We start from the raw sequence: 57,671 nt of genomic DNA, 5'->3' as shown, positions 1-57,671 counted from the left end.
GGCTGTTTTCTGCAAGCGTTATGCTTGCAGTAGACTTATCACTCATTATAAATCAAAATCACCAAATTCTGATGCATCAACTTGAGAGTCTATTTGACCAACAAGGTATGAGCTTATTTCTGCTTCTTGTGGTGCTACTTGCACGTTATCAGACACTAACCACGAGTTTATCCACGGGATAGGGTTACTGTTATTTTCAAACTGTGCTGGCAAACCAATCGCAGTCATACGTGCATTGGTAATGTATTCAACGTACTGACATAAAATATGTTTATTTAAGCCAATCATCGAACCATCTTTAAATAAGTATTCGGCCCACTCTTTTTCTTGCTCTGCAGCATCAACAAACATTTTAATTGCTTCGTCGCGGCACTGGGCAGCAACAATCGCCATTTCTGGGTCGTCCTTACCGTCTTGCATAATGTTTAAAATATGCTGAGTACCAGAAAGGTGAAGTGCTTCATCGCGTGCAATTAGCTTGATGATTTTAGCGTTACCTTCCATTAGCTCGCGCTCAGCAAATGCAAACGAACATGCAAAGCTTACGTAAAAGCGAATCGCTTCAAGAATATTTACCGACATCATAGCCAGGTAAAGTTTCTTTTTAAGCTCAAATAAATTAATGATAACTGTTTTACCGTTAATCTCGTGTTTGCCTTCACCGTATAAGTTGTAAAGCGATACAGAGTTAATTAAGTCATCGTAGTATTTAGTTACGGCATCAGCACGTTCGCTAATTTTATCGTTGCTAACAATGTCATCAAAAATAAGCTCAGGTGCTTGTGTTACGTTACGGATAATATGCGTGTATGAACGGCTGTGAATTGTTTCACTGAACGCCCATGTTTCTATCCATGTTTCAAGCTCTGGTAGCGATACAATTGGAAGTAGAGCCACGTTTGGCGAACGACCTTGTACACTATCAAGCAGTGTTTGGTATTTTAAGTTGCTTAAAAATATATGCTTTTCGTGATCTGGTAATGCTTGAAAGTCTAAACGGTCTTTACTTACATCTACTTCCTCAGGACGCCAAAAGAAAGACAGTTGCTTTTCAATTAACTTTTCAAAAATTGGGTATTTTTGTTGGTCGTAACGAGATACGTTTACAGTTTGGCCAAAAAACATTGGCTCTTGCATTTGGTTATTATGGTTTCGGCTAAAAGTAGTATAAGACATGTTTATCACTCAAAAAACTATCAGAAAAAGCGGGCTAAATGCCCGCTTAAAATAAAAATCAGCAGTTATATTTTACACGCGCCGCCTTCACAATCGTCATCTTCCACTTCTGGAGCATCTTCTTGTGAATCTGAGGCGCCGTCGCGAGTATTGTGGTAATACAAGGTTTTAACACCTAGTTTGTACGCGCTTAGTAAGTCTTTTAATAAGACTTGCATAGGTACTTTACCGCCTTCGAACTTGTTTGGATCATAATTTGTATTTGCAGAAATTGTTTGGTCAACAAATTTTTGCATTATGCCAACAAGTTGTAGATAACCATCGTTTGATGGAATGTCCCATAGTAGCTCGTACTGATCTTTTAAACGCTCATACTCAGGAACAACTTGTTTTAAAATACCGTCTTTACTTGCTTTAACGCTAATATGTCCACGTGGTGGCTCAATACCGTTAGTTGCGTTAGAGATTTGCGACGATGTTTCTGATGGCATTAATGCACTTAGTGTTGAGTTACGCATACCGTGCTCTTTAATACTTGCACGTAGTGTATCCCAATCAAGATGAAGTGGCTCATCACAAATTTTATCTAAATCACGTTTGTACGTATCTGTTGGCATAATACCTTGTGAATACGTTGTCTCGTTAAACTTAGGACATGCGCCACGTTCTTTAGCAAGCTCGTTTGATGCTTTCATCAAGTAATATTGAATGGCTTCAAAGGTTTTATGCGTTAATGCATTAGCGCTGCCATCAGAATAACGCTTACCGTTTTTAGCTAGGTAGTATGCGTAGTTAATTACGCCTATTCCTAGTGTACGACGACCCATAGTTGCATTTTTAGCAGCCGGTACAGGGTAGTCTTGGAAATCAAGTAAGTTATCAAGTGCGCGTACTGCAAGTTCAGCTAGCTCTTCAAGCTCATCAAGTGACTCTATTGCACCTAGGTTAAACGCAGAAAGTGTACAAAGGGCGATTTCGCCTTCTTCGTCATTTACGTTATTAAGTGGCTTAGTTGGCAATGCAATTTCTAAACATAAGTTAGATTGGCGAATTGGCGCAACTTTAGAAATAAATGGGCTGTGTGTATTACAGTGATCCACATTTTGTAAATAAATACGACCAGTACTTGCACGCTCTTGCGCAAACATTGAGAAAAGCTCAATGGCTTTAATGCGTTTTTTACGAATAGACTCGTCTTGTTCGTATTTAACGTAAAGTGCGTCAAACTCAGCTTGGTCTTCAAAAAATGCATCATAAAGGCCAGGCACATCTGATGGGCTAAATAACGTAATGTAGTCGTCTTTAATTAAACGAGAGTACATTAATTTATTAAACTGTACGCCGTAATCTAGGTGGCGAACGCGATTGTCGTCTACACCACGGTTATTTTTAAGTACAAGTAGGTTCTCTACTTCTAAATGCCAAAGCGGGTAGAATAATGTTGCTGCGCCGCCACGTACACCACCTTGTGAACAACTTTTAACCGCTGTTTGAAAGTGCTTATAAAAAGGGATACAACCTGTGTGATACGCTTCGCCGTTACGAATATGGCTACCTAGCGCACGTATTCTACCTGCGTTAATACCAATTCCCGCACGTTGTGAAACGTATTTAACAATAGCTGACGACGTTGCATTGATTGAATCAAGGCTGTCGCCACATTCAATCAATACACACGAGCTAAACTGGCGAGTAGGCGTACGTACACCCGACATAATTGGCGTTGGTAGAGATATTTTAAATAAAGATACTGCATCGTAAAAACGTTTAATGTAATCAGTACGTGTTTCACGTGGGTAATCTGAAAATAAGCTTGCCGCAACTAAAATATATAAAAACTGTGCACTTTCGTATATTTCACCCGATACACGGTTTTGAACGAGGTACTTACCTTCAAGTTGCTTTACAGCAGCGTAGCTAAAGTTAAGATCGCGAGAATGATCAAGGTATGCATCAAGCTCATCTAACTCTTGCTCTGTGTAATCTACTAGTAAATGAGCATCGTAGCGTTTATCGCCAACCATTTTTGTTACGTGGTCAAATAAACGTGGTGGCTCAAATTGACCGTACGCTTTTTTACGTAAATGGAATACAGCTAAACGTGCAGCTAAGTATTGGTAATCAGGCGATTCTTTTGAAATCTGATCCGCTGCTGCTTTAATGATGGTTTCGTGAATGTCTTTAGTACGAATACCGTCGTAAAACTGAATGTGCGACTTTAATTCAACTTGCGAAACCGAAACGTTGTTTAAACCTTCGGCGGCCCACTCAATAACGCGATGGATCTTATCCAGATCAAGAGGCTCTTTACGCCCGTCACGTTTGCTTACAGATAACTGTTGGTTCATTTGCCTGTATTCCTTGGGAATTATGTATTTTGACCAATGCTTTATACCTCGCCGGGGCAAGGTATATACTCATTTATTATAAGTTTCGCCATATTTGCGAATTTAATTGAATAACATTTGGCCACAATATCTGGTGTTGTTCAATTTAGAGATCACAAGATAGTGTGGTCTGAGTTGTTTTGCAAGGGACATAATTGCCCCTATTTGTGGATAACTTCGGGATAACGTATTTGTGTTAGTAGATACTCACCTTCGAACAATCATTTAAGTTGAAATATGCAAAAATCAACTAATGATCTGCTAAATTTACGCATTTTAAAAATAAATTTTGACTGCTTTTTTTATCAGCAAGCTTTGCGTAAAAACTAACACAATCACAATATATAGTGTTTATTAATTAACATGGCACTATATATGGTTAAAACCATCAATTGGGCTTTGCCAGTTAAAATCAGCATTCCAGCTGTTGGCTTCATCAATACTTGGTATGTAACCCCAAAGTGCCGTTGCTGTGCGCATACCTGCGGCTTTGCCTGCTTGTATGTCTCGCTGTGCATCACCAATGTACAAACAGCGTTTTGGTTGCACTCCCATAAGCTTTGCACAGTGTAGCAGCGGTAAAGGGGATGGCTTAGCTTCAGCTAAGGTGTCGCCACTTATTACTACACTAGCATTTTTCAATGCGGGAATTGCTGCCACTAAAGGATCAGTTAAAAACCCTGGTTTGTTAGTCATGATCCCCCATTTGATCTTTTTCTGATCAAGGGCAATAAGCAACGATTCAACACCGCTGAAGCAATGTGTGTGATTTGCTATGTTTGCAGCGTATTCGTCAACTAATTGCTTAATAAGCTCGCTTTGAGGTTGTGTGTCCCATAACTCTTTAAAACCAGCCTCTAATAATGCGCCTGCGCCGTTAGATGCCGCAGGACGGTATACATCACTACTAACAGGCTCTATTTTATTATTAATGAGAACTGCATTTAAAGCCGCACCTAAATCATCAGCGGTGTCGAGTAGAGTGCCGTCTAAATCAAATAAAAATGCATCGTACTCAATAAGGGGGAGGGGGGCTTGAGAGTTAGCCATTAAGCTAACTTCTCAAAGTACAGTATGTAATTTACGCTAACGTCACTATTGAGCGTATATTGCTTTGATAGTGGGTTATAAGAAAGGCCTGTACTTGCACGAACTTTTAAACCCGCTTGCTCTGCCCATGTAATAAGCTGTGCAGGTTTTATAAACTTTTTATGGTCGTGTGTACCTTCAGGCACCATTTTTAAAAGCTTTTCAGCACCAACAATAGCGTATAAATATGCTTTAGGTGTTTTGTTTAGGGTTGAAAAAAACACGTCTGCGCCTGGTTTGGCAAGTGCAGCTACGGCATGAATGATAGATGCTGGGTCGGGAACGTGCTCAAGCATTTCCATACAGGTTATTACATCAAAGCGCTCTGGGTTTTGCGAAGCAAACTCTTCTGCTGGCACTTTTATGTAATCTACATTTATGCCAGTTTCTAAACTGTGCAACTTAGCAACAGTTAAAGGCTCTTGCCCCATGTCGATGCCAGTTACTTTTGCGCCCATGCGCGCCATGCTTTGGCTTAAAATACCGCCACCACAGCCAACATCGAGTGTTTCTTTATCGAATAAGCCTTGCGTTTTGTTTGCTATAAAGTCTAAACGTAACGGGTTAATTTCGTGAAGAGGTTTGAATTCTCCGTCTAGGTCCCACCAACGCTCGGCGATGGCTTCAAATTTTGCTATTTCTGCGTGATCTACATTTTGATGTTCGGTCATAAAATACTTCCTCGTCAATCTGAGGCCATTATATAGGGCTAAATTGATAAATCGCAAAGTTTTGCGCCTGTAAATTAAAATTAATTGTGATAGCATGGCTGTTAGAAATAATAACAATACTCTTAATACCCAATACCGGGTTGTTGAGAGCTGATACTGAAGGAATGTGATATCAAATGACTGATCTCGCCAATGAAATTCTGCCAGTCAATATTGAAGACGAGTTAAAAAACTCCTACTTAGATTACGCAATGAGCGTAATTGTAGGACGTGCATTACCAGACGTACGTGACGGCTTAAAACCTGTTCATCGCCGCGTTTTGTTTGCAATGAACGAGCTTAGTAATGACTGGAACAAGCCTTACAAAAAATCGGCCCGTGTGGTCGGTGACGTAATCGGTAAATACCACCCACACGGCGACAGTGCAGTTTATGACACGATAGTTCGTATGGCTCAGCCATTCTCACTGCGTTATATGCTAGTAGATGGCCAAGGTAACTTCGGTTCGGTTGATGGTGATTCAGCAGCGGCAATGCGTTATACAGAAGTACGTATGGCTAAAATGTCGCATGAGTTATTAGCCGATCTTGAAAAAGAAACGGTTGATTTCGTTCCTAACTACGATGGCACTGAGTTCATCCCTGATGTTTTACCAACGAAAGTTCCTAATTTATTAGTGAATGGTTCGTCAGGTATTGCAGTAGGTATGGCTACAAATATACCACCACATAACTTAACTGAAGTTGTAAATGGTTGTTTGGCACTTATTCAAAATCCAGATTTAACTATTTTAGAGTTAATGGATTATATTCCTGGTCCTGATTTCCCAACGGCTGCAATTATCAACGGTAAGAAGGGTATTGAACAAGCCTACTTAACTGGCCGTGGTAAAGTGTACATGCGTGCACGCGCCGACATCGAAACCGATGAAAAAACAGGCCGTGAAACAATCATCGTTCACGAAATTCCTTATCAAGTTAATAAAGCTCGTTTAATTGAAAAAATTGCTGAGCTGGTTAAAGATAAGAAAATTGAAGGTATTAGTGCGCTACGTGATGAATCAGATAAAGACGGTATGCGTATCGTTATTGAAATCAAACGTGGTGACGTAGGCGAAGTTATTTTAAACAACTTGTATTCACAAACTCAGTTACAAACTGTGTTTGGTATGAATATGGTTGCGCTAATTAATAACCAACCTAAATGTTTCAATTTAAAAGAAATGTTAGAAGAGTTTATTATTCACCGTCGTGAAGTAGTAACTCGTCGTACAGTATTTGATTTACGTAAAGCCCGTGACCGTGCACACACGCTTGAAGGCTTAGCGATTGCGCTTGCGAACATTGACCCAATTATCGAACTTATTCGTAAATCCCCTACACCTGCTGAAGCTAAAATTGCTTTAACAGCGCGTCCGTGGGAATTAGGTAATGTAAAAGGTATGCTTGAAAAAGCAGGTGAAGACAATGTTGCTCGTCCAGATTGGTTAGCAAGCGAACTTGGTATTCGCGATGGTCAATATTATATCTCTGAGCAACAAGCTCAAGCAATTCTTGATTTGCGTTTACATAAGCTAACAGGTCTTGAACACGAAAAAATCTTGACCGAATACCAAGCGTTATTAGAACTAATTGCTGAACTACTTTATATTTTGGCAACTCCTGAGCGTTTAATGGAAGTTATACGTGACGAGCTAGTTGAAATTAAAGAGCAATATGGTGATGAGCGTCGCACTGAAATTAATGCAGCTGCTCACGATATCAGCCTTGAAGACTTAATTACCGAAGAAAACGTAGTAGTAACGCTTTCTCACGAAGGTTATGTGAAGTATCAAGCATTGTCTGATTACGAAGCACAGCGTCGTGGTGGTAAAGGTAAGTCAGCAACGAAGATGAAAGATGAAGATTTCATCGAACGTCTATTAGTTGCAAATACACACGATACTATATTGTGTTTCTCTACGGCCGGTCGTTTATATTGGCTTAAAGTATATCAGTTACCACTAGCGAGTCGTGCAGCGCGCGGTAAGCCAATTGTTAACTTGTTACCACTTGAAGCTGATGAACGTATTACTGCTATATTGCCAGTACGCGAGTACGCAGAAGATAAATACATCTTTATGGCAACAGCATTTGGTACAGTTAAGAAAACACCATTAACGGCTTACAGTCGTCAACGTGCAAGCGGTATTATTGCTGTTAACTTAAATGATGGCGATAGCCTGATTGGTGTTGATATTACCGATGGTAGCAACGAAATTATGTTGTTCACTGATGCAGGTAAAGTTGTACGCTTTAAAGAAGCTGAAGAAACAACAGTTGTTGATGAAAACGGTAACCCAGTATTAGACGAAGAAGGTAACCCTGAGATTCGTTTCAAAGGTGTTCGCCCAATGGGTCGTACCGCTACAGGTGTTCGTGGTATTAAAATGGCCGATGATCAACGCGTAGTATCGTTAATTGTACCAAAAACTGACGGTGCTATTTTAACGGTAACTGAAAATGGTTACGGTAAGCGTACACAACTAGAAGATTACCCATCTAAGAGCCGTGCAACACAGGGTGTTGTATCTATCAAGGTGAGTGAGCGTAACGGTGCTGTTGTTGGCGCTGTACAAGTTGATGATAACGACGAAATCATGATTATTTCAAATCGTGGTACCTTAGTACGTACTCGCGTTAATGAAGTTTCTACGGTTGGACGTAACACCCAAGGTGTTATTTTGATCAGAACTATTGACGAAGAGCAAGTAGTTGGTTTACAACGTATAGAAGAGATTGAAGTTACAGAAAGTGACTTGATTGATATTGAAGACGTTGAAACTGTAGATACGGTTATTGATGAAGTAGCGGATGATAATCCTCCTTCAGAATAATTGATATTGAAAAAGCGGCCTTGGCCGCTTTTTTTAATGTTGTTGAAAAAAATTAATAGGGTGTGAAGTTATATTCATTCACTAAAACTCAAAGGTTTAGTGGGTGGGTATTGAGCATCCATGCTTAGTAGTTAAATTACTGGAATGAGGCAAAGGTAATGAGTAAATATAATTTTTGTGCGGGGCCAGCTATGCTTCCGCAAGCGGTTATGAAAAAAGCACAAAAAGAGTTTCTAGATTGGCAAGATTTAGGTGTGTCTGTGATGGAAATAAGCCATCGTAGCAAAGAGTTTTTAGCCCTTACAGCTAAATGTGAAGCCAGCCTTCGTCGCCTAATGAATATCAGTGATGAATTTGAAGTGCTGTTTATGCATGGTGGTGGTCGTGGTCAGTTTAGTGCTGTGCCATTAAATTTACACCAAGAAGGCAAAGCTGCGGTTTATTGCGAAAACGGCGTGTGGTCAAAAAGTGCAACAGACGAGGCCAACAAGTTTACTCAAGCAACCTCTATTGATGTGCGTAATGATGCCAATGGCGAGTTTTCTATTAAACAGGTTGCTGATTGGGTGCTACCAGAAGATGCATCTTACATTCACTATTGCCCTAACGAAACGGTTGACGGCTTAGAAATTTTTGATGTACCAAGCCACCCAACTGCACCGATCGTTGCTGATATGTCGTCAACTATTTTATCACGCGAAATAGACGTTAATAAATTTGATTTAATTTACGCTGGTGCGCAAAAAAATATCGGCCCGTCGGGCATATCAATCGTTATTGTTCGTAAAACATTACTTGAGCGTGAAGGCTTACCTAAGCCAGGCATTTTAGATTACGCATTAGAAGCAAAACAAGGCAGCATGTTTAACACGCCTCCCACATTTGCTTGGTATTTAGCTGCTGAAGTATTTCAATGGCTTGAAAGTAATGGTGGCGTAAAAGCGATGGAAGTTCAAAATATTGCTAAAGCGCAGCTACTTTATGACTTTATTGATGAATCGAGCTTTTATACCAATAAAGTAGCTAAACATTGCCGTTCACGTATGAATGTTCCGTTTTGGCTTAATGATGAAAGCTTAAATGATAAGTTTGTTGCTCAGTCTAAAGATGCAGGGTTACTCGCTCTTGAAGGCCACAGAATTGTGGGCGGTATGCGCGCAAGTATTTATAACGCAATGCCTATTGAAGGTGTTCAAGCACTTGTAGACTTTATGGCTGCTTTTGCAAAGGAGCACAGCTAATGGAGCAGCTTCGTTTAGAACCTATTTCTAGAGTAAATGGCACAGTAACCCTACCAGGTTCAAAGAGTCTATCGAACAGAATTTTATTATTAGCAGCACTTGCAAGCGGTACTACCGTTGTAGAAAACTTACTTGATAGTGACGATATACGCCATATGCTGGGCGCCTTAAAGTTATTAGGTGTAAATGTAACTTTAAATGATGACCGCACTGTAGCCACCGTAGAGGGTGTTAGTGGTGTGTTTAATACACCGACTGAGCCATTGTTTTTAGGTAATGCGGGTACTGCTTATAGACCTTTAACGGCAGTACTTGCTGCCGTTGCTGGTAAGTACGAGCTAATTGGCGAGCCACGTATGGAAGAGCGCCCGATAGGGCACTTGGTTGACGCGCTGCAAGCATTGGGTGGTGATGTTACTTATACAAAGCACAAAGACTACCCACCACTTAAAATTGTGGGTGGCCAAATAAAAGGCGGTGAGGTTGAAATTGACGGCAGTATTTCAAGTCAATTTTTAACCGCTCTATTAATGGCAGCGCCATTATTTAACGGTGATACAACAATAACTATTAAAGGTACTTTAGTCTCTAAACCTTATATTGATATTACACTTGATGTAATGGCACGTTTTGGGGTTAATGTTGAGCACAGTGATTATGCAACCTTTAAAGTTAAAGGTGGTCAACAGTATCAATCATTAGATCGCATAATGGTTGAAGGCGATGCATCTTCTGCCTCTTACTTTGTTGCTGCGGCTGCAATTGCAGGCGGTGAGATTGAAATTAAGGGCGTGGGTGCCAAGTCGGTGCAAGGTGATATAGGCTTTGCCAAAGTAATGGAGCAAGTAGGCGCAAAAATTGATTGGTATGATGAGCGTTTAGTTGTTCGCAAAGGCGAACTAAAAGGTGTGGATATTGACGCCAATGCAATTCCTGATGCAGCTATGACTCTTGCAACTGTTGCTCTTTTTGCCAAAGGCCCAACAGCCATTCGTAACATTTATAACTGGCGAGTAAAAGAGACAGACCGTTTATATGCAATGGCAACTGAGCTTCGTAAAGTAGGCGCACAGGTTGTAGAAGGTGAAGATTTTATAGAGATCACCCCACCTGAAACATTTAATGATGTTGCTGTTGATACTTACGACGATCACCGTATAGCCATGTGTTTTGCAATGGTTGCCGTTGGTGGAAAGCCAATAACAATTAATGATCCAAAGTGTACCTATAAAACATTTCCTACATTTTTCAATGTTTTAGCGTCAGTCAGTGAATAAGCTAATTAGAAGTAATTACAAAAGTTACACACTAATAGCAGATATATTTTAATAACTGACGTATAATGTCGCGGTTTATTTAGGTGTGCATTGCAGGAGGTTTTAAATGCAGGCGTTATTAATGCCCGTGATCACCGTTGATGGCCCAAGTGGTTCAGGTAAAGGAACTGTTTGTCGCTTGTTAGCCGACAAGTTAGGGTGGGATGTATTAGATAGCGGTGCGATTTATCGTGTTTTATCTTTAGCTGCACTTCATCACCAAATTGCATTAGACAATGAAGAAGGGCTTGTCCCGCTTGCTGCAAATTTAGATGTGCAGTTTTTGGTAGATAGCCAAACTAATGCAGGAAAAGTTATTTTAGAAGGCGAAGATGTAACCACTACTATTCGTAATGAAGAAGTAGGCGCTGCGGCTTCAAAAGTTGCAGCATTACCTCGCGTTCGTGAAGCGTTATTACGTCGCCAGCGTGCATTTCGCACTGAAAATGGCTTAATTGCCGATGGCCGTGATATGGGCACTGTGGTTTTTCAAGATGCGCCGTTAAAAATATATTTAACAGCCAGTGCAGAAGAGCGTGCTCGTAGACGCTTTGTTGAGTTGAATACGCGCGGCCTTGATGTTACACTAAGTGGTCTATTACAGGACATTCAAGCTCGTGACGAGCGCGATATGAATCGCACCGTTGCTCCGCTTGTACCTGCAGAGGATGCTATTGAGATCGATACTAGCGATCTTAATGCACAGCAAGTGTTTGATAAGGTAATAACTTTATTGGATATTGCTATCTCTGAAGGTAAGCTTCCTAAACGAAGCTAAACACATTTTATGCGCCAGCAGGATGCCAGTGCTATTTTAACAACCCCATGCAGCATGGTTGCTTATTGGTATTAATATATGAGACGTATATTCGTATGTCAGAAAATTTTGCGCAGTTATTTGAAGAAAGCTTAAAGGGTTTTGAAGCAGAGCAAGGCTCTATCGTTAAAGGTACAGTAATCTCTATCGAGAATAACATTGTACTTGTAGATGCTGGTCTTAAATCAGAAAGTGCTATCCCTGCAGAGCAGTTCAAAAATGCTGCTGGTGAACTAGAAGTTGCTGTAGGCGACGAAGTAGATGTTGCACTAGATGCAATTGAAGACGGTTTCGGTGAAACTATCCTTTCTCGTGAGAAAGCTAAGCGTCACGAAGCATGGATCCGTCTTGAGAAAGCATGTGAAGAGCAAGAGACTGTTACTGGTGTTATCAACGGTAAAGTTAAAGGCGGTTTCACAGTTGAAGTTGATTCAATCCGTGCTTTCCTACCTGGTTCACTTGTTGATGTTCGTCCAGTACGTGACACAACTCACCTTGAAGGCAAAGAGCTTGAATTTAAAGTAATCAAGCTTGACCAAAAACGTAACAACGTTGTTGTTTCACGTCGTGCAGTTATCGAATCTGAAAACTCACAAGAACGTGAAGAGCTTCTTGCTAACCTTGTTGAAGGCCAAGAAGTTAAAGGTATCGTTAAGAACCTTACTGACTACGGTGCATTCGTTGACCTTGGTGGTGTTGATGGTCTACTACACATTACTGATATGGCTTGGAAGCGTGTTAAGCACCCTTCAGAAATCGTTAATGTTGGCGACGAAATCGCAGTTAAAGTTCTAAAATTCGACAAAGATAAAACTCGTGTTTCTCTAGGCCTTAAACAGCTTGGTGAAGATCCATGGGCAGCTATCGCTGGTCGTTACCCAGAAGGTTCTAAACTTTCTGGTCGTGTTACTAACCTTACAGATTACGGCTGTTTCGTGGAAATCGAAGAAGGCGTTGAAGGTTTAGTACACGTTTCTGAAATGGATTGGACTAACAAGAACATCCATCCTTCAAAAGTTGTAAGCCTTGGCGACACTGTTGAAGTTATGGTTTTAGAAATTGACGAAGAACGTCGTCGTATTTCTCTTGGTCTTAAGCAATGTATTGCTAATCCTTGGCAGGAATTTGCTCGTCTACAAAACAAAGGCGATCAAGTTACTGGTAAGATCAAATCAATCACTGACTTCGGTATCTTTATCGGTCTTGACGGTGGTATTGACGGTCTTGTACACCTTTCAGACATTTCTTGGAATACACCTGGCGAAGAAGCTGTACGTGAATTCAAGAAAGGCGACGAAATCACTGCTATCGTATTGCAAGTTGACCCAGAGCGTGAACGTATCTCTCTAGGTGTTAAGCAAATCGAAGCTGACCCATTCAATAACTACCTTGATGCAAACAAAAAAGGTGCTATTGTTAAAGGTAAAGTGACTGAAGTTGATGCGAAAGGCGCAACTGTTGAACTTATCGAAGGCGTTGAAGGTTACATCCGTGTAGCTGATATCGCTCAAGAGCGCGTTGAAGATGCAACTACTGTTGTTTCTGTAGGCGACGAGATTGAAGTTAAATACGTTGGTGTTGATCGTAAGAACCGCACTTTAAGCTTATCTGTAAAAGCTCTTTTCGAAGCAGAAGAGAAAGAAGTACTAGAGAAGCTTAAGAAAGAAGAGCCAGTGTTTGAAAACGCAATGGCAGCTGCTTTCGCAAATGCACAAAAAGACTAATATATAATTAGTTTTTAGTTGGAAGGGCATTTTTTGCCCTTCCTATATCTCTTTTTAAGGAAACGCTATGACTAAGTCAGAATTGATAGAAATACTTGCGGAACAACACGCACACGTTCCAGTGAAAGATGTTGAGAATGCTGTAAAAGAAATTCTTGAACAAATGGCCGGCTCATTATCTACTTCAGATCGTATTGAGATCAGAGGTTTTGGTAGTTTCTCTTTGCATTTCCGCGCTCCTCGCACAGGTCGTAATCCTAAGACTGGCGATACAGTTGAGCTTGAAGGAAAGCATGTACCTCATTTTAAACCAGGCAAAGAATTACGCGACCGCGTGAATGAAAGCATTGCCTAGTTAACTTAGTGGAGTAGTTACTTGTTCAAGGTATTAAAAATTATTCTGGTTGCACTATGCCTTATCAGTGCATTTGTATTAGGGTCACAAAACCCACAGTTAGTACAAGTAAATTACATTATAGCCAGTAATACACTACCTTTAGCTGTAATAATAAGTATCTGCTTTTTATTAGGTGTTTTGATTGGTTGTTTTATTAGCTTTAAATTGTTTTCGCAATTAAAGTGGCAAAACTACCGCTTAAAAAAGCAATTAGCGCCTGAAAAAGATAAAAAAAAGCTTGCCGCGAATAAAGACACCTAACTATGATTGAGCTTTTGTTTTTACTATTACCTGTTGCCGCTGGTTACGGTTGGATTATGGGTAAAAACAGTGCTAAAAACCAAGCTCATCAACTTAGTCGTCAGATCACTTCTGAATATAGCAAAGGCTTAAAATTTCTACTCGATAGAGAAGAAGATCAAGGCTTAGAGCATTTAATCAACTTACTTGAAGTTTCAGCCGACTCTGTTGAACACTATTCTACACTTGCCACCATGTTTCGCCGTAGAGGTGAATTAGACCGCGCAATAAAAATTCACGAACTTCTATTAAAACACCCAAGCTTAAATGAACAACAAGCTGCAACTAGCCGTTTAGAACTAGCCGAAGATTATATAATGGCCGGACTACTAGATAGTGCGGAAGAGCACTTAGTTTGGTTAGTTAAAGCAGGGCATGTAGAAGCGCTGGACCCTATTATCACTTTATATTCGCAAACCCGTGAGTGGGAAAAAGGCATCAACATGTTTGAAGCCCATAGCGAACTATTTTCAAAAGAACAGCAATTTAAAGCAATTGCTAATTTTTATTGTGAGTCAGCTTTAAGTGACAATACACCCCAACTAATGAGAAAAGCGATTAGCTTAAATTATAAAGCCGTGCGTCCGCTTTACGAGTTAGGGTTAGTTGCTTACGCAAAAGAAGATTACGTTAAAGCTATTTATTACTGGCGTGAACTTGTCTCTCAATTTACCTTGTTTGCTCCGTTGTTTATTGATGAGCTGGCACACAGTTATAAACAATTGAATTTGACGCATCAATTTCACGAGTTAGTCAGTGACTTGTTAGAGAAGGGCGGAGTATTAATTAAAATAAAGCATTGCCAAGCATTACTTGAGCAAGGTCACACCAAGCAAGCCTTTGAATTTTTAACTGATAGCTTAAAACGTCAACCTACTATTCGTGGTTTTAGTTTTTTACTGCAATTAATGGGTGACCAAAATAAAAATACTAAAGAAGTACTTAACGAAATTGATAAGCTTGTAACCTCTTATATTGCTACAAAACCAGATTTCCAATGCCAGCATTGTGGTTTTACAAGCTACACCATATATTGGAACTGCCCTTCTTGTAAGCATTGGGAAACCATTGTTCCAAGTCGAGGCTTAGACGGATTTTAATAACCCCATAATTAATAACTTTACTGCCATTCACTAGGATAGTTATGTCTTTCGAACACTCAAAAAAAATTCTTATTGCATTAGATTACGATGATCAAGAAGTTGCTTTAAACTTTGTTAAACAACTTTCTCCTGATACTTGCCGTCTCAAGGTCGGCAAAGAAATGTTTACCTATTTTGGACCTGCATTTGTTAAAGAGTTAATTGATTTAGGTTTTGATGTTTTCTTAGATTTAAAATTTCATGATATTCCTAATACAGTAGCTAAAGCGGTTACTGCAGCTGCTAAAATGGGGGTGTGGATGGTAAACGTTCATGCTTCTGGTGGCTTTGAAATGATGAGTAAAGCTAAATCGGCTCTAGAGCAATTTGGTGACAAAGCGCCATTACTTATCGCTGTGACTGTATTAACAAGTATGGATGAAACAGAACTTAAGCGTTTAGGTGTTGATAAATCAGCTCAAGAGCAAGTTATCTATTTAGCTAAGCTTGCAAAGGAAGCTGGGCTTGATGGTGTTGTGTGTTCTGCACAAGAAGCAAAAGCTTTAAAAACAGAGTTAGGTGTTAGCTTTAAGCTTGTTACGCCTGGTATACGCCCTGAAGGGAGTGATGCGGGTGATCAAAAGCGTATAATGACTCCTAAGCAAGCTATAGATTCAGGAAGTGACTATTTAGTGATAGGCAGACCGATTACTCAAGCAGATAATCCTGTAAAAGTGCTTAGTGATGTTAATAACTCTATAGCTTAATTTAACAATAAGCAGTCATATAGTGCTAAAACCCCTTACCTTATGTGAGTTTTATGTTACATTAATAAAATCAAAATGTAGTAGGGGTTTGTTTTGAAGTTATTTTTTGGTTCTATAATAATTGTTATTGCGGGTTTTTCAGTAAATAAGTACGTTTTTTCTAATAAAGCATACGATGGTGTAACAACCGTTACAGATATAATTCCAACGTACCCAGTCGATATGTTTGATTTTAAAAAAACAATGCAAGATTATGCTCATCATCTGTGTTACAAAAATGAAGATACACTCATATCTCAGCATGTAAGCGTTAGTGAATGTATATCAAAGCTTGATGATAAAAAAACAGAATGTGAAAAAAAGGTTTTTCGTTTGGCGCCGCTCAATCTTGAGTCGGAAGTTGAAGTGCTTGATTATTCAAGGCAATATACGCAATGTACATTGCCTTATAAATATATTTTAGGTTAATTACAAACAGGTATTATTAGTAATTACAGCCAATTATAATTAGGATCTTAAGCGAATGGATTTCGCTTCAATATCTATTAACTCTTGTTTAAATAAGCCACCAATTGCTTTTTTATAATTAGCCTTACTTGTAGAAAACATCTTTTTTATTGCTTCAGGATCAGACTTATCACCAAGTGGAATAACACCGCCTTCGTTTTTAAGCTTTTGCATAATAGTTTCACCAAGGTCACTTACTTTTCCCATACCTGGCTTTTCTAGTACAACATCAATTTTTCCGTCGTCACGTACTTTTTGAATATAGCCTTTAAGCTTTTGACCCACAAATAAGCTTTTAAATACCATATTGTAAAAAACAACACCGAAGTGCGACTCTTCAATTAATACTTTGTAGCCAATATCTGTTTTGCCAGCAACAATTAAATCCACTTCTTGTAAGTGAGTATATTGCGGCGCATCTTTTGATAGGAAACGATTAAAGTTGTTTGAGGCACAAATACGTTGGCTTGCATTATCAAGATACAGGCGTACTAAATAAGAATGGCCTTCTTGCATGCGTGGCTTTTGTTCATTAAAAGGTGCAAGCACATCTTTCTCAAGCCCCCAATCTAAAAATGCCCCAATACTATTTATTTCTTTAACGCGTAGTAGGGCATACTCGCCAACTTGAGCATGTGGTTTCTTTATTGTTGCTGTGGCTAAATTAGCATTGTCTAAAAAGATAAATACACTAATACTATCGCCCGCTTCAAGCTCATGTTTTATTTCTTGTTTTGGTAAAAATACTTCACCTAAATCATGGCCGTCTAAGTAAGCACCTTCGTTACTCACTTCTTTTACAAATAATGTTTGTGTGGTTCCTAGGTAACTCATAATTATTCCTGCTCAGGCTTTTTTTTACGGCGCATTGGTGTATCGCCATCAATGTTCATCGGTGCTTTAATTGGTGCTGTAGGCTTTTTAGGTTTAGCTTTGCGTTTAAATGCAGGCTTTTTAACAGCGGCGGCTTTTTCTTTAGATTTGTCCCACGCTGCCTCAGGTTTTTTCTCTTTTAAACCTTTAAACTTAGCTTTTAGGCTCTCTACGCTCGCAAATTTTAATTCGTCATTTAAAAATGCTTTAATAGCTAAATAACTTGCCCAATCTTTTGGGCCAACTAATGAAATTGCATTTCCTTTAAAGCCAGCACGTCCTGTACGACCTATGCGGTGTACATACTCTTCAGCGTGTTTTGGTAAATCAAAGTTAATAACGTGCGTTACGCTTAATAAATCTAAACCACGAGATGCAACGTCGGTGGTGATCAATATTTTAAAGTTTTCGCGACTAAACGAATCCATGATATCTAAACGTTTGTTTTGCGTTAAATCACCAGCAAGCGCTACAGATTTGAAGCCTTTAGCATTAAGGGCTTCACTCAAACGGCTCGTGTCAGAACGCGTTGCTGTGAAGATAATACATTGACCAACATCATCTTGGTTTAAAAAATGCTCTAATAACGCTTCTTTATGATCAAGGTGATCGGCAAGGTATAACGTTTGTTTAATATCACTATGTTGCTCATTTGCTGCACTTAGCGTAATTTGCTTTGGTTTTTTTAATAGGTTACGTGATAGTGCATCTACTTGTGCATGGTCAAGTGTTGCAGAAAACAATAACGTTTGGCGTAGACGGTGATTAGCTTGCTCGTTAATCATTTTTAACTGCTCGGTAAAGCCTAAATCTAAAATACGATCGGCTTCATCAAAAATAAGCAGTTCTAGTCCGCTCAATTGTAATGAACGTTTTGTAATGTGATCAGCTAAACGCCCTGGTGTAGCAACTACGAATTGTGGGTCGTTTCTAAGAGCTTTTATTTGGTCATTAAAGTTTTCGCCACCAAGTATTTTTACGGCCTTAATGGCTGTACCAGCAATTAATAAACGCAGCTGAGTAAATACTTGCGTAGCAAGCTCACGCGTAGGAGCAACAATAAGTACACGAGGATCGCGTTTACTGAGTGCTTTTTGTTTCATAACCCTTTGTACAGCAGGTAATAAAAACGCCAAGGTTTTGCCCGACCCAGTTTTAGACTGAGCGAAAATGTCATGCCCTGCAAGTGCGGTAGGCACTGCATGCGCTTGAATATCGGTGGGCTGGGTGATCCCTTGATGTGCTAGTTGTGTTTCAAGGCGTGTATCAATCCCAAGATCAGTAAACTGCAATGTGTGTTTCTCCAAAATGAGCAAATTAACTCTATAAATTTATCAGCGCATTATAGCTTACACAGCTAGGTCGCTAACAGTAAAAACCAATCTATAGCGCTATTTTTTGCAATTAAACTAAAAAAGCGTAAAATACGCGCCCCATATGCGCCGGATTTACGATTCGGTAGACGCCAATATTGGCTAACAAGGCAAAATAGGAAATATAATGACTGTTGTTCATAAAGATAATGTAACGGGCGATCACTTTGTAGTGTGTGCGCTGTATAAGTTTGTAGGTTTACCTGAATTTGAAGCTATCCGTAAGCCATTACTAGAAGTGATGGAAGCAAATGAAGTACGCGGTACTTTATTGCTCGCTGCCGAAGGTATAAACGGCACTGTTTCTGCAAAACGAGAAGGGATAGACAACTTATTAGCATGGCTAGATGAGCAACCAAATTTAAAAAACATCGTTACAAAAGAATCTTACGACGATGAATGTCCGTTTTACCGCACTAAAGTAAAACTAAAAAAAGAAATTGTAACGATGGGCGTTGAAGGCGTAGATCCGCTTAAAGTTGTGGGTAGCTATGTAAAGCCAAATGAGTGGAACGCACTTATATCTGACCCTGAAGTAATTTTAATTGATACACGTAATGATTACGAAATTGAAATTGGTACATTTCAAAATGCGGTCGATCCAAATACCAAAACGTTCCGCGAATTTCCACAGTGGGCAAAAGAAAACTTAGACCCTGAGAAACACAAAAAAGTGGCGATGTTTTGTACCGGCGGTATCCGCTGCGAAAAATCGACAGCCTACATGAAAGAGCAAGGTTTTGATGAAGTTTATCACCTTGAAGGCGGTATCTTAAAATACCTAGAAGAAGTGCCAAAAGAAGAAACCATGTGGGAAGGCGAGTGTTTTGTATTTGATAATCGCGTTGCGGTTGATCACGACTTACAAAAAGGCTCTTATGATCAATGCCACGCGTGTCGTATGCCAATTACAGAAGACGAAAAGTTAAACCCTGAATACATGGAGGGCGTCTCTTGTCATCATTGTATTGAAGAAGTAACGGACGAACAACGCGCACGTTTTGCAGAGCGCCAAAAGCAAATAGAATTAGCGCAAGCGCGTGGTGAGGGCCATATTGGTAATGAAGCACAAGCTGTTTTACAGCAACGTAAAGAAGCTAAAAAAGCCCAAAAAGACGCTCAGCGCGCTAAATAAATTTATACAATAAGTATTACATTTAAAGAGTCTATTTAGGCTCTTTTTTTGTGCCTAAATTTGTACAGTAATTGTTTTCACACCCCGATGATAGTGTTAATCTGCAAAACAGATTTAGTCATTTTAATGCGCATACAGGAAGGGATTTATGCAAGCCGAACAAGTTGAAATCGCACAATTTTTAGCACAACATCCTCCTTTTGATGACTTACCTCAAAAAGCGCTTAATGAGCTAGCTCAACAAGTAGAAGTGGCTTATTTTAGAGCAAAAACAGATATCTTGAGTTTTGGACAAGACATTTCTGATTTGTATGTAATTAGAAGTGGCTCTGTAGAAATGTACCGCCGAAATGGCGAGCTGTATAATCGTTTGGCTACCGCAGGTATATTTGGTCAAATGGGTTTATTGATGAACCGTAAGGTACGTTTTCCTGCAACTGCTCTTGAAGATACGTTAGTATATTGCATAAATGTCGAGCTATTTAATCGTTACTGTGATGAGTTTGATGCGTTTGCTGATTACTTCGAAACAGACGGTAACGTGCGTTTGCATCAAGCTATTGTCGAACAAGCCGATGGCAATGACCTGACAACCGCGAAGGTAAAATCATTAATTCACAGAGATGTAGTCACCGTAGATGCAACCTCTACGATACAAGATATCGCTAAATTAATGACCGAAGAGGCGGTATCGTCAGTGTTGGTAACCGATGTAAATAAACCCATAAATGATGACCCAGAAGAAGATGATGGACAAGTAGTTGGTATAATAACCGATAGGGATTTACGCACTAAAGTAGTGGCTAGAGGGCTTGCCTTTAACACGCAAGCAAAAGACATTATGTCCACTAACTTAGTACTATTAGATGCTAATGACTATATTTTCGAAGCTGTATTGGCCATGCTTAGAGATAACTTACATCATTTGCCAGTAGTACAAAAAAGACGCCCAATAGGAGTTATCTCCCTCTCTGATATTTTGCGTTATGAATCCCAAAGCAGCTTATTACTTGTACGTGGCATACTGGCTCAACAAACAATAGAGGATTTGGCGCATTATGCACGCCAATTGCCCAATGTGTTTGTTCGTATGGTGAATGAAGATGCAAACTCACACATGGTTGGTACAGCCATGGCTGTTATAGGGCGTACATTTAAACAAAGACTACTTGTATTAGCAGAAGAAAAGTTTGGGCCACCTCCTGTGCCTTACTGTTTTATTGCTCTGGGCTCAATGGCTCGAGACGAGCAACTTATTGTAACCGATCAAGACAACGCGCTTATTTTAGATGACAGTTATGACGATGAAAAACATAACGCGTATTTTCAAAATATTGCCGATTTTGTGTGTGATGGTTTAGCGCAGTGTGGTTACACCTACTGTGATGGAGAAATTATGGCGTCGTTTAAAAAATGGCGTAAAACTCGCTCACAGTGGTTCGATCAATTTGCAGATTGGATCGCGCAGCCAAAACCACAAGCATTGCTTAATAGTTCTATATTTTTTGACTTAGACGGTGTGTGGGGTAAAACCAAGTGGGCCGACGAGCTTAAAATATTTATAGCAAAACAAAGTAAAGTAAATCGCGTATTTTTAGCTAATATGGCAGCAAATGCTAGAAATAGAACACCTCCACTAGGTTTCTTCAAAGGCTTTGTTATGGAGCATAATGGCCAACATAAGCGTTCAATGAACTTAAAGCGAAGAGGGACTGCACCTCTTTCTGATGTTATTCGCGTGCACGCATTGGCTATTGGTTCGCGTAAACAAAATTCGTTTGAGCGACTAGAAGACATTATTGAAGCGAAACTTTTACCACAGGGTAAAGCGCAAGATTTACGTGATGCACTTGAGTATATTGCCATGATGCGAATTCGCCATCAAGCGTGGCAAATAGAGAAGGGCGAAGAGCCCGATAACGACTTAGATCCACATTTACTTTCTCCGTTCGAGCAACGAAACTTAAAAGAGGCATTCGCCATTTTAGAAAAAGCACAAAGCTATTTAAAATTTAGCTACACAGCAAACTCTGGTGTGAAGTAGCCTATGAATCCGCGTAATCATAAAGCAATTGATTGGCAAGCTAGGTATAACGAGCTTGCCAATAGCACCAAAAATAAACTCCTAAAACACTTTTATGCGGGTGCTTATAATCAAAACAAAGCTGCAATAAAAGACGTGCCTTTTGTAGCAATGGATTTTGAAACAACAGGCTTAAATAGTCAAAACGACGATATAGTGAGTGTTGGTTTGGTGCCGTTCAATTTAGAGCGCATTTATTGTAAGCACAGTCGGCATTGGGTTGTGCAGCCTAGGCGAAACCTTCATGAAGAGTCTATTTTAATACATGGAATAACGCATTCTGAGGTGGACGACGCCCCCGACTTTAATCAAATTATAGAGCCTTTACTTGAAGCGCTCAGTGGTAAAGTTGTCGTGGTGCATTATGCCGCAATAGAACGTCACTTTTTAAATAATGCGTTATTGTTAAGGCTTAAAGAAGGTCTTGAGTTTGCACTTGTTGATACAATGGAAATAGAAAAAAGAGCACTAAAAGCAAGGCAGGGTTTATTAGGGCGATTGTTTAACACAAAATTAGGTTCTCTTAGGCTAACAGATTGCCGTGCGCGTTATTCCCTACCAGCATATCAAAATCACAATGCGTTAACGGATGCACTTGCTACAGCAGAACTTTTACAAGCGCAACTGAGTTATCATTATCGTGTAGATACTCCAATCTCAGAGCTGTGGTTCTAGCTTTTAATGACCAAACAAAAAAACGCCGCAAAAATTGCGGCGTTTTCGTTACTAATTAAAAGTGTTACTTACTAAAAGTATTATTTAACTGGGCGAGGCTCAGTTCGTAAACCTAAAACTAAACTTAAACACATAAATAATAATACAATAGTAAATGGCAAGCCTGTAGAGACAGCGCCTGCTTGTAGTGCTTCAATTGCTTGTGTGCCACCAATCCAAAGTAAAGCAGCTGCAATTGCGCCCTCAACCGATGCCCAAAATATACGTTGTGGTACCGGTGCATCAATTTTACCGCCAGCTGTAATTGAATCAATTACTAATGAACCAGAGTCAGATGACGTAATGAAAAATACCAACACTAATAAAATTGCAATAAACGATAAAATATTAGATAAAGGTAATTCATCAAGCATTTGGAACATAGCTAAAGGTACATCAGTTAAACCATTAGTGCCTAACGCACCAACACCATTAACTACTTGATCAATCGCAATACCACCGTAAATAGACATCCATAAAACAGTAACTAGAGTAGGAATAAGTAAAACCGCAATTAAGAATTCACGAATTGTACGACCACGTGATACACGCGCGATAAACATACCTACAAACGGTGACCAGGAAATCCACCAAGCCCAGTAAAACACAGTCCAACCATGCATCCATGTTTCGTCTTCACGACCGTGAGGATTACTCAATGGAATAATATTTTCTACATAGCCCATCACGGTAGTTGGTACATTACCCATTGCTACGGCAAAGCCTACTAAACATACAAACAATAATAATGAAAACGCAATTAGCATATTTACATTACTTAGTAGCTTCACACCACCGTCAATACCACGAACCACAGAGACAATGGCTAAAAGTGTTACACCCGCAATAACTAAAATTTGAGAGCCAATGCCACCTTCTGTACCAAATACATGGTTAATACCTGCAGAAGCTTGCTGCGCACCTAAACCTAAAGATGTTGCAAGGCCAAATAACGTAGCAAGTACAGCTAAGATATCAATGATATGACCAGGCCAACCCCAAGCTCTATCACCTAATATAGGGTAAAAAATAGAACGAATTGAAAGCGGTAAACCTTTGTTATAGGTAAAAAACGCAAGAGATAAACCAACAACAGCGTAAATAGCCCAAGGGTGAAGACCCCAATGAAACATAGTTGCGCCCATTGCTAATTTTGCAGCTTCTGGTGTATTAGCGGCTACATTAAGCGGTGTTTCGTACCAACCAGTAAAGTAAGCAACTGGTTCAGCAACGCCCCAAAACATAAGGCCGATACCCATACCGGCAGCAAATAACATAGCAAGCCATGAAACGCGAGAGTGAGAAGGTTTAGCGCCATCACCACCAAGGCGAATATTACCGTAAGGAGAAACAATAAGTGCTAAACAAAAGAGTACAAAGAAGTTAGCAGCCCACATAAATAGGGCATCAAAATTATTAATAATATCGGTCTTGATACTATCAAGCGCTGTTTTTGCAGTTTGTGGGTCGGTAACAAGTATGGCGATTAAAAAGATGACAATCAGGCCCGCACTAGTTCCAAAAACAGGGTTGTGAATATCAAACCCCCACTTTTGTACGTTGTCCTGACCTACGGTGTAATCCGTGTTGTCAATACTATATTTGTCATGATTTTCCTTCATGCAATACCTCTTTAGTTGTCCTAACAAGCCAAAATAAATTCGGCGTCATATCGAATTACATTAGTCTTTAAATATTAAGTAAAAAGTAATACCGTAATTATTTGAAGACTAACTAATTTGAAGCGTGATCATACAGCTAGTAGTGTATGAGTTAAATATTAAATGTAAATGAATTTGTATTTAAAACGCTGTTTATATGGCCAAATTCATGATTTTTTCATTTAAAAGCCCTAAATTTAAAAATTCAGTGAACGTTAAAATTTAGTTTGCTATTAAAAGTATTAATTTACTTGGTTAAGTAAAAAAAGATCATTTTTAAGTAGCTTAATTAATGCTTAAATATTAGGGCTTGTTAGTCTTTTAGGATTGAAATTTATTAAATCTAGGCGCAATTTAATCGCTCCTAGATTTATAGCTTAGCGGTTCGGTAACAGCTTATGCGTTATTTTTCATGCTTGCATGCACGTAAGAATAATCAAAAACCGGCTAGCGAAGAGCAAATTTCTCTTCAAGGCTATTATAAATTTATAAGCCGATAAGCACCTTTAATCAAGTTGTAATATGAATATGATTTAACACAACATTAGGGCATGTTGAATTTTGGCGATTGAATTTACAGTAGTATGTTTGGTTTTTAGGCAAGGCAGAGCCTATGTAGTGTGGTCATTCCCCATAAATAGGCGATAACGCAGCATAAATACCAAACATACACTGCCCTTTGGGTTCTTTCTAGGGACGATTAACTCTTTGTTACTCGGTTTTTACTTAGCCCACTAGGTTACAAACCTCGTGCCGCGATTTAATCGCCCCTAGATTGAACAAATTTCAATCCAAAAAGCTCAGCATGCCCTAAGCTATATTTTATAAATAGATAGGCAAAGGATTAATACTATTATGCGTGAAAGCGTTACAAACGATACCAATCAAAACGAACTTGTTAAACGCTTTTGCAGCGTTAGAGACGAAAGCCTAGCTATTATTGAACCACTCACTGTAGAAGATTGCCAATTACAAGCTATGGCTGATGCCAGTCCTACTAAATGGCATTTAGCGCATACCACGTGGTTTTTTGAAACGTTTTTACTTAGTGTTCATTGTAAACAGTACGCAGTGTTTAATCCTCACTACAAAATGCTTTTTAATTCTTACTACAATGGGATTGGAGATCAATTTAAACGGGCAAACAGAGGAAGCTTATCTAGGCCAGGTTTAGACGAAGTGCTAGCTTACAGAGAACATGTAGATAGCCGCGTGATTGAATTACTTAAGACTGACGTTAACCCGCACATTAAAGATATTATTGAACTTGGGTTACACCACGAGCAACAGCATCAAGAACTAATGCTTATGGACATCAAATATAACTTTTCAGTAAATCCATTATTTCCTCAATATAAAACATCGCTTTTAAATAGCCAAAAAAAATCAGCTGATATTAAACCCCTTAATTTTATCAATTTTGAACAAGCCATTATTAATATTGGCACAAATGCCGACGATGAATTTGCATATGATAACGAGTGCCCCAAACACCAAGTACTAATTCATCCATTCAGTTTTGCTAATAGATTGGTCACTAATGGTGAATATTTAGACTTTATAAATGCCGGTGGATATAGCAATCCACAATATTGGTTAAGCGACGGTTGGGCGCATATTCAAAACACTCGTTTAACGCATCCATTATATTGGCATTACATAAATAACGAATGGTTTGAGTTTACACACTATGGATTGCAGCCTTTAAATTTAAGTGCTCCCATCAGCCATGTTAGTTATTTTGAGGCCAGCGCCTACGCTAATTTTGTAAAGGCTCGCTTGCCTACAGAGTTCGAGTGGGAATATGCAGCTAAAAATACACCTTCAACAGACACTAATAATAACTATCTAACACCACAACAAACAAAAGATGATACTGAAATAAACCAGTTAACGGATTCATGTTGGCAATGGACAAACAGTGCATATTTGCCATACCCCGGTTTTAAGCCTATTGAAGGAGTAGCAGGGGAATACAATGGTAAATTTATGAATAACCAAATGGTGTTACGGGGTGGGTGTGTGTTTACCCCTCAAAACCATTTACGACAAACATACCGAAATTTTTATTACCCACATCAAGCGTGGATGTGCAGCGGGATAAGACTAGCTAAGGATATAGTATGAGCCAAGTAACAGCGATTAAACAAAGTAACATAACCGACACTGAATTTTTAAACGACGTGATAAGCGGATTAACTCAACAACAAAAAATGCTTCCGTGTAAGTATTTTTACGATGATAAAGGTGCTGCATTATTCGAGCAAATAACATCCTTACAAGAGTATTATGTTACACGTACGGAGTTGTCTATTTTAGAGCAATACTCGCAGTCGATTGCTCAAATGCTACCTGAAAATCTCTCTATTATTGAGCCTGGGTGTGGTTCGGGTAAAAAGGTCGCGTATTTATTAGCGCACATGGCAAAGGTAAAAACCTTCGTACCGTTTGAAATTTCTGAGGAGATGCTCAGTTATTCACTTGCACATTTGTCACCATTATTCCCAGATTTGGCCATTTCGCCATTACTAGGAGACTTTACACATAGCCAAATGGTTAAACAGCTAACCAAAGACACCGCTTTAGATAGTCAAACCAATTTGGTGTATTTTCCAGGCTCTACTCTTGGTAATTTTGCCCCAGTTAAAGCTATAGAAATTATGAATAATTTCCATCGTTTATGTGGTATAAACGGTTATGTATTAATTGGGGTTGATTTAGTAAAAGAGCGCCAAGTACTACTCGATGCATATAACGATAAAGCGGGAATCACCGCCGCATTTAATAAAAATTTACTACAACGTATTAATAACGAGCTAAACGGCACATTTAATTTAGATAACTTTAGCCACGAGTCACGCTTTAACGAGCAACATAGCCGTATTGAAATGCATTTAGTAAGTAACTGTAATCAAAGCGTGGTTATAAATGATCAGCAAATAGACTTTATTGAAGGCGAAAGTATCCATACAGAAAACTCTCATAAGTACACGCTCGAATCGTTTAAGCAGCTTGCAGCGCAAGCTAATTTAAAGTTAGAGCAAACATGGCAAGACGATAGTAACTATTTTGCATTGTGCTTATTACGACCGCTATAAACGTTTACTTAATATGTTTAGGGGGTGTTGATCTTTGATAGTTGAATTTGCAGCAATATGTTTGGTTTTTAGGCAAGGTAGAGCCTATGAAGTGTGGTTATTCCACATAAATAGGCGATAACGCAGCATAAATGCCAAACATGTGCTGCCCTTCGGGTTCTGCCTAGGGGCGATAAACTCTTTGTTGCTCGATTTTTACTTAGCCCACTAGGTTACAAACCTCGCGCCGCGATTTAATCGCCCCTAGATTGAACAAATTTCAATTCGCAAAGATCAACACGCCCTAGTAAATGACAACTTTAGCATTGTTAAACTCATAGTTTAGCAATGCGCCATTATTTGATTGCTGTATAAGCTTAGCTTTATTTAAACCGTATAGTCTAAATAGCAGGGGGGCAATAACAGATACCGCAGAGCCCGTTGCACTGTCCTCATTTACTCCAAACTGGGGTGCAAAATATCTAAAATGCGCTATGGCATTTTTCTTGTCTTTATTTTTTATACTAAGCGCTATAACTGCATTTTTGTGGAGTTTACTCAAAGCTTTAAAATCAACGTGTAAGCTTTTTAAATCGTCTTTTTCAACGTCTTTACTAAATTCTTTATTAAATTCTTCATTAAATAATACAACCGTATAACCGTTTTTATCACCGGTACTGTAGGCTGCTTTTATTGCGGATGAAAACACACTTTTTAACTCACCTTTAGCTAATTCGCTTTTTTTAGGCTCTATACTTTTTAGTAACAACTGTGCGCGTTGTTTTTTTACTCTTATAGTAAAGCGCTCATTACTCATTGATGTAAATACTTCAGGGCAATAACCAAAATACTTTATTAAAAAATTAGCGGCCGCTAAAGTACCATGCCCACAGCGTTTAATTTCACTTGTTTGGTTGAACCAGCGAATATTACAATGGCGTTTAGTTATCTCATTTTGATTTAAAAATACGGTAGCAGGGTGGTTTGATTGTGATGCAATATATTGCATTGTTTTTGATGTTAACCCAATTTTATAAATAACAATTAAAGCACCTGAGCCTTTTAAGTTATTTGCAGGGCTATAAAAAACAGATTCGGTGGAAGTGAGTTTTATACAGCGAAGCGTAAGCCATTTGGGCTTACGCTTCGTTAAACAAAGAGTGTTATCCTTTGCTTGCATACGCGTCGTTATGAACGCCCGCAGCACGACCTGATGGATCTGCATTGTTTTGGAACGATGCGTCCCATGCAAGTGCTTCAGGAGTCGAACACGCTACCGATTTACCATGTGGTACACATTTAGCTGATGCATCACCCGGAAAGTGCGATTCAAAAATAGTACGGTAGTAGTAAGCTTCTTTTGAATCTGGCGTATTAATAGGGTATTTAAATTTAGCATTTGCAAGCTCTTGATCGCTCACTTGCTCATTTACAAACTCTTTTAACGTATCAATCCAACTGTAACCAACACCGTCTGAAAATTGCTCTTTTTGGCGCCATAAAACTTCATCAGGCAAGTAGCCATCAAAACCTTCACGTAAAATGTGTTTTTCAATTTTGCCATCTTTACACATTTTGGCTTCAGGGTTGATACGCATAGCAACATCAACAAATTCTTTATCAAGGAACGGTACACGTGCTTCAACGCCCCATGCTGCCATTGATTTATTAGCACGTAAACAGTCAAACATATGCAGTTTTGATACTTTACGGTTTAGCTCTTCATGAAACTCTTGTGCGTTAGGGGCTTTATGGAAGTATAAGTAACCACCAAATAGCTCATCAGCACCTTCGCCAGATAACACCATTTTAATGCCCATCGCTTTAATTTGGCGAGCCATTAAGTACATAGGTGTAGAGGCACGAATCGTTGTTACATCATACGTTTCAATGTGGTAAATCACTTCACGCAGAGCATCAATACCTTCTTGAATGGTAAAAATGATAGGGTGGTGAATAGTACCAATCATGTCAGCTACTTTTTGAGCAGCGGCTAAATCAGGTGAACCCTCCAGGCCTACTGAAAAAGAATGCAACTTAGGCCACCATGCATCGCTTTCATCGTTATCTTCAATACGTTTGGCAGCAAAACGCTGGGTAATAGCAGAGATAACCGATGAGTCTAAACCACCAGAAAGTAATACACCGTATGGTACATCACACATTAGCTGGCGTTTAACGGCCGCTTCTAATGCATCTTTAACGTCTTGCGCTTGTGCGCTGTTATCTTTAACTGCATCAAATGTTTCCCAATCACGCTTGTAATAAGGCGTGATTTTGCCATCTTTGCTGTACAGGTAATGCCCTGGTGGAAATTCTTCAATATGCTTACAAATTGGAGAGAGTGCTTTTAGCTCTGAAGCAACGTAAAAGTTACCGTGCTCGTCGTGACCAGTGTAAAGCGGGATAATACCAATATGGTCACGGCCAATTAAGTAAGCGTCATTTTCTTCATCATATAAACAAAATGCAAAAATGCCATTTAGATCATCTAAAAAGTCAGATCCTTTTTGTTTATAAAGCGCTAAAATAACTTCACAGTCTGATTGAGTTTGAAAAGTAAAATCAACATCTAGCTCTGCTGCAAGTTCTTTATGATTATAAATCTCGCCATTAACCGCTAAAATATTTGTTTTTTCAGGATTGTATAAAGGCTGTGCACCGCTTGATACACCAACAATAGCTAAACGCTCATGTACTAAAATAGCTTTTTCAGATGCATATACACCAGACCAATCTGGGCCACGGTGTCTAAGCAGCTTTGACATTTCAATTGCTTGGGTACGCAATTGAGCGGGATCAGATTTAATATCTAATACCCCAAAAATTGAACACATAGTAACTCCTCATTCCTATTATGTGTGCAGCAAAGCCAATTTGCTGTGCTGCGAAACCTTGTTTTATCAGAAAAAATTACTCAAGTCACATAGCTTTTACAATTAATTAAGAATAATTTATGCACCAAGTTATATGTAACCGCACCAAAGTGGTCAATGCGTGGTGCCCGCTGCTATTTTTACGTCGTTATTATTGTTCAAAGCTTGTGCAATCATCACTTTTAGCGCGTTAATAACAGTGTCTTCACACATGCTTGGTGCGCCATTGTGGTGCACAGCTTGGCTTGGTAAATAAGGAATATGCACAAAGCCACCTTTCATTACAGCGCAGTGATCATTTATGTAATGCATAAGACCATACATAACGTGATTACACACATACGTACCTGCCGTATTGGAAATGGCAGCAGGTATATTGCTGTTGTGCAGTGCTTGTAACATACGCTTTATTGGCAAGTTAGTGAAATAGGCATCAGGGCCATTTTTTTCTATTGGTGAATCGACAGGTTGCTTACCTGCATTGTCTTTAATGCGTGCATCGTCAACGTTTATTGCAATACGCTCAATTGATATTTCGCTGCGCCCACCAGCTTGACCTATACATAAAACAACCGCCGGATTGTGCGACTCAATGGCGTTTATAAGCTGACTAATAGACGTATTAAACTCATAGGCAAGTTCTAGTGTACATATTTTATGTTTCATGATGATAGTTTCATCAAGTTTTTGCACTGCTTGCCAAGAAGGATTGATAGTTTCGCCACCAAAAGGCGCAAAGCCGGTAATTAATACACACGCCATAGAAGAAGTTGATTTAGTCATTACACACCAAGCTATACATTAAAATAATATTAACGGCGAGTAAGGTAACTGCCGTCTGAATTTGAACCTTTATTACATGGTACTTATCTTTTAAGTCTAAAAGAGCTGTAGGAATAATATTTAATTTGCTGTCATAGGCGTCATTAACGTACCGCAATTGCCGCTATACATGCAGAGCGCAACTAATGGAGCAGGGCTTGCGCAATGACCTTCAATTAAAAATATACCTACACAATACAAAACAACCAGTATTAAACGATTATCAGGGCCAATAATTTAAGTCGAACATAGTTTTCCTATTTATTTTTAGAATATTTTTATAGGTTATTTTTAAGTGCAAGGCTCAATTGATGTAGGTGTCCGTCAAGTTTCTGCTTCGCCTTCGCTGCTTCTTCAAACGTTACATATTTAAACTCAACAGTATCTAAAGGTCTAAACTGTGCAAATTGACGTAAGTCGGCTTCAATAACAGTCCCTAGCAGAGGGTAGCCCCCTGTAGTTTGGCCATCATTTAGTAACACAATTGGCTCTCCACTTGGTGGGAGTTGAATACTCCCAGGGCTCACCCCTAATGATGGCAAAGAGTGCGAATGCCCCAAATTATTTTTATGCTCAAGCCTTACACCCATTCGGTTACTATTATTGCTGACTTTAAAAGCGGTAGACACAAAGTTGCTTAGTAAAGGCTCGCCTAATAAGTCGGCATGAGGGCTTGGATGCAGGCGTATAAGTTTGCGCTGGGCGGGAGCAATTGCGCCTACCTTTATAAACTCTCCATAATAAGGAGTAATAGGTATTTCATCACCAGTGGTGAGAGATCTACCTTCAAAACCACCAAAACATGCGTTTAAATCTGTAGATTTAGAACCCATAACTTCAGCATTTTGTATACCGCCTTTCACTGCTAAATAAGCTCTTAAGCCTGCTCTACCAGTAGCAAAACTTAGGACTTGTTTGTTTTTTACTGCGTATGTCCAACCAGGATAAATTGCATGTCCATCAAGGGTTGCTTGCAAATCTGCACCATGAAGCGCAATTACTGTGTCGCAGGTAAATTCCAGTTCGCACAAACCCACAGTTATTTCTAAAACGGCATCATTGTCGTTATTGTTAAGTAATCTATTAGCAATGATTTGTGCAATAGGGTCTAAGCTACCCGCTTTGCTTACACCTAAATGGCGGTAGCCCTCACGGCCAAAATCTTGAATTGTAAGTAATACACCACTTTTAAGTACTTTAATCATGATTTGCTCCTTTATTAACGTGCGGAACAAATTCAAGCGTATCGCCTGGTTGAATTAAACAAGGTTGCTCAGAGGCCGAATCAAACAAAGCAGTATCTGTATGACCTATTATATGCCAACCACCTGGGGTATCTGCGGGGTAAATGCCGGTTTGTGCAGCACCTATAGCAACAGAGCCTTTAGGAACTTTAATGCGTGGCTCATCACGTCTTGGTGTATGTAATTGCTCATTTAAGCCATGTAGGTAAGCAAAACCGGGCTGAAAGCCTAAAAATAAAACGTGGTACTTGGTTTTACTATGAATATTAATAACTTCATCGGCACTTAAATTATGATAGCGAGCCACGTAATTAATGTCCTCACCCTTGTATGTGGTTTTGATTAAGTGATGCTGCCCCTTAAAAGTACTCGTTTTAATATCATTCCACAGCGAAGGTAGCACTCGTAACCACTTATTTAAGTGTTTATCTGATTTTAAATAAAGAGTGAGCGAGTTCATGGCGGGCACCAAATCGCTAAATTCATCAGTGCTTTTACAGTGGCTAGCTAGAGCCCAAATTTTCTTTTGAATAGATAGTATATCTGTAGCGTCTAAATGCGATGCATCAAACAGTAAACTACTGTTTGTTAATGCATAAATATGATGAGCTGGCTTCATTAAATAAACCTATTTGTACAACATAATTTAAACGTAACACAGTTTTATTAATTTATTTACACCATTGCGACTAAGTGGTTATGTTTATTGCCCAACTTACTTTAAGAGTAGTTTTATATTCAATTAATCGTATTTAACTTATTGAAGACCAAAACTTAATACGCTTCGTACTAAATAAGTAATTAGGTTGAAATGAAAATTAGGATAAGGAGGTCTTAGTTAGCACGCACTTGTTTAAGAGGTACTTTATGAAACACCAGCATTTATTATATTTATCAGGCGCTGCTATTATATTTAGCGCAGGCAGCTTTGCTTTATCTATGGAAAAGGTTGAGCACAGTAATGTAGAAGCCACCATGCATGTAGAAACCATTGTACTTGGATCGGGTTGTTTTTGGGGAGCCGAAAAACGCTACGAAGCGCTTAATGGCGTTATTGATGCTGAATCGGGGTACGCTGACGGCAATGGCTTTAAAGCTACCTACAGAAACATTACTGATCAGTCTCGTCGTTTTGACGAGAACAATTATGCTGAAGTTGTACAAGTTATGTATAACAGCAATATAATTTCAGCAGAAGATCTCTTAAAAAACTATTTTGAAAGTCACGACCCTACACAAAAAAATCGCCAAGGTAACGACATTGGTACTCAATACCGCTCAATTGTATTAACGACCACTGATGCGCAAGCTAAAGTAGCTGAGCAAGTTAAATCGCAATATCAGCAGCTTTTAACTGATGCGAGCTATGGCAAAATTGAAACAGTTATTAAACCGCTTCAAGGTTTTGTATCGGCAGAAGAGTATCATCAAAATTATTTAGAAAAGAACCCTAATGGCTATTGTCCCGATCACTCTACCGGTGTTGTTTTTAATAAAACACCTGTAGAAAAAGTAGATAACACGGCTTTATTATCAGGAAAACAAATCGTAGTCTTAGATTCACGCGAGTACTGCCCATACTGTGAAAAGTTTAAAAAAACAGTCGCAAATGATTACAAAGGGACAATACCAATGTCGTTTCGCCATGCTGACCAACTTGATGATTTAACTATTAAGTCAGCCACGTGGGCAACACCGACCATTTTGTTTTTAGAAAATGGTATTGAGGTATATGGCCGTCAAGGTTACGCAACGCCTGAAGAGTTTTATAAAGCATTAGGCGCTTTTAAATTAGGCAACAGTGATGCTTATAAAGTTGCATTTGATGCACGAACAGATAGACCTTACTGTAAAGAGTACAAAGAGTTTAAAAATACACCAGACGGCACTTTTGTTGATAAATTAAGTGGCGAGCCACTATTTGATACAAGCGATAGGTTTAACTCAGGTACTGGTTGGTTGTCCTTTACTCATCCTGTAAAAAACAACGTAACACAGCACGACGATAGCAGCTGGGGCATGACACGCATTGAGCTTCGCTCTAAAAGTACAGGCATACACTTAGGGCATTTATTTCCAGGTGAAGGTCCAAGAGGTCGCGATCGTTACTGTATTAATGCAACAGTCCTTGATTTTGTACCGAGAGATAAAAGCTAAACCCTTTCTTTACGTAGCCTGATTCTAATCAGGCTTTTTTTTGCATAAAACAAAATAGGCTTATCATAATCTTTGCAAATTTGTTAAAATTAAAGCGTGCAGCTAATTGTCAATAATATTACTTAGGTTATTAATGAATCAATTTATAAAAATAGCAACGCAGTTAATATATTTGCCATTCGCTTTACTGCTTTTAATAAACAACGCTAAATCAGCGACTCATTACGTAGTAGGCGTAGAGAATATAGAATACCTTCCATACTACGATGGTAGTGGGGCTGATAACCGCGACTATTATGGTTTTAGTCAAAAGTTACTTACCTTGTTTGCCCAGCAGCATGACTTTAAGTTTGAGTTTTACACACTACCTATTAATCGACTTTACAAAGAATTTGTGGAACATCGCCATGTCGACTTTAAGTATCCAGATAACCCTAGCTGGAAACCAAGCTACAAAGCTTCATTTATTGATGTAAATAAAATTATTTATTCGCAGCCAACCGTTGTGACTAAAACGGGCATTGCGAGTTTAAATAAAAATATCACTATTGATGAATGCATTAGTTTTGCAACGGTAAGAGGGTTTACGCCTCAAAGCTTTAAACCGTTAATGAATAATGAAAACGTTGAGTTAATAGAAACAGCTAACGTAATTGAATTAATAGAGTTGCTTTTAAAAGAGCGAGTGGAGTGTATTTACATATCTAACGATGTATTAAATTATAACCTCCAAAAATACTTTAAATTAACCCGACCTGTTTATTTTCAAAACGAATTGCCGACAGATTTACAAGCCTTTTTATTATCGTCGATTGACTACCCTGACATAATCAAGAAATTTAATACCTTCTTGATTTCACATAAAGTGCAAATAAGTAAATTAAAAAAAGAATATCAAATTAAAAATTAACTAAAAAAGCCCCGTAAGTTATAACTTACGGGGCTTTTAAAAGTATTAAACTTATATTGCATATCATGTGGTTTGCGCCAAAAATAAAAACAGTTCAAGCCCAGTCACCACCTAACTTGAACTGCTTTTTCACACTGACAACATCTTCACACACAATATAAAGATTCTGTTTACTACGCTTTGGTAGCTTTGTATTACATATCATGTGGTTTGTGCCAAAAATAAAAACAGTTCAAGCCAAGTCACCACCTAACTTGAACCGCTTTTTCACACTGACAACATCTTCACACACAATATAAAGATTCTGTTTACTACACGTTGGTAGCTTTGTATTGCATATCATGTGGTTTGCGCCAAAAATAAAAACAGTTCAAGCCAAGTCACCACCTAACTTGAACTGCTTTTTCACACTGACAACATCTTCACACACAATATAAAGATTTTGTTTACTACGCTTTGGTAGCTTTGTATTGCATACCATGTGGTTTGCGCCAAAAATAAAAACAGTTCAAGCCAAGTCACCACCTAACTTGAACCGCTTTTTCACACTGACAACATCTTACACACACAATATAAGATTCTTTTCACTGCTACGTTTGAGTTACTAGAACTCTAAAGGTTGCATTTATTGCTCTTAAGAAACAATTTAACTAAGTTGTTTTGAGCTGATAAAGCAACTTTAATATTTAACTTTATTTTCGACAAACGATAAAAACAAAACCAATGAGTGAAAAAAATTAAACTATAGACTTTAGTCTAATGCATGGTGCTAAGTTTATGTATTTAATAAAAAGTTATTTAAATTTGCAGAGAGGTTTAGACGAGTTCAGTAATACAACATAGAGTAGGTTGCATTACTGAACTCGTCTAATAGGGATTATTCTTGGATTTTTCTAAACGTATTTACAACCCACTTCGCAAATAAATCAAGGGGGTGATTAGGCGTGTTTGATTCGTGCTGCACTAAATAGTATTTATCTTTAGTTGTTAAAGGCTGTTCGAATAACTTGTAAAGCCATTGCTCATCTAGCCAGCTTTGGCTAATAGGCAGTGGGATAAGCGCAATGCCCATGCCTTGCTGCGCTGCACGCGCTACACCAAACATGCTATCTATTTGAATAATCTGCGAAGGAGAAAAATCATCAATCCCTGCTTTTTCGGCCCACTGATGCCAAGCCCAAGGGCGAGCTTTGTGCAAGATTAGCGGAACTTGGTTAAGGGCTTGACGATGATCGTCCCTCCACTGATCGAGCAATTTTTTATTACATGCAGGAATATATTCAAGGTTAAACAACTCAGTCGCTAACCCTTCAGTAGGTTTACCAGAGGACAATACAATAGATAAATCGCTATGACGCGTTAATTCTTTGCGTGTTTTAAGCGTGTCCATTTGCAGGTTTATATTAGGGTGTTCTGAGGTCCACTCACTTAATTTAGGCATGAGTAGTTCGCTGGCAAAAAATTCAGGCAGGGTAATCGTCAAATTTGTATTTTGCTGCATCTGACTAAACTCATTAATGGTGCTCTCTAACATTGTGATGATAGGAGACACAGCATCAAAAAAGTTTTTACCCGCTGTGGTTAAGCTAATTGAACGCGTTTTACGTTGAAAAAGCTCAATACCAAGTTGTTCTTCAAGTTGTTTTATTTGATGGCTTACCGCAGACGGCGTTAAGTACAGCTCATTAGCTGCATGCTTAAAACTTAGGCTTCTTGCGGCAAAGCAAAAAGAGCGAAGGCCACGAATAGGAGTTTGCATGTTTTCCAGAATTATTTAATTTATTGAGACGCCTTACTTAGGCAAAATTTGAACCAACTATTTAATGTTTAAATATCAACAGGTTAAAAATAAAATTAACGCTAGTTCACAAAAAGGGTGCAGGCTATCCACAAAATAGTGCAAAGAATCTAAGCGCTTACATTTAGTTTATATTTGTATTATAGATAAAATTTACTACAGATGTATGAATGACGGTAAAAATAATGACAAAAGATAAAAAAAATCCCTCTTGCGAGGGATTTTGGGTAACTCAGCGCCATTGGCACTGGGAATGAGGTCGGTACAGGGTAAAGCGTTATTTTAAGCTAAAGCCTAAAAAACCATTTCTGGAACTTCACCGTCAACAAGTAATTTACCTGCTGTTTTACTAATGATTTCATCAACAGATACGCCCGGAGCACGTTCTAATAGATGAAATGCGCCGTCTTTAACTTCTAATACGGCTAAGTCTGTCACTATTTTTTTTACGCAATTAACGCCAGTAAGCGGTAAAGAGCAGGCTTCTAATAGTTTAGAGTCACCATGCTTACTTGCATGGGTCATAGTAACAATAATGTTTTTCGCGCCAGCGACTAAATCCATCGCGCCACCCATGCCTTTAATCAGCTTTTTAGGGATCATCCACGATGCGATGTTGCCATTCTGGTCAACTTCAAATGCACCCAGAACGGTTAAGTCTACATGACCACCCCGTATCATGGCAAAACTATCTGCACTATTAAATATGGCTGCACCAGTGGCTGCTGTCACGGTTTCTTTACCCGCGTTAATCATATCGGCGTCTAGCTCTGCTTTAGTTGGGTACGGGCCCATGCCTAAAAGGCCATTTTCGGACTGTAACATAACTTCAATATCATCTGGTACATAGTTTGCGACGAGTGTCGGAATTCCTATGCCCAAATTTACGTAGTAACCGTCTTGTAGTTCTTGTGCAACGCGCATTGCAACTTGTTCACGTGATAATGCCATAATTTTGCTCCTGCTTAATCTCGTGTTGTTACACGTTCAATGCGTTTTTCAAAGCTGCCTTTAATAACGCGATTTACAAAAATACCTGGGGTATGAATTTGGCTTGGTTCAAGCTCACCCGGCTCTACAATTTCTTCTACTTCAGCAACGGTAATTTTACCTGCTGTTGCCGCCATTGGATTAAAGTTCATGGCGGTATGTCTAAACACTAAATTACCAAAGCGGTCGGCTTTCCACGCTTTAACAATAGCAAATTCACCCGTTATAGATTCTTCTAAAATATACGGGCGACCATTAAACTCTTTTACGTCTTTACCCTCAGCCACAGGAGTACCGTAACCGGTTGCGGTGTAAAACGCAGGTATACCCGCGCCACCAGCACGCATTTTTTCAGCTAGTGTACCTTGAGGCGTAAGCTCTACATCAATTTCGCCACTTAATAACTGCTGCTCGAATAGGGCATTTTCGCCAACGTACGAGGCAACTACTTTTTTAATTTGTTTGTCTTGTAATAAAATACCTAAACCAAAGTCATCAACACCACAGTTATTAGATACTACGGTTAAGTTTTTTGTTTGCATGTGCTTAATTTGTTTAATTAAGCCCTCAGGAATACCACATAAACCAAAACCACCGGCAATAATGGTATCGCCGTCTTTTAATCCTTCCATTGCAGCTTCGTAACTAGAAACTACCTTATCAAAACCGGCCATGAGTCTCTCCTCATTGTGTGCTATTTGTTGTTAACTATCTTTAATCATCATTTCATAAGATAGCTATTTAACCTGAACTCTGGTTAATAGATTTACTAACATATGAATCAGGGTGATATTTAAATTTATTTTCTCTAGCCAGAGATTTTCAGTGAAAACAAGGCGAATTTACGCGTCAATAGCTGGCCTATTGCAAGTAAATTCAACGCAGTTAGTGCTGAAAATAGCTGCTCGAGATAGATTTATTATCCAGAGCTCAGGTTATTTTGTGTGCAGTGCCACAGATACTTTGCTCACAGGTTGCTTACCAAGTGCTTTGGTTATTTCCCAGCCAGCGTCACTTAACCTTTGTAAATCAATTGAGTGTTCAATGCCAAGCCCTTGCAGTAAGTAAACTACATCTTCGGTGGCAACATTTCCTGACGCTCCCTTAGCATAAGGACAGCCACCAAGGCCCGCGACTGCCGCGTCAACCGTTGCAATACCTAGGCTTAAAGCTGCGTAAATATTTGTGAGCGCTTGGCCGTATGTATCATGAAAATGCACGGCCAACTTGGCTTTATCAATGTGCGTTAAAAGTAACTCGATTAATTGCGTTACTTTTTTAGCGGTGCCAACACCTATGGTATCGCCAAGGCTTACTTCGTAACAGCCTAAATCTAATAGCTTTTGCGATACCTTAAGTACTACTTGCGGGTCAATCTCCCCCTCGTATGGGCAACCGAGTACACAGCTTACATAACCACGTACACGAATATTATTCGCTTTAGCAAACGCTATTACTTCACTAAAGCGTTCAATACTTTCGTCTATTGAGCAGTTGATATTTTTTTGACAAAACGACTCACTCGCAGCTGTAAATATAGCAAATTCTTTAATGCCAACAGCGTGCGCTGCTTGTGCACCTTTTAAGTTAGGTGTAAGGGCGCTTAAATTTACATTGGGTAAATCAAGGGCTGATATTACATCCGCTGAGTCTGCCATTTGCGGCACCCACTTAGGGGAGACAAACGCGCCCGCTTCAATATCTTTTAAACCTGCAGCACTTAGGGCGTTAATAAGCGCTACTTTATCGGCTGTGCTTACTGTCTTTTCGTTTTGTAGGCCGTCTCGCGCGCCAACTTCAACAATACGTACTTTATTTGGAAAGGCACTCATTATGCACCTTCCTCAGTTGTATCTTCGACAATAGCAAGTAAGGCTCCATGCGTTACTAATTCGCCTTCACCAAAACAGTAGCTTTTTAAAATGCCGTCATGTGGTGCGTTAAGCGTGTATTCCATTTTCATGGCTTCGATAATAACAACCGCATCGCCTTTGGTAATTGTGCTACCAATGTCGATTAAGTGCTTAACTACTGTGCCATTAAGCGGCGCGGCAAGTGGCAAAGCTTCGCTTTCGTGCGAACTAATATAATGTTTATCAACTAGTTCAAGCTTAGTTTGCAGTGCTTTATTCATAACAGTGACAATATTGCCCGCAGTACTATTACCAACCGTAGTTACGTGCGCGCTATGTTTTTCACCATTAATAAATACAGTGCACAGATTATTATTTAATGTGCCTTGTAGTTTAAATACATGCTCGTTATGCGTAATATTATAGCCCGCTGTCGTTTTTATAGCGCTTAGCTGTAAATCGGCAAAAGGGACTTTAATTGCTTGTGGTGCATTGAGTGTAAAACCACTCAGTTGTTGCCACGGGCTTGCACTGTATTGCGCATTTTGGGTGTTAGTTAGCGATTCTAAATAGGCAAAAGCACCAATAAGTTGGCTTGCTTGCAACAGTTGCTCATCAACCGCAACTAACGAATCACCCTGCTCAGCAATAAAGTGTGTGCTTGGCGCACCTTGTTTAAACGTAGGATGGCTTGCTAAATTATGTAAAAAGCCAATGTTAGTGCTAAAACCTGCTAAATGAAATTGCTCAAGGGCTTGTTGTAAGCGGCTCAGTGCTTGTTCGCGATTGTCGTCGTGCACAATAAGTTTTGCAATCATCGGGTCGTAAAACGGGCTAATTTCGTCGCCTTGTGCAATGCCTGTATCAATGCGTACAAATTCACTGTTAAGCGGTGTGTGTAGTGCTTCAATAGTGCCCGAACACGGGATAAAGTCGTTAGCTGGATCTTCTGCGTATATTCGCGCTTCAAAGCTATGACCCTGCAATTGAATATCACTTTGTGTCAGTGGCAATGTTTGCCCACCCGCAATATTAATTTGCCAATTGACTAAATCTACACCCGTTACCATTTCGGTCACTGGGTGTTCTACTTGAAGGCGCGTATTCATTTCCATAAAGAAAAATTCATCGCCACACAGTAAAAACTCAACCGTACCTGCGCCTCTATAATTTATAGCCAGTGCACAACGTACAGCCGCTTCGCCCATTTCTTTGCGTAGTTCGTCAGATAAACCCGGAGCAGGGGCTTCTTCAATTACTTTTTGATGACGACGTTGCAAAGAACAATCACGATCGCCTAAATAAACACAGTTGCCATGGTTATCTGCAAATACTTGCACTTCTACATGGCGAGGTTGGTTTACATAGCGCTCTAATAACACTAAGTCGTTACCAAAACCGGCAATTGCTTCACGTTGCGCACCTTGTAGTGCGCTCATAAAGTCTTGTGCTTTTTCAACCACACGCATGCCTTTACCACCGCCACCAAAGGCCGCTTTAATGAGTACAGGGTAGCCAATTTTTTCAGCTTCACTTTGTAAAAAAGCAGGGTCTTGCTTATCACCGTAATAACCAGGCACTAACGGTACATTAGCAGCTGCCATTATTTCTTTAGCGCGGGTTTTAGACCCCATTGCTTCAATGCTACTTGCTGGTGGCCCTATAAAAGCAATGTTATTAGCTTCGCAGGCTTTAGCAAATTCGCTGTTCTCAGATAAAAAACCATAGCCTGGGTGAATACAGTCAGCGCCGCAGTCTTTGGCAACTTGTAAAATTTTGTCTGCTACTAAATACGAATCTTTACTTGGCGCGGCACCAATATGGTAAGCCTCGTCAGCCATTTTTACGTGCTGGGCATGTTTGTCTGCATCAGAGTAAACCGCGACCGTGGTTAAGCCCATTTGTTTTGCGCTGCGCATTACACGGCACGCAATTTCTCCACGATTGGCAATCAGTATTTTTTGTAATCGTTGTGTGTTCATAATCAATCCTACAGTTGCCAAGCGGGTGAGCGTTTATCAAAAAAAGCACTTAGCCCTTCTTGACCTTCTTCAGATACGCGAATTTTTGCAATACGCTCTGCGGTAAGCTCAATGAGTTCATCGGTAATTTCTTTATTTGCTACATCGTTAATTAATGCTTTTGCGGCTTTTACTGCAACAGGTCCGTTATCAATCAGTGTTTGCAGCATATTATCGAGCGCACAGTCTAAATTACCGGTTACTTGATGAATTAAGCCAAGTTGCTTAGCAGTATGGGCATCAAACACTTCAGCCGTTAAAAAGTACCTGCGAGCAGCGCGCTCACCAATAGCTTTAATAACGTATGGACTAATAACCGCCGGAATAAGACCCAGTTTTACTTCACTTAAACAAAATTGTGCATCGTCTTTACTAAGGGCTATGTCGCAACAGGCTATTAAGCCCAGAGCACCACCAAAAGCGGCACCTTGCACAGTACAAATTGTAGGATGTGGGGAGCTTGCCAATACCTGCATTAATTTAGCTAATTGCATTGAATCAGCTAGGTTATCGGTGTAATTGTTATCAGCCATTGATTTCATCCAGGCTAAATCGGCACCGGCTGAAAAGTGTTTACCTTCTGTTTTTAAAACCAAAGCACGAATATCAAGCGTATTTGCATGTTCAATACACTGGATCAGCTCATGTATTACTTCACTGTTAAATGCGTTTCTTTTTTCTGGGCGACTTAACACAAGTACAGCCACATTAGATTTTGTTATTTGTAGTGTTACTGACATTTTGCGCTCCGGTTACATTCTAAATACGCCAAATTTCGAATCACGTTTTGGTGCGTTATTCGCAGCTGTTAACGCAAGACCTAATACATTACGCGTGTCAGCAGGGTCTATAATGCCGTCATCCCACAAGCGTGCGCTGGCGTAATACGGATGACCTTGCTGTTCGTACTGATCAATAATTGGCTTTTTAAAATCACTGATTTCTTGCTCGCTCATGGTTTGGCCTTTGCGTGCTAAACCATCTTGTTTAACTTGCGCCATTACACCGGCTGCTTGCTCGCCGCCCATTACCGAAATACGGGCATTAGGCCACATCCACATCATGGTTGGTTCAAATGCACGGCCACACATCCCGTAGTTACCTGCGCCGTAAGAGCCGCCAATAAGTACTGTGAATTTAGGCACATCAGCACACGAAACCGCCATCACCATTTTAGCGCCGTGCTTAGCAATACCTTCGGCTTCGTATTTTTTACCCACCATAAAGCCGGTAATATTTTGTAAAAATACTAAAGGAATATTGCGCTGAGCACACAGTTGAATAAAGTGCGCGCCTTTTTGCGCCGACTCACTAAATAAAATACCGTTATTAGCTACTATGCCAACAGGATTGCCGTAAATACTGGCAAAACCGGTGACCAGCGTTTCACCAAAGTAACGTTTAAATTCATCAAATGATGAGTCGTCCACTGTGCGCGCTATTACTTCGCGTACATCAAATGGCTTTTTAAGGTCGGTGCCCACAATGCCGTAAAGCTCGTTTATATCGTAACGGGGTGGTTTTACATCATCTAGAAGAGGGGCCGTAGGGCGTGTATAATTAATACGCTCAATACATTGGCGCGCAATAGACAGCGCATGGGTGTCGTTTTCTGCGTAGTGATCGGCAACACCCGAAATTTTACAGTGCACATCGGCGCCGCCAAGTTCTTCGGCAGTTACTTCTTCGCCGGTTGCTGCTTTTACAAGGGGCGGACCTGCTAAAAATATAGTGCCTTGATCTTTTACAATAATACTTTCATCGGCCATTGCAGGTACGTACGCACCACCTGCGGTACATAAGCCCATTACTACAGCAATTTGTGGAATGCCTTTACCCGACATACGGGCTTGATTGTAAAAAATACGACCAAAATGCAGCTTATCTGGAAATACATCATCTTGCTCTGGCAGATTTGCACCGCCCGAATCCACCAAATAAATACATGGTAAGTGGCAACGCTCGGCGATATCTTGTGCGCGTAAATGCTTTTTAACGGTAAGCGGAAAATATGTACCGCCTTTAACCGTGGCATCGTTTGCAATAATCATGCATTCAACGCCTTTAACACGGCCAATACCGGCTACAACGCCTGCACAAGGTATTGCTTGTTCGTACACACCAAAGGCAGCAAATTGCGAAATTTCTAAAAACGGTGAGCCTTCGTCAATTAATGTATTTATGCGGTCGCGTACAAATAATTTACCACGGCCTTCGTGGCGCTCTTTTAATGCAGCGCCTCCGCCTTGGCTAATTGTTGCTACTTTACTGCGTAAATCATCCACCAGCGCTGACATATTTTTATGGTTTTGCACAAACGTTGGATCGTGAGGATTAACGCTCGATTTTAAAATAGTCATGGTTTAATCCTTAACGGCTTTCTGTGAAAAGTTCGCGGCCAATAAGCATGCGACGAATTTCGGATGTACCTGCACCAATTTCGTATAATTTAGCGTCACGAAGAAGACGACCCGTTGCGTATTCGTTTATGTAGCCATTGCCACCTAAAATTTGAATTGCATCTAGCGCCATTTTAGTTGCAAGCTCTGCGGCGTATAAAATGGCACCGGCGGCATCTTTACGGGTGGTTTCGCCTCGGTCACACGCTTTAGCTACCGTGTATACGTATGAGCGCGCAGCATTCATTTGTGTATACATGTCGGCTATTTTGCCTTGAATTAACTGAAATTGACCAATAGGGGTATCAAACTGTTTACGCTCATGAATGTACGGTACCACTATGTCCATACACGCTTGCATTATGCCAAGCGGGCCCGCTGCAAGTACTACGCGTTCGTAATCAAGGCCACTCATAAGTACTTTAACGCCTTCGTTTAAGTTACCTAAAATGTTTTCCTCGGGTACTTCGCAGTTTTCAAATACTAACTCACAGGTATTTGAGCCGCGCATGCCCAGTTTGTCGAGCTTTTGCGCTGTTGAAAAACCAGGAAAGTTACTTTCAACAATAAACGCGGTAATACCTTTAGCGCCGGCGTTTAAATCTGTTTTAGCGTAAATAACTAACGTGTGCGCGTCTGGACCATTGGTGATCCACATTTTATTACCGTTTAAAATGTACTTATCTCCTTTTTTTTCGGCTTTGAGTTTCATCGATACAACGTCAGAGCCCGCATTAGGCTCGCTCATTGCAAGGGCACCAATGTGCTCACCACTAATAAGCTTAGGTAAGTATTTTTCTTTTTGAGCTTGTGACCCGTTACGGTTAATTTGATTAACGCACAGGTTTGAATGTGCTCCATAGCTTAACCCTATAGAGGCACTAGCACGGCTTATTTCTTCCATAGCAATAACATGTTCTAAGTAACCTAAACCGGCGCCGCCAAGTTCTTCAGATACGGTCATACCTAGTACGCCCATTTCGCCCATTTGAGACCAAAGTTGATTTGGAAAAGCGTTATCTAAGTCCGTTTTTTCAGCAAGCGGGGCAATCTCCTGACTCGCAAAACTGTTTACGTGGTCGCGGATCATATCGGCGGTTTCGCCAAGGCCAAAGTTCAATTCTTTATATAGTGAAATAGTGCTCATGATTCATTCCTGTGTGACGTGTGTGTTGTCAGTGTGTTGTTATTTTAAAAATAAACTTACTCGTCTATTTTATTAAGCGTGTCTCTGCAGCGGCGCTCGGCCGTCACCAACTCCATAAGAACAACTTTAATGTCGTCCATTTGTTGAGATAGGTCTGCTTTTTTTTCTGAAATAAGGTCAAGCATAGTAACCAACTGCTTAGCGCTTGATTTATCTGCGTCGTACAGTTCAAACAAACGACCGGTTTCGGCCAATGTAAAGCCAAGGCGCTTACCACGTAATATTAGTTTTAAACGCACTTTATCGCGTTTTGAATAAATACGGGTTTGACCATTACGTTCTGGCGTTATTAACCCTTGGTCTTCGTAAAAGCGAATAGAGCGGGTTGTAATGTCAAATTCTTTAGCGAGTTCGCTAATGCTAAATGTTTGTTCATTACTGGCCGGCATTTTGGCTGAGCTTGCAAAGTTTGTTTGATTATCTGGTTTCATAATTGTATTTACCTCATTCGAATAACTCCAATATAAGTGAAGTTTACGTAAAGGTAAAGCTTGGTGTGGTTTGAAACTATTTATAAAGGGATGTTTAAGCGAGGTATTGATTTATATTATTAATATTCAATGGGTTATTTTTATTTTATCAGTGTAGTCTAACCGATGGAAAATAATCCTTACACTTATAAAACTAAAAATTAAGCTGTTTTTAGTTGACGTTGGCGTAAACGTTAGTATTGTGTAAGGGTATTAAATAATAAATGAATACTAAATTAATAGAGCAAATATACTAACAACTATTTGCATATAAATACAATGGAGTTAGTTATGACTTTAGAATCAGTGGTAATTGTAGCAGCAAAACGCACCCCAATGGGTGGTTTTATGGGAGCGTTAAGTGATGCGCAGTCTACCGAGCTTGGCGCTACCGCCATTGCAAGTGTACTCACACAAACTGGTTTAGCTAATGATGCAATAGACGAAGTAATTATGGGCTGTGTATTACCAGCAGGCCTTGGACAAGCACCTGCACGCCAAGCAATGTTAAAAGCAGGCCTTGCACTTAGCACTGGCGCTACAACAATTAACAAAGTATGTGGCTCTGGTTTAAAAGCAGCCATGCTTGCAAACGATTTAATTAAAGCGGGCTCAATTCAATCTGCTATTGCTGGTGGCATGGAGAGCATGACAAATGCACCGTACTTTATACCAAAAGCGCGTGGCGGTATGCGCATGGGACATGGCGAAATAAAAGATCACATGATGAGCGATGGCCTTGAAGACGCTTACGACAACAAAGCTATGGGTTGTTTTGCACAAGACACCGCCGATGAATACGGCATTGGTCGCGAGCAAATGGATGCGTTTGCATTAGGCTCATTAAGTAAAGCTAAAGCCGCGATACAAAACGGTAGCTTTGATAACGAAGTTGCACCCCATACAATGCAAACACGCAAAGGCGATGTAACAGTATCGATTGACGAGCAACCAGGTAACGCCCGCCCAGAAAAAATTCCTACCTTACGTGCAGCTTTTAAAAAAGACGGCACTATTACAGCCGCTAATTCATCGTCAATTTCAGACGGTGGCGCAGCGCTTATATTAATGAGCGAATCAAAAGCAAAAGAGCAGGGCTTAACGCCGCTTTGTAAAATTGTGGCGCACAGCACGCATTCTCAAAAACCAAGTGAATTTACAGTAGCGCCAGTAGGGGCTATGAACAGCGTGCTTGAAAAAGCAGGTTGGGCTGTAAACGATGTTGATCTTTGGGAAATTAACGAAGCATTTGCCATGGTAACCATGCTGGCTATTAACGAGTTAAAACTTGATGAAAGCAAAGTAAACGTTAATGGCGGTGCATGTGCATTGGGTCATCCAATTGGTGCAAGCGGCGCGCGTATTTTAGTAACGCTTATTCATGCCCTTAAAAACCGAGGCCTTAAAAAAGGCATTGCGTCTTTATGTATTGGTGGCGGTGAAGCGGTTGCTATGGCCGTAGAAGCGTATTAACTAGGTATTTAATAGTTATAAGAAAGCTGTACGAATAACTATAAAAGCGCTGCACTAATAATACTAACAAAGCGGCGCTACCAATTTTAAAAGAGAACACACAACTCACACACTAGGATTTAATCATGCACCAAGTACCACTACTTATTAATGGCGAATTTATTCAATCAGCATCAAAAGAGCTTATCGATGTTATAAACCCAGCAACTCAAGAAGTACTTGCACAAGTGCCATGTACCACAGAATCAGAAATGGACGCGGCAATTGCCTCAGCTTCTGAGACGTTTAAAACATGGAAAGACGTACCTATTACTGAACGTGCTCGCATTATGATGAAGTACGCGGCGCTATTAAAAGAACATCATGATGAGCTTGCTACCATTATTTGCCATGAATTGGGTAAAACATTTGAAGATGCAAAAGGCGATGTTTGGCGCGGTATTGAAGTAGTAGAACAAGCAGCAAACGCACCATCATTAATGATGGGTGAAACAATGGAAAACGTAGCGCGTAAAATCGATACGTATTCTTACATGCAGCCACTTGGCGTATGTGCGGGCGTAACACCATTTAACTTTCCTGCAATGATCCCACTTTGGATGTTCCCGCTGGCTATTGTGTGTGGTAACACCTTTATTTTAAAACCGTCAGAGCAAGATCCACTTACACCAATGCGCTTAGCTGAGCTATTTATTGAAGCCGGCGCACCAAAAGGCGTATTACAGGTTGTTCATGGTACAAAACCACAAGTAGACCGCCTATTAGAAGATAAAGCAGTGCGTGCTATTTCGTTTGTAGGCTCGTGTGGTGTAGGTGCTTATATTTATTCTAAAGGCACACAAAATCTTAAACGCGTGCAAGCGTGTGTTGGCGCTAAAAACCACATGGTTATTATGCCTGATGCAAGTAAATCGCACGTTGTAAACAACCTAGTAGGCGCATCTGTCGGTGCTGCTGGCCAGCGTTGTATGGGTATTTCGGTTGCTGTGTTTGTAGGTCAAGCAAGTCAGTGGGTAGATGAAATAAAAGCAGGCTTTGAAAATGTACGCCCAGGCGTGTGGGATGATGCAAACGCGGCATACGGTCCACAAACATCAAAAGCAGCAAAGGCACGTATTTTATCACTCATTGCTGGTGGTAAAGAGCAAGGCGCTACCTGTTTAATTGATGGCTCTGACTTTACGGTTGAAGGGTATGAGCAAGGTAACTGGGTTGGCCCAACGTTATTTACTGACGTAACCAAAGAGATGGATTTATACAAAGAAGAAATATTTGGTCCAGTACTAGCGTGTATGTTTGTAGACACGCTTGAAGAAGCAATCGCCCTTATTAACGACAGCCCTTACGGTAACGGCACCTCGTTATTTACCTCAAGCGGCGCAGTGGCTCGTAAATTCCAACACGAAATTGAAGTAGGCCAAGTAGGTATTAATGTGCCAATTCCGGTGCCACTTCCGTTCTTTTCGTTCACTGGTTGGAAAGGCTCGTTTTATGGCGATACACACACGTACGGTAAACAAGGTATTCGTTTTTACACAGAAACTAAAACAATTACATCACGTTGGTTTGAAGACGACATTGCGTCGGGCCCAAACATGAGTATTAACTTAAAATAATCGTAATTAAAAAATGAGTAAATAAAAGAATAATTAATAAAAAAGATGGGCGCGAAGGCTACTTCACACACAACACACACATAAGCCTTCGCCGCTCGTCACAAACTATCCCTGTAACGGGAAACACTAACAACACAACTAACACAATTAAAGAGGTCTACCATGGACTTTAACTTATCTGAAGATCAACAAGCCTTTGCACAAACTGCACGTCAATTTGCCGAGTCAGAACTTGCGCCCCATGCCGCAAAATGGGATCGCGAACATATCTTTCCTAAAGACACGATTAAAGCTGCGGGCGAGCTTGGTTTTTGTGGTTTATACACGCCAGAGGAAGCAGGCGGCCTTGGTTTATCACGTTTAGATTCGAGCATTATTTTTGAACAACTTGCTATGGGCTGTACAGCAACTACGGCCATGTTAACCATTCATAATATGGCCACGTGGATGGTAGCAAGTTTTGGTACCGATGCCGTTAAAGACAAATACGTAGAGCAATTAGTAATGGGCGAGCTACTTGCCTCTTATTGTTTAACAGAGCCTGGCTCTGGCTCAGACGCCGCATCACTTAAAACAAAAGCCGTGCTTGAGGGTGATGAGTACGTTATTAACGGCTCAAAAATGTTTATATCGGGCGCTGGCGAAACCGAAGTATTAGTTGTAATGGCACGTACTGGCGGCGAAGGTGCTGCTGGTATTTCGGCATTTGTAGTCCCGGCCGACGCAAAAGGTGTTGAATACGGCAAAGCAGAAGAAAAAATGGGTTGGAACGCACAACCTACACGCCTAATTAGCTTTGAAGATGTGCGTATTCCTGCGCATAACTTATTAGGGGCAGAGGGCGAAGGCTTTAAATTTGCGATGCAAGGCCTTGATGGCGGTCGAATTAACATTGCCACATGTTCAATTGGTACAGCGCAAGCGGCGCTTAATACCGCCCGCGAATACTTAAAAGAGCGCACTCAATTTGGTAAACCATTGGCTGCGTTTCAAGCACTGCAATTTAAAATTGCCGATATGAACACCGAACTTGTAGCCGCGCGCCAAATGGTCAGGCTTGCTGCATTTAAACTTGATAATAACGACGTTGAAAAAACCACTTACTGCGCCATGGCTAAGCGTTTTGCTACCGATGTTGGCTTTACCGTGTGTAACGACGCACTGCAAATTCATGGTGGTTACGGTTACATAAAAGAATACCCGCTTGAGCGCCATGTACGTGATGTACGCGTTCATCAAATTTTAGAAGGCACTAACGAAATCATGCGTGTAATTATTGCGCGCCGTATTTTAGCGCAGTCAGCAAGCGACGTTTTATAAGGAGCAATGTATGTCAGAATCTAAATCTAATCCGAGTATTGAACTAACAACCGAAGGTCATGTTGCAATTTTAACTATGTCTAATCCGCCAGCAAACACCTGGACAAAAGACACCCTAGTTGATTTAAAAAATACCGTTAACGCGCTTAATAACAATAAAAATATTTATGCATTAGTACTGACTGGCGAAGGCGAGAAGTTTTTTAGCGCGGGTGCCGACCTAAATGTATTTGCTAGTGGCGATAAAGGCGTAGCCGCTGATATGTCGCGTGTATTTGGTGAAGCATTTGAAGCGCTTACTAATTTTAGAGGAGTGTCGGTTGCTGCCATTAACGGTTACGCAATGGGCGGCGGGCTAGAGGTCGCGCTTGCGTGCGATATACGTATTGCGGAAGAGCAAGCACAAATGGCATTGCCTGAAGCTAAAGTAGGGTTATTACCCTGTGCGGGTGGTACACAAAATTTAGCATGGCTTGTAGGCGAAGGCTGGGCAAAACGCATGATTTTATGCGGCGAGCGCTTAAAAGCCGATAAAGCCCTACAAATTGGCTTAGTAGAAGAAGTAGTACCACACGGTGAAAGCTTTGCAGAGGCATTAAAACTTGCAAACCAAGTGGCCGATCAAAGCCCTAGCTCGGTAGCTGCGTGTAAAACTTTGATTCAAAAAGGGCGTCATCAACCGATGGCAAGTGTATTGCCTCTTGAGCGTGAATTGTTTGTTGGATTGTTTGATACACAAGATCAACAAGAAGGCGTAAATGCCTTTTTAGAAAAACGCCGCGCTAACTGGGTAAACGGCTAATGAGTGCTTTAACAGTATTAAATAACGCCGATGAGCCCGTAGTATTTGAAACCGCAACCGCAGAAAATGGCAGTTTAATTGGGCTTATTACACTCAATGCACCAAAAGCATTAAATGCGCTTAATTTTGAGATGATCAAATTACTTGAGCCGCAATTGCGAGCTTGGCAAGACGATGAAACTATTGCAATGGTGTTGTTAAAAGGCGCAGGCGATAAAGCATTTTGTGCTGGTGGCGATGTTGTGAGCCTTCATCATGCGATGGCGCAGGGTAAACCAACAAGCCTAGTTGAAGAGTTTTTTACACTAGAGTACAAGCTTGATTATCTTATTCATACCTTTGATAAACCAATCCTTGTTTGGGGTAACGGCATAGTAATGGGCGGCGGTTTAGGGCTAATGGCCGGTGCTAGCCACCGCGTTGTAACCGAAACATCACGCATTGCCATGCCAGAGCAAACCATAGGTTTATACCCAGATGTAGGCGGCAGTTACTTTTTACATAAAATGCCACAAAGCGTCGGGCTATTTTTAGGGCTAACGTCGGCCTCTATAAACTGCGACGACGCGCGTTTTGTATCGCTTGCCGATCACTTTATCGATAGTAATAAATATGATGCCATGCTTGCGCAAATTTTAACTGCAAAGTGGGGCAAAACTGCGAGCTTAAATCATGATCGATTAACCGATTTGCTCACCGATTTAGACAACCAGTCGGCGCGTATGCCAAAAGGCAATGTAAAAGCTAATTTAAAAACAATTCAAAAGCTGGGTGAGTTTAAAACCTTGCAAGCGCAGGTTGATTATATTTTAGGGTTAGCTACTGACGATAAATGGCTACAACGCGCCCAAAAGTCACTAAAACACGGATGCCCACTAAGCTGCGCACTTGTAAGTGAGCAATTAAAAACAAGCAAAGGCAAAAGCTTATTAGCGTGTTTTAAAATGGAGCTGGGTATGTCGGTTCGCGCTGGCGAAGTAGGTGAGTTTCAAGAAGGTGTAAGGGCGCTACTAATAGATAAAGACGGTGCGCCAAATTGGCAATACAAAACACTAAGTGACGTACCACAAACAATAATAGACAGTTTTTTTGCTAATCGCTTTGGCGAAAATCATCCACTCAACGGCTTAGACACACCAACACACAAATAAAGGAAAGACGATGACTAAACTCAATATTGGTTTTATCGGCTTAGGCAATATGGGCGGTCCAATGGCGGCTAACTTAATTAACGCTGGGCATACTGTTAGCGTGTTCGATTTAAACCAGTCGGTCGTAAATGAACTTGCAAGCAAAGGCGCAAAAGCAGCAGTTGATGCAAAACAGTGCGCAACTAACGCTGATGTACTTATTAGTATGTTACCTGCGGGCAAGCATGTTAAATCGCTTTACTTAGGTAATAACGACGACAGCGGTTTAATTAACAAGCTGAGCAAAAATACATTAGTAATTGATTGCTCAACAATAGATGCAGAATCAGCACGTATTGTGGGCAGTACACTTGGCGAGAAGGGCATTAGCTTTGTAGATGCACCGGTATCGGGCGGCGTTGCAGGTGCAACAGCAGGCACACTTACTTTTATTGTTGGCGGCGAAAAGGCAGCGTTTGATAAAGCAAATACAGTGCTTAGTGATATGGGTAAAAACATATTTCATGCAGGCGATATTGGCGCAGGGCAAGTAGCAAAAATATGCAATAACATGCTACTCAGTATTTTAATGGCAGGCACCAGTGAAGCACTGCAAATGGGTATAAATAACGGCCTCGACCCTAAAGTACTTAGCGACATAATGACCGCAAGTTCTGGCCGTAACTGGACGCTTGAACTTTACAACCCTTGCCCAGATGTAATGGATACAGCCCCTGCTAGTAACGATTATAAACCAGGCTTTATGGTTGATTTAATGGCTAAAGATTTAGGCCTTGCCATGGAAGCCGCGCAGCAAAGTAATTCATCAACCCCTATGGGGTCAATGGCTAAAAATTTATACACTATGCTACAGCACCAAGGTGCGGGTAGTGATGACTTTAGTGCCATTTTTAAACTGTTTTCTAAGTAGGAGCAACGCGTGGAAATTAAAAATAACACGGTAGTAATAACCGGTGGCGCACAAGGTTTAGGCTTTGCAATGGCGCAAAAGTTTGCACTTATGGGTGCTAACATTGCTTTAATAGATATGGCACAAGACTTATTAAACACAGCATGCGAGCAATTAACGCAGCTTGAAGGTGTAACTAGCAATATTAAAGGTTATGCTGCAAACGTAACAAATGAGAGCGAAGTAGAAAACGTATTTAATACCATTAACAGCGATTTTGGCTACATTGGTGTGTTTATAAACAACGCCGGTATTTTACGCGATGGCATGTTTATAAAGGCTAAAGATGGCAAGGTCGTTAAAAAAATGTCTCTTGAGCAATTTCAATCAGTGATTGATGTAAACCTGACCGGTGTGTTTTTAGCAGGCCGTGAAGCGGCAAGCCACATGATTGAATCAGGCAAAGGCGGCGTTATAGTCAATATGTCGAGCGTAGCGCGAGCAGGTAACATTGGCCAAACAAACTACGCGGCATCAAAAGCAGGCGTAGTGGCACTTACCACCACATGGGCTAAAGAACTAGGTCGATTTGGTATACGTGTAGGCGCTATTGCTCCAGGTGTAATAAGCACCGCCATGACCGACGCCATGAAACCCGAAGCCAAACAGCGTATGCTTGCAGTAACACCAGTAGGGCGCTTAGGCGAAAGCGACGAAATTGCCCATACCGCACAATACATAATCGAAAACGACTTTTTTACAGGTCGCGTGGTTGAAATAGACGGCGGTATTCGTTTGTAAACCGAACTGGATTAAGGTTGATTAAAAGCATAGCTCTTTGGGTTATGCTTTTTTGTTTTAAATCGGGGAGTTTATAATCTTGAAAAAGGGTTGATAACGGCGTTTGCACCTTGCTGCAATACATGAGTATAAATTTGTGTGGTTTTAACATCAGAATGGCCAAGCTGAGCTTGAACAGTTCTTATATCGGCGCCATTTTGCAGTAGATGAGTAGCAAAAGAGTGCCTTAATGTATGAGGTGTTATTATTTTTGTTAACCCTGATTTTTGGACGGCTTTTTTAACCTCTTTTCTAATACAAGAGTGATGAAAATGATGTCGCCTTATTTCACCACTCTGAGGATCTGAACTTAACATATGAGAAGGAAATAAATATTGCCATGCTAGTGTTTTTGCGGCTGAAGGATATTTTTTTGTTAAGGCATATGGCATCCACGCGCCGGCATATTTAGTGTTATTTAAATCAAGCTTTAGGTAGTCATCAACGTTTAAAATTTGAGTTCTCAGCATAGGGATCAGCTCTGTAGCGAGCGTTACAATACGATGTTTATTTCCTTTGCCATTCCATACTTGAATACATTTATAATCAAAATCAATATCTTTCACCCTTAATTGCACCGCTTCCATTACTCTTAAACCACTTCCATACATAAGGGCTGCAATTAAATAATAGCGCTTATTTAAATGAGCCATCAACATTTTAACTTCCTCTGGGGTCATCACGACAGGGAGCTTTGCTTGTTTTTTACTACGGGCAAAATTTAAATTTAATGAAAGTTCGTTTTTTATTATATGTTTGTATAAAAATGACAATGAATTGAGTGCAGTGGCTTGCGTACGTGGTGCAACGTTTTGCTTTAACACTAAATGTTCTAAGTAGCACTCGACTTCATTGTCTCCCATTGAGGCGGGATGGCGTTTATTATGAAAATGGATATAAGATGCAATCCATCTTAGGTAGGTATCGATGGTGCGTAATGAATACTGACGTACCAACATATAATCGGCTATATAATTTAAAAATGGAGAGCGTGTTTTCATATTACCACCAATAATGTAACTGTATTTATATACAGTATAGTTGCACTGCTCCCATCTTCAAGAAAATGAGCGACGAGCGCATTTTGTCTTTTATTGAGAGTTTGTGTGCTAGTAAAAAATTATATATAGCAATGTGTTAAGTTATTTGGTAAAAATGATTTATTGAATACATGAGCGTGACATTGGCAGGTATATGCGCGATGAGCGCACTATAAAATTGTTATGTTTTTCTCAAATTTCGGAGTCGTATTTATGCGTTGTTTTGCAAGGTGGGAAAAAGATGATTCAGCGGAAGTATTTTTCAGAGATCAAACTATCTTGCAATTTGGGGATAGTTGGGACCTTTTGGCGAATGTCATTTTGTTAAATCCTGGCAGTGCATTGCCAATGAACGAGGAAGATCAAACTGAATGGTTAAGGTCAAAAGATTTACCGTTTTTCGTTGAACCCGATAACCAAGAAAAATACGTAGAATTTTCTTTAGATCCTTTGATGCGCTATGTATTTAAGCTCTTTGAAGAAAAATATTCTGGTGGTTCAATAAGGTTATACAATTTGTTTAACCTTAAAAATCAACATTCAAATGACGCAATAGACCAAATCAAAGAAAATTTTTCTCATTCCAAAATGTTTGCTAAATGTCATGAAATTAAATTTTGCGATGCACCAGTTATAATAGCATCCGGTGGTAATGCTAAAAAGCACAATACTTTAAAACAGCAACTGACTCGATATATTAGCCATGTCGAGAATGATAAATTGTTTAAATTAGCCAAACAAGCAGATAAGCAATACTCAATTTTAAAAGCTATTCCTGATAATTTTGGCTTTGTTGAAAGTTACCACCCATCTTTTACATTCAAATATGGAAATGCTACAGACTTAGGTCAATTAAAAACATAACAAGTCATTTCAGCAGGACAAAAAACAGTTGGTTTTGCTCGTGCCTCGCTTATTTTAACCAACTATTTTATTGCCTCTGAATGAGGCGTTGGTATGACTCCCACTGTCAAGTTAAGCACACTGATCCTTGCTTCACTTTTTAAGCCATAATTACTTCAGCTCGAATTAGAGCGAGTTAATACATAGGATGAAGCAAGTAATTTCGTCGGTTATCTTGCTGATATTCGTTGGTTATTACTATTTCTAGCAACAGAGCAGACCTTACTTATTCCGTCGTGGCACCTGTCTTCAGTCTATGTTCGTGGTTCAATGCAGCGTTAGCTGCATTGCCATCCTAACGCCGTCGGTGGTTGTGCCACACCCGATGCTTGATCCCATGCATTAACTCTAATTCGTTTATCATGCGGGTACTCTTGCCAATCTAAGTTTTGCGTTCACTGGCGTAAGTACCACTTCTTTTGCAATGGCCCATATGTACGCAATCATTTCTCGGGCAATTGCGGTGACAACAAGGTTGTAGTGTTTCCCTTTGGCTATCATTTTTTTATAGCGCTTGCAGAGCCTAAGTTGTGCTTTCCACGCAATATCAATAATGTCCTTTGGTAAACCTTCTTGTCGTTTTTGCATATCTGTCGATATATTTGCCGCATACCGATAAGTGTGTGCACCTTCAACGAGAAGGCGTCTTGCTCGGCCGTTTCCGCATTTTGTGATAGCGCCAATATGGCGTTTGCCACCACTCGAGTGTTCACTGGGTACAAGACCGAGATAACTCATTAATTTACGGGGATGGTCGAAGCGCGATAAATCACCAAGCTCAGCCACAACGCCGGTGGCGACCAACAAGCGAACACCTCGCATTGCTTGTATTGCTTTAACAACGGGATAATAACGCCATTGATGGACGTGATGTGTTAGTTCATTGTCTAGTCTTTCAAGTCGGCTTATTCGCTCGGTAATTGTTTGTAAAAACTCTTGTAAGACAATGTGCTGCGCGGGATGTGGCAGCACAAGCTCAGTGAGCCAACGTAAATGTTTTTGTGACCAATTTGCGGTGCCTTTGTAATTAATATTATTGCGAAGCAGCAACGCTTTTAATTGATATTTAGCATCTTTTAAATCTTTCATGGCTATTTCGCGTGCGCGAGATAAATCGCGTACGGCTTCATCTTCAGGCTCGGGAACATAGATAGGTGTTAAATCTTCAGACTTAAGTAATTTAGCAAGCTTAAGAGCATCACGTTTATCGGTTTTAATCTTCTCGCCTGGTTTTTTAGGAATAAGAGACGGGGCAACCACATAACAGCAATGGCCAAGGCTTGTGATTAATCTGTAAATCCAATAACCACATGGGCCTGCTTCATAAACAAAATGAAGTGTTGCGCCAGGGTATTTCGATTCGAACTGACGAACAAGCTTTTGAACGGCCACTTTGGAAGACGAAACTCGGCCAAGATGAACAGGTTGCGCACCTCTATGTTCTTCAATATAGGCGACTTCATTGAATTCTTTATGTGTATCAAGACCGATAAAAAGTATGCTATGTTTATTCATGTTAGCCTCTGCTGTTTAGTTAATTGACAAACTAATTATGGCTCTGGCTTTGAATTAAGCTAACCCACGAAAAGCGGAGGCTAACACCGTGTGGGAGTCATTATGTCTA

49 protein-coding genes and 1 pseudogene (1 of these 50 running past the window's edge) are annotated in these 57,671 nt (G+C 40.1%); 25 read left to right on the top strand and 25 right to left on the bottom strand.

Annotation, left to right across the window (positions count from 1 at the left end; genetic code table 11):
* The 5 genes from yfaE to ubiG form a co-directional block, all read right to left on the bottom strand.
* Positions 1-46, bottom strand: the start of a protein-coding gene (gene yfaE / locus H5126_RS18835; protein WP_039489790.1) for a class I ribonucleotide reductase maintenance protein YfaE. Its footprint begins 227 nt before the window's first position; the window shows 46 of its 273 coding nt (coding positions 1-46); it begins with the start codon at positions 44-46; the stop codon falls past the left edge of the window.
* Positions 46-1,176 carry a class Ia ribonucleoside-diphosphate reductase subunit beta gene (gene nrdB, locus H5126_RS18830; protein WP_002961159.1) on the bottom strand — a complete coding sequence of 377 codons (1,131 nt, stop codon included), beginning with the start codon at positions 1,174-1,176 and terminating at the stop codon, positions 46-48. The genes yfaE and nrdB overlap by 1 nt, the downstream gene beginning before the upstream one ends.
* 65 nt (positions 1,177-1,241) lie before the next feature.
* A complete protein-coding gene (nrdA, locus tag H5126_RS18825) occupies positions 1,242-3,524 on the bottom strand; it encodes a class 1a ribonucleoside-diphosphate reductase subunit alpha (RefSeq protein ID WP_002961160.1) in 2,283 nt (760 codons plus the stop codon).
* Positions 3,525-3,932: 408 nt separating this feature from the next.
* Positions 3,933-4,613: an HAD family hydrolase gene (locus H5126_RS18820; RefSeq protein ID WP_182715356.1), complete on the bottom strand. Its 681-nt coding sequence runs from the start codon at positions 4,611-4,613 to the stop codon at positions 3,933-3,935.
* Positions 4,613-5,323, bottom strand: coding sequence for a bifunctional 2-polyprenyl-6-hydroxyphenol methylase/3-demethylubiquinol 3-O-methyltransferase UbiG (gene ubiG / locus H5126_RS18815; RefSeq protein ID WP_182720847.1), 711 nt, complete (start codon positions 5,321-5,323; stop codon positions 4,613-4,615). The genes H5126_RS18820 and ubiG overlap by 1 nt, the downstream gene beginning before the upstream one ends.
* A 176-nt stretch (positions 5,324-5,499) precedes the next feature.
* On the opposite strand from ubiG, the gene gyrA reads away from it, so the two are divergent.
* The 10 genes from gyrA to H5126_RS18765 all read left to right on the top strand — a co-directional run bounded on the left by gyrA (position 5,500) and on the right by H5126_RS18765 (position 16,311).
* Positions 5,500-8,199: a DNA topoisomerase (ATP-hydrolyzing) subunit A gene (gyrA, locus tag H5126_RS18810; protein WP_182720848.1), complete on the top strand. Its 2,700-nt coding sequence runs from the start codon at positions 5,500-5,502 to the stop codon at positions 8,197-8,199.
* Between the two features lie 158 nt (positions 8,200-8,357).
* Positions 8,358-9,440 carry a 3-phosphoserine/phosphohydroxythreonine transaminase gene (serC, locus tag H5126_RS18805; RefSeq protein ID WP_024595544.1) on the top strand — a complete coding sequence of 361 codons (1,083 nt, stop codon included), beginning with the start codon at positions 8,358-8,360 and terminating at the stop codon, positions 9,438-9,440.
* Positions 9,440-10,717, top strand: coding sequence for a 3-phosphoshikimate 1-carboxyvinyltransferase (gene aroA, locus H5126_RS18800; RefSeq protein ID WP_154903187.1), 1,278 nt, complete (start codon positions 9,440-9,442; stop codon positions 10,715-10,717). Before serC ends, aroA begins: the two co-directional genes overlap by 1 nt.
* A 106-nt stretch (positions 10,718-10,823) precedes the next feature.
* Positions 10,824-11,534, top strand: a complete 711-nt coding sequence (gene cmk, locus H5126_RS18795) for a (d)CMP kinase (protein ID WP_154903185.1) — start codon at positions 10,824-10,826, stop codon at positions 11,532-11,534.
* Between the two features lie 95 nt (positions 11,535-11,629).
* The gene (gene rpsA, locus H5126_RS18790; RefSeq protein WP_002961176.1) at positions 11,630-13,297 is read left to right on the top strand and encodes a 30S ribosomal protein S1; all 1,668 of its coding nucleotides are present in this window, start codon (positions 11,630-11,632) and stop codon (positions 13,295-13,297) included.
* Positions 13,298-13,364: 67 nt separating this feature from the next.
* Positions 13,365-13,652 carry an integration host factor subunit beta gene (gene ihfB, locus H5126_RS18785; protein WP_002961178.1) on the top strand — a complete coding sequence of 96 codons (288 nt, stop codon included), beginning with the start codon at positions 13,365-13,367 and terminating at the stop codon, positions 13,650-13,652.
* A gap of 21 nt (positions 13,653-13,673) precedes the next feature.
* Positions 13,674-13,955 carry a lipopolysaccharide assembly protein LapA domain-containing protein gene (locus H5126_RS18780; protein ID WP_039489780.1) on the top strand — a complete coding sequence of 94 codons (282 nt, stop codon included), beginning with the start codon at positions 13,674-13,676 and terminating at the stop codon, positions 13,953-13,955.
* 2 nt (positions 13,956-13,957) lie between these two features.
* Complete coding sequence (lapB, locus tag H5126_RS18775) at positions 13,958-15,094, top strand: lipopolysaccharide assembly protein LapB (protein ID WP_182720849.1); 1,137 nt, start codon at positions 13,958-13,960, stop codon at positions 15,092-15,094.
* A gap of 44 nt (positions 15,095-15,138) precedes the next feature.
* Positions 15,139-15,843 (top strand): orotidine-5'-phosphate decarboxylase, encoded by a 705-nt coding sequence (pyrF, locus tag H5126_RS18770; protein ID WP_182720850.1) that lies wholly within the window; start codon positions 15,139-15,141, stop codon positions 15,841-15,843.
* A gap of 93 nt (positions 15,844-15,936) precedes the next feature.
* On the top strand, positions 15,937-16,311 hold the full coding sequence (locus tag H5126_RS18765) for a hypothetical protein (protein WP_039489775.1): 375 nt from the start codon (positions 15,937-15,939) through the stop codon (positions 16,309-16,311).
* Between the two features lie 39 nt (positions 16,312-16,350).
* Here the strand turns inward: H5126_RS18765 and H5126_RS18760 are convergent, their stop codons facing one another.
* Together H5126_RS18760 and H5126_RS18755 are read right to left on the bottom strand one after the other, a co-directional pair.
* Positions 16,351-17,184: a S1 RNA-binding domain-containing protein gene (locus tag H5126_RS18760; RefSeq protein ID WP_182720851.1), complete on the bottom strand. Its 834-nt coding sequence runs from the start codon at positions 17,182-17,184 to the stop codon at positions 16,351-16,353.
* A gap of 2 nt (positions 17,185-17,186) precedes the next feature.
* On the bottom strand, positions 17,187-18,515 hold the full coding sequence (locus H5126_RS18755) for a DEAD/DEAH box helicase (protein ID WP_002961190.1): 1,329 nt from the start codon (positions 18,513-18,515) through the stop codon (positions 17,187-17,189).
* Between the two features lie 208 nt (positions 18,516-18,723).
* Between H5126_RS18755 and H5126_RS18750 the strand changes: the two genes are divergently transcribed.
* The 3 genes from H5126_RS18750 to H5126_RS18740 all read left to right on the top strand — a co-directional run bounded on the left by H5126_RS18750 (position 18,724) and on the right by H5126_RS18740 (position 22,489).
* Positions 18,724-19,731, top strand: coding sequence for a rhodanese-related sulfurtransferase (locus H5126_RS18750; protein WP_182720852.1), 1,008 nt, complete (start codon positions 18,724-18,726; stop codon positions 19,729-19,731).
* Between the two features lie 148 nt (positions 19,732-19,879).
* Positions 19,880-21,775 (top strand): DUF294 nucleotidyltransferase-like domain-containing protein, encoded by a 1,896-nt coding sequence (locus tag H5126_RS18745; RefSeq protein ID WP_182720853.1) that lies wholly within the window; start codon positions 19,880-19,882, stop codon positions 21,773-21,775.
* A gap of 3 nt (positions 21,776-21,778) precedes the next feature.
* The gene (locus H5126_RS18740) at positions 21,779-22,489 is read left to right on the top strand and encodes a 3'-5' exonuclease (RefSeq protein ID WP_182720854.1); all 711 of its coding nucleotides are present in this window, start codon (positions 21,779-21,781) and stop codon (positions 22,487-22,489) included.
* Positions 22,490-22,569: 80 nt separating this feature from the next.
* On the opposite strand, the gene H5126_RS18735 is transcribed toward H5126_RS18740, so the two are convergent.
* On the bottom strand, positions 22,570-24,150 hold the full coding sequence (locus tag H5126_RS18735) for a BCCT family transporter (RefSeq protein ID WP_182693287.1): 1,581 nt from the start codon (positions 24,148-24,150) through the stop codon (positions 22,570-22,572).
* Between the two features lie 894 nt (positions 24,151-25,044).
* Between H5126_RS18735 and egtB the strand changes: the two genes are divergently transcribed.
* Both egtB and egtD read left to right on the top strand, forming a co-directional pair.
* Positions 25,045-26,316, top strand: coding sequence for an ergothioneine biosynthesis protein EgtB (gene egtB, locus H5126_RS18730; RefSeq protein WP_182720855.1), 1,272 nt, complete (start codon positions 25,045-25,047; stop codon positions 26,314-26,316).
* The gene (egtD, locus tag H5126_RS18725) at positions 26,313-27,287 is read left to right on the top strand and encodes an L-histidine N(alpha)-methyltransferase (protein ID WP_182720856.1); all 975 of its coding nucleotides are present in this window, start codon (positions 26,313-26,315) and stop codon (positions 27,285-27,287) included. Before egtB ends, egtD begins: the two co-directional genes overlap by 4 nt.
* Before the next feature lie 283 nt (positions 27,288-27,570).
* Here the strand turns inward: egtD and H5126_RS18720 are convergent, their stop codons facing one another.
* The 6 genes and pseudogenes from H5126_RS18720 to pxpB all read right to left on the bottom strand — a co-directional run bounded on the left by H5126_RS18720 (position 27,571) and on the right by pxpB (position 32,827).
* Positions 27,571-28,446 carry a PhzF family phenazine biosynthesis protein gene (locus H5126_RS18720; RefSeq protein ID WP_182720857.1) on the bottom strand — a complete coding sequence of 292 codons (876 nt, stop codon included), beginning with the start codon at positions 28,444-28,446 and terminating at the stop codon, positions 27,571-27,573.
* Positions 28,430-30,103, bottom strand: a complete 1,674-nt coding sequence (gene asnB, locus H5126_RS18715) for an asparagine synthase B (RefSeq protein ID WP_182711293.1) — start codon at positions 30,101-30,103, stop codon at positions 28,430-28,432. The genes H5126_RS18720 and asnB overlap by 17 nt, the downstream gene beginning before the upstream one ends.
* A 153-nt stretch (positions 30,104-30,256) precedes the next feature.
* Positions 30,257-30,925 (bottom strand): pyroglutamyl-peptidase I, encoded by a 669-nt coding sequence (gene pcp, locus H5126_RS18710; RefSeq protein WP_182720858.1) that lies wholly within the window; start codon positions 30,923-30,925, stop codon positions 30,257-30,259.
* A pseudogene (locus H5126_RS18705) lies at positions 30,918-31,198 on the bottom strand (5-oxoproline transporter, DUF979 family subunit); the annotation flags it as partial. The gene pcp and the pseudogene H5126_RS18705, both read right to left, overlap by 8 nt.
* 44 nt (positions 31,199-31,242) lie before the next feature.
* Entirely contained in the window at positions 31,243-32,169 is a 927-nt protein-coding gene (locus H5126_RS18700) for a biotin-dependent carboxyltransferase family protein (protein ID WP_182720859.1), read from the bottom strand.
* Complete coding sequence (pxpB, locus tag H5126_RS18695) at positions 32,162-32,827, bottom strand: 5-oxoprolinase subunit PxpB (RefSeq protein ID WP_182720860.1); 666 nt, start codon at positions 32,825-32,827, stop codon at positions 32,162-32,164. Before pxpB ends, H5126_RS18700 begins: the two co-directional genes overlap by 8 nt.
* A gap of 248 nt (positions 32,828-33,075) precedes the next feature.
* On the opposite strand from pxpB, the gene msrA reads away from it, so the two are divergent.
* Together msrA and H5126_RS18685 are read left to right on the top strand one after the other, a co-directional pair.
* Entirely contained in the window at positions 33,076-34,365 is a 1,290-nt protein-coding gene (gene msrA, locus H5126_RS18690) for a peptide-methionine (S)-S-oxide reductase MsrA (protein WP_182720861.1), read from the top strand.
* Between the two features lie 133 nt (positions 34,366-34,498).
* The gene (locus tag H5126_RS18685) at positions 34,499-35,275 is read left to right on the top strand and encodes an amino acid ABC transporter substrate-binding protein (RefSeq protein WP_182695013.1); all 777 of its coding nucleotides are present in this window, start codon (positions 34,499-34,501) and stop codon (positions 35,273-35,275) included.
* An 877-nt stretch (positions 35,276-36,152) separates the two neighbouring features.
* Here the strand turns inward: H5126_RS18685 and H5126_RS18680 are convergent.
* From H5126_RS18680 to H5126_RS18640, 9 genes are all read right to left on the bottom strand, one after another.
* Positions 36,153-37,034: a LysR family transcriptional regulator gene (locus H5126_RS18680; RefSeq protein WP_182694627.1), complete on the bottom strand. Its 882-nt coding sequence runs from the start codon at positions 37,032-37,034 to the stop codon at positions 36,153-36,155.
* Positions 37,035-37,367: 333 nt separating this feature from the next.
* Complete coding sequence (locus tag H5126_RS18675; RefSeq protein WP_039489749.1) at positions 37,368-38,024, bottom strand: CoA transferase subunit B; 657 nt, start codon at positions 38,022-38,024, stop codon at positions 37,368-37,370.
* A gap of 14 nt (positions 38,025-38,038) precedes the next feature.
* The gene (locus H5126_RS18670; protein ID WP_008135270.1) at positions 38,039-38,737 is read right to left on the bottom strand and encodes a CoA transferase subunit A; all 699 of its coding nucleotides are present in this window, start codon (positions 38,735-38,737) and stop codon (positions 38,039-38,041) included.
* Positions 38,738-38,998: 261 nt separating this feature from the next.
* Positions 38,999-39,895, bottom strand: coding sequence for a hydroxymethylglutaryl-CoA lyase (locus tag H5126_RS18665; protein ID WP_182720862.1), 897 nt, complete (start codon positions 39,893-39,895; stop codon positions 38,999-39,001).
* Positions 39,895-41,898 (bottom strand): acetyl/propionyl/methylcrotonyl-CoA carboxylase subunit alpha, encoded by a 2,004-nt coding sequence (locus tag H5126_RS18660; RefSeq protein WP_182720863.1) that lies wholly within the window; start codon positions 41,896-41,898, stop codon positions 39,895-39,897. The genes H5126_RS18665 and H5126_RS18660 overlap by 1 nt, the downstream gene beginning before the upstream one ends.
* 8 nt (positions 41,899-41,906) lie before the next feature.
* Positions 41,907-42,677 carry an enoyl-CoA hydratase/isomerase family protein gene (locus H5126_RS18655; RefSeq protein WP_182720864.1) on the bottom strand — a complete coding sequence of 257 codons (771 nt, stop codon included), beginning with the start codon at positions 42,675-42,677 and terminating at the stop codon, positions 41,907-41,909.
* Positions 42,678-42,689: 12 nt separating this feature from the next.
* Positions 42,690-44,297, bottom strand: a complete 1,608-nt coding sequence (locus tag H5126_RS18650) for a carboxyl transferase domain-containing protein (protein WP_182720865.1) — start codon at positions 44,295-44,297, stop codon at positions 42,690-42,692.
* A gap of 10 nt (positions 44,298-44,307) precedes the next feature.
* A complete protein-coding gene (locus H5126_RS18645; RefSeq protein ID WP_182720866.1) occupies positions 44,308-45,483 on the bottom strand; it encodes an isovaleryl-CoA dehydrogenase in 1,176 nt (391 codons plus the stop codon).
* Positions 45,484-45,539: 56 nt separating this feature from the next.
* Entirely contained in the window at positions 45,540-45,974 is a 435-nt protein-coding gene (locus H5126_RS18640) for a MerR family DNA-binding transcriptional regulator (protein WP_008135264.1), read from the bottom strand.
* Positions 45,975-46,304: 330 nt separating this feature from the next.
* Here H5126_RS18640 and H5126_RS18635 point away from each other — a divergent pair, with 330 nt between their 5' ends.
* The 7 genes from H5126_RS18635 (at position 46,305) to H5126_RS18605 (ending at position 54,065) form a co-directional block, all read left to right on the top strand.
* Positions 46,305-47,486 (top strand): acetyl-CoA C-acyltransferase, encoded by a 1,182-nt coding sequence (locus tag H5126_RS18635; RefSeq protein WP_024595699.1) that lies wholly within the window; start codon positions 46,305-46,307, stop codon positions 47,484-47,486.
* Positions 47,487-47,611: 125 nt separating this feature from the next.
* Positions 47,612-49,102, top strand: a complete 1,491-nt coding sequence (locus H5126_RS18630; RefSeq protein ID WP_024604003.1) for a CoA-acylating methylmalonate-semialdehyde dehydrogenase — start codon at positions 47,612-47,614, stop codon at positions 49,100-49,102.
* A 162-nt stretch (positions 49,103-49,264) separates the two neighbouring features.
* Entirely contained in the window at positions 49,265-50,422 is a 1,158-nt protein-coding gene (locus H5126_RS18625; RefSeq protein WP_182715374.1) for an acyl-CoA dehydrogenase family protein, read from the top strand.
* A gap of 10 nt (positions 50,423-50,432) precedes the next feature.
* Positions 50,433-51,224 (top strand): enoyl-CoA hydratase, encoded by a 792-nt coding sequence (locus H5126_RS18620; RefSeq protein ID WP_182715375.1) that lies wholly within the window; start codon positions 50,433-50,435, stop codon positions 51,222-51,224.
* A complete protein-coding gene (locus H5126_RS18615; protein WP_182721457.1) occupies positions 51,224-52,375 on the top strand; it encodes an enoyl-CoA hydratase/isomerase family protein in 1,152 nt (383 codons plus the stop codon). Before H5126_RS18620 ends, H5126_RS18615 begins: the two co-directional genes overlap by 1 nt.
* Positions 52,376-52,385: 10 nt before the next feature.
* The gene (gene mmsB, locus H5126_RS18610) at positions 52,386-53,285 is read left to right on the top strand and encodes a 3-hydroxyisobutyrate dehydrogenase (RefSeq protein ID WP_182721458.1); all 900 of its coding nucleotides are present in this window, start codon (positions 52,386-52,388) and stop codon (positions 53,283-53,285) included.
* Positions 53,286-53,294: 9 nt separating this feature from the next.
* The gene (locus H5126_RS18605; RefSeq protein ID WP_182721459.1) at positions 53,295-54,065 is read left to right on the top strand and encodes an SDR family oxidoreductase; all 771 of its coding nucleotides are present in this window, start codon (positions 53,295-53,297) and stop codon (positions 54,063-54,065) included.
* 71 nt (positions 54,066-54,136) lie between these two features.
* On the opposite strand, the gene H5126_RS18600 is transcribed toward H5126_RS18605, so the two are convergent.
* Complete coding sequence (locus tag H5126_RS18600) at positions 54,137-55,105, bottom strand: integron integrase (RefSeq protein WP_182721460.1); 969 nt, start codon at positions 55,103-55,105, stop codon at positions 54,137-54,139.
* A gap of 252 nt (positions 55,106-55,357) precedes the next feature.
* Here H5126_RS18600 and H5126_RS18595 point away from each other — a divergent pair, with 252 nt between their 5' ends.
* Positions 55,358-56,008 (top strand): hypothetical protein, encoded by a 651-nt coding sequence (locus H5126_RS18595; protein WP_182721461.1) that lies wholly within the window; start codon positions 55,358-55,360, stop codon positions 56,006-56,008.
* Positions 56,009-56,407: 399 nt separating this feature from the next.
* Here the strand turns inward: H5126_RS18595 and H5126_RS18590 are convergent, their stop codons facing one another.
* The gene (locus tag H5126_RS18590) at positions 56,408-57,562 is read right to left on the bottom strand and encodes an IS110 family transposase (RefSeq protein ID WP_182715382.1); all 1,155 of its coding nucleotides are present in this window, start codon (positions 57,560-57,562) and stop codon (positions 56,408-56,410) included.
* Positions 57,563-57,671: the final 109 nt, after the last annotated feature.

The organism is Pseudoalteromonas sp. SG45-3 (assembly GCF_014164075.1).
In the GTDB taxonomy this organism is placed as follows: domain Bacteria; phylum Pseudomonadota; class Gammaproteobacteria; order Enterobacterales; family Alteromonadaceae; genus Pseudoalteromonas; species Pseudoalteromonas distincta.
Note: the sequence above shows the minus strand (reverse complement) of the source record. Positions and strands in the feature narration are given on the sequence as shown.

Bases quoted from the DNA above. Each gene is read 5' to 3' on its own strand.
- nrdB (WP_002961159.1), bottom strand. From the start codon at position 1,176: ATGTCTTATACTACTTTTAGCCGAAACCATAATAACCAAATGCAAGAG.
- nrdA (WP_002961160.1), bottom strand. From the start codon at position 3,524: ATGAACCAACAGTTATCTGTAAGCAAACGTGACGGGCGTAAAGAGCCT.
- H5126_RS18820 (WP_182715356.1), bottom strand. From the start codon at position 4,613: ATGGCTAACTCTCAAGCCCCCCTCCCCCTTATTGAGTACGATGCATTT.
- ubiG (WP_182720847.1), bottom strand. From the start codon at position 5,323: ATGACCGAACATCAAAATGTAGATCACGCAGAAATAGCAAAATTTGAA.
- gyrA (WP_182720848.1), top strand. From the start codon at position 5,500: ATGACTGATCTCGCCAATGAAATTCTGCCAGTCAATATTGAAGACGAG.
- serC (WP_024595544.1), top strand. From the start codon at position 8,358: ATGAGTAAATATAATTTTTGTGCGGGGCCAGCTATGCTTCCGCAAGCG.
- aroA (WP_154903187.1), top strand. From the start codon at position 9,440: ATGGAGCAGCTTCGTTTAGAACCTATTTCTAGAGTAAATGGCACAGTA.
- cmk (WP_154903185.1), top strand. From the start codon at position 10,824: ATGCAGGCGTTATTAATGCCCGTGATCACCGTTGATGGCCCAAGTGGT.
- rpsA (WP_002961176.1), top strand. From the start codon at position 11,630: ATGTCAGAAAATTTTGCGCAGTTATTTGAAGAAAGCTTAAAGGGTTTT.
- ihfB (WP_002961178.1), top strand. From the start codon at position 13,365: ATGACTAAGTCAGAATTGATAGAAATACTTGCGGAACAACACGCACAC.
- lapB (WP_182720849.1), top strand. From the start codon at position 13,958: ATGATTGAGCTTTTGTTTTTACTATTACCTGTTGCCGCTGGTTACGGT.
- pyrF (WP_182720850.1), top strand. From the start codon at position 15,139: ATGTCTTTCGAACACTCAAAAAAAATTCTTATTGCATTAGATTACGAT.
- H5126_RS18760 (WP_182720851.1), bottom strand. From the start codon at position 17,184: ATGAGTTACCTAGGAACCACACAAACATTATTTGTAAAAGAAGTGAGT.
- H5126_RS18750 (WP_182720852.1), top strand. From the start codon at position 18,724: ATGACTGTTGTTCATAAAGATAATGTAACGGGCGATCACTTTGTAGTG.
- H5126_RS18745 (WP_182720853.1), top strand. From the start codon at position 19,880: ATGCAAGCCGAACAAGTTGAAATCGCACAATTTTTAGCACAACATCCT.
- H5126_RS18740 (WP_182720854.1), top strand. From the start codon at position 21,779: ATGAATCCGCGTAATCATAAAGCAATTGATTGGCAAGCTAGGTATAAC.
- H5126_RS18735 (WP_182693287.1), bottom strand. From the start codon at position 24,150: ATGAAGGAAAATCATGACAAATATAGTATTGACAACACGGATTACACC.
- egtB (WP_182720855.1), top strand. From the start codon at position 25,045: ATGCGTGAAAGCGTTACAAACGATACCAATCAAAACGAACTTGTTAAA.
- egtD (WP_182720856.1), top strand. From the start codon at position 26,313: ATGAGCCAAGTAACAGCGATTAAACAAAGTAACATAACCGACACTGAA.
- H5126_RS18720 (WP_182720857.1), bottom strand. From the start codon at position 28,446: ATGCAAGCAAAGGATAACACTCTTTGTTTAACGAAGCGTAAGCCCAAA.
- asnB (WP_182711293.1), bottom strand. From the start codon at position 30,103: ATGTGTTCAATTTTTGGGGTATTAGATATTAAATCTGATCCCGCTCAA.
- pcp (WP_182720858.1), bottom strand. From the start codon at position 30,925: ATGACTAAATCAACTTCTTCTATGGCGTGTGTATTAATTACCGGCTTT.
- H5126_RS18700 (WP_182720859.1), bottom strand. From the start codon at position 32,169: ATGATTAAAGTACTTAAAAGTGGTGTATTACTTACAATTCAAGATTTT.
- pxpB (WP_182720860.1), bottom strand. From the start codon at position 32,827: ATGAAGCCAGCTCATCATATTTATGCATTAACAAACAGTAGTTTACTG.
- msrA (WP_182720861.1), top strand. From the start codon at position 33,076: ATGAAACACCAGCATTTATTATATTTATCAGGCGCTGCTATTATATTT.
- H5126_RS18685 (WP_182695013.1), top strand. From the start codon at position 34,499: ATGAATCAATTTATAAAAATAGCAACGCAGTTAATATATTTGCCATTC.
- H5126_RS18680 (WP_182694627.1), bottom strand. From the start codon at position 37,034: ATGCAAACTCCTATTCGTGGCCTTCGCTCTTTTTGCTTTGCCGCAAGA.
- H5126_RS18675 (WP_039489749.1), bottom strand. From the start codon at position 38,024: ATGGCATTATCACGTGAACAAGTTGCAATGCGCGTTGCACAAGAACTA.
- H5126_RS18670 (WP_008135270.1), bottom strand. From the start codon at position 38,737: ATGGCCGGTTTTGATAAGGTAGTTTCTAGTTACGAAGCTGCAATGGAA.
- H5126_RS18665 (WP_182720862.1), bottom strand. From the start codon at position 39,895: ATGAGTGCCTTTCCAAATAAAGTACGTATTGTTGAAGTTGGCGCGCGA.
- H5126_RS18660 (WP_182720863.1), bottom strand. From the start codon at position 41,898: ATGAACACACAACGATTACAAAAAATACTGATTGCCAATCGTGGAGAA.
- H5126_RS18655 (WP_182720864.1), bottom strand. From the start codon at position 42,677: ATGTCAGTAACACTACAAATAACAAAATCTAATGTGGCTGTACTTGTG.
- H5126_RS18650 (WP_182720865.1), bottom strand. From the start codon at position 44,297: ATGACTATTTTAAAATCGAGCGTTAATCCTCACGATCCAACGTTTGTG.
- H5126_RS18645 (WP_182720866.1), bottom strand. From the start codon at position 45,483: ATGAGCACTATTTCACTATATAAAGAATTGAACTTTGGCCTTGGCGAA.
- H5126_RS18640 (WP_008135264.1), bottom strand. From the start codon at position 45,974: ATGAAACCAGATAATCAAACAAACTTTGCAAGCTCAGCCAAAATGCCG.
- H5126_RS18635 (WP_024595699.1), top strand. From the start codon at position 46,305: ATGACTTTAGAATCAGTGGTAATTGTAGCAGCAAAACGCACCCCAATG.
- H5126_RS18630 (WP_024604003.1), top strand. From the start codon at position 47,612: ATGCACCAAGTACCACTACTTATTAATGGCGAATTTATTCAATCAGCA.
- H5126_RS18625 (WP_182715374.1), top strand. From the start codon at position 49,265: ATGGACTTTAACTTATCTGAAGATCAACAAGCCTTTGCACAAACTGCA.
- H5126_RS18620 (WP_182715375.1), top strand. From the start codon at position 50,433: ATGTCAGAATCTAAATCTAATCCGAGTATTGAACTAACAACCGAAGGT.
- H5126_RS18615 (WP_182721457.1), top strand. From the start codon at position 51,224: ATGAGTGCTTTAACAGTATTAAATAACGCCGATGAGCCCGTAGTATTT.
- mmsB (WP_182721458.1), top strand. From the start codon at position 52,386: ATGACTAAACTCAATATTGGTTTTATCGGCTTAGGCAATATGGGCGGT.
- H5126_RS18600 (WP_182721460.1), bottom strand. From the start codon at position 55,105: ATGAAAACACGCTCTCCATTTTTAAATTATATAGCCGATTATATGTTG.
- H5126_RS18595 (WP_182721461.1), top strand. From the start codon at position 55,358: ATGCGTTGTTTTGCAAGGTGGGAAAAAGATGATTCAGCGGAAGTATTT.
- H5126_RS18590 (WP_182715382.1), bottom strand. From the start codon at position 57,562: ATGAATAAACATAGCATACTTTTTATCGGTCTTGATACACATAAAGAA.